Origin of the sequence: Paraglaciecola chathamensis S18K6 (assembly GCA_000314955.1) — a bacterium.
Taxonomy (GTDB): domain Bacteria; phylum Pseudomonadota; class Gammaproteobacteria; order Enterobacterales; family Alteromonadaceae; genus Paraglaciecola; species Paraglaciecola chathamensis.
The window spans coordinates 1-57671 of sequence record BAEM01000040.1 but is presented as its reverse complement, the minus strand read 5'-3'; the positions used below and the strand labels follow the sequence as shown (position 1 = coordinate 57671).

The following is a 57671-nucleotide window of genomic DNA, read 5'->3' as shown; positions in this document are numbered from 1 at the left end:
GCTTTGCCGATCGCTTTTAAGGCTTTATGAGAATCAATTTCGGATTGCATAATGGGTAGGCCATGAGGCACTTGCAAACCACGACTTTGTTCGCGAATAAAGCGTTTAACTAGTCTGTCTTCCAGTGAGTGAAAACTGATCACAGACAAACGCCCGCCTGAATTCAAACTATTCAACGCGGATTTTAACCCTGTGCGGATCTCATCTAACTCACTATTGATATAAATGCGGATCCCTTGGAAACTGCGCGTGGCTGGGTGCTTAAATTTGTCTTTAACCGGTACTGCAATGTCAATAATTTCAGCTAGCTGAGCGGTTGTGGTAATCGGCGCTTGTTGGCGCGCATTTACGATGCCGTGGGCGATACGCTTACCAAATTTCTCTTCACCGAACTCTTTGATGACCTGAGCAATGTCTTGCTCTTCTGCATGGGCTAACCACTGAGCCGCACTTTGCCCTTTCGTTGGGTTCATACGCATATCCAATGGCCCTTCGCGCATGAAGCTAAAGCCGCGCTCTGGTTCATCTAGCTGAGGTGATGACACCCCTAAGTCCATCAGAATGCCATCGACTTTTCCATGCAATTCAAGGGAGGTGAGTACGTCTTCCATCTCAGAAAAATTACAATGATGAATACTAAAACGTGGGTCGTTAGCAAGCGCTTTCGCCGATTCAATAGCAGAAGGGTCGCGATCGAGTGCGATTAAACGCCCCTTGTCTGACAATTGAGTCAATATTTGCTTACTATGTCCGCCTCTGCCAAATGTGGCATCTAGGTAGACACCATCAGGCTTGATGCTTAAGCCATCAAGAGATTCTTGCAGAAGTACAGATAAGTGTGATGTTTGCGTAGTCATTAGAGTGAGAAGTCCTGCAAGCGCTCAGTTAATTCAAAGGCTGCTTCTTGCTCAGTCGCAACATCTTGTTGTATTTGTTGTTGCCAAACACTGTGATCCCAAATTTCGAATTTGTTCAACTGGCCAACCAACATAATTTGTTTATCCAAATGGGCATGCTCACGCAATGGCGCAGTCAGTAAGAAACGACCGTTTTTATCCATCTCGCCTTCGGTCGCATAACCGAGCAACAAACGCTGTAATCTGCGTTCGTGAGGGTTCATACTCGACAAGCGTGACAGTTTAAGCTCGATTTCTTCCCATTCAGCCAGTGGGTAAAGCAACAAACAAGGCTGCTGGGTATCAATCGTACACACCAGTTGCCCCTGACAATCATCCAGCAAAGACTGACGATACTTCGTGGGTATCGTTACACGCCCTTTTACATCTAGATTAATTGCATTCGCACCGCGGAACATTGTCCAAGCCTTATGTTATTTGTTACTAAATCTTCATCATTCTTGGCAAAAACTGACCGTTTTGATCCACTTTTTGCCACTTTTACCCACAATGCACAGTTTAGGTATCTCTTGTCTATCATGTCAAGGGATAAAACAGGCAATTTAAGATTGCCCTAAGCCAGAGAAATCAAGGCATAGACTGAAGTGGCTGATATGTGGAGAGAATTCTAAAATGTGACGCATTTTGGCATCACATGGGGCAAATAAATGTCACTCACTGGCCGCTAAGGCAGGAAAAACGGAGGATTTTTAAGCAGCTTATAAAATGCACACTGAGGAAAAGCGGTTAAATATGTAAATAAAATGAGTTAAATTTGAAAATAAATAATATTATAATATATATGTACATGAGAAGCTGTGTCGCATTAGTGATTGAATCACGAGTTTGCTTATAATGACAGTCCAATCAATATCAATGAGTTAGTTATGCCCAATTACGCAACTTACCCTAGCCTCAAAGGCAAAGTCATTCTAATCACCGGCGGTGCAACTGGTATCGGTGCGGTGATGGTAGAAGCGTTTATGCGTCAACATGCTGAAGTACTGTTTATTGACATACAAGAGGAGGCGGCTCATGCACTGTGTAGCAAACTGCATGATGAATTGGGTAAAGCCCCTGATTTTAAAGCCCTCGACACCACCCACATAGAAGAGCTGCAATCATTTATCAGCTCTATCGGGCAAAGCCACGGACGGTTAGACGTACTGATTAACAATGTCGCAAATGACACACGTCACTCTCCGCTTGATATCGATCAACAAGGTTGGCGTGATTGCATGGCCGTTAATCTCGACTCTACATTTTTTGCCTGCCAGAGCGCAATTCGTCTAATGCGCGATAAGCGTAACGGCAATATCATTAACATGAGCTCTATTAATGTATTAATAGGGCCAAAACAAATGCCGGGCTATGTTGCCGCCAAGTCTGCTTTAAACGGCTTGAGTAAATCCCTCGCCAACCAATACGGCGAATATGGTATTCGGGTAAACACTATTTTGCCTGGCTGGGTCGCCACTGATCGCCAACTGGCGCTTTGGCTGACACCTGAAGCAGATAAAGAATGGCAAAAATCTGTGGCCTTACGTGGCAGCCTTGAGCCAATACATGTGGCGAACATGGCGTTATTTCTAGCCGCAGAGGACAGTGCAATGATTACTGGTCAACAATTTGTTATTGATGCAGGTCGAACTTAATGAATTCTCAATCAGATATCATTATTTTGGGTGATTGGGGCACAAGTGTGTGCCGCCTTTACCTATGTCGCTTTCACCAGCAAGCATTAACCGTTTTGGCCCGCACCAAGGGCATGGGCATTAAATATATTAATAACCCTGAGGCGCGTTTTTTTGAACTGTGCCAGCCTTGGATTGAGCAATATGGCAATGTTTCCGTTTTTTTGATTGGTGCAGTGGGCTCAGACACGGGATGGCAACAAACCAACTATGTCCCCTGTCCCACTGATAAAAATAATTTATTGGCGCTAAGTAAAAACTTTTCAGCGCGCGGCCTGAACATCACGATATTACCGGGAGTTTCTTGTCAAAACCGGCACCATTTACCCGATATTATGCGTGGTGAAGAAACCCAAGTATTCGGTTTTCTGTCACAACTGCCAAAAGCTGAAGAGAAACGATTAATTTGCCTTCCCGGCACACATACGAAGTGGGCCCAGTGTGAGAAAGATGACATTACCTCTTTCGTGACCAGCCCAGTTGGAGAGCTGTATGAGGTATTAAGTCAGCATAGTGTATTACTCAGTCCAGCGTCTGTGCCGAGCTGGTGCAAAAGTAGTTTCACTAGCGGCCTGCGCGTGGGTATGCATCAATCAAGTAATTTACTGCATACGCTGTTCGCTACCCGGGCATATCAAATCCTTGATAAACGCACCAATGCTGAAGCCGCTGGCTATTTATCAGGCTTACTTATTGGCTCAGACGTAAAAGCAGCAATGCAAGATTTTGATATTTTCTCTCATGTGGCCGTTATTGGCTCAGACCATATCTGTGGCTTGTATGTAGAAGCGCTCGAATACATGGGGATCAGCACAGAGCATTTTAGCAGTGAAGATGCGACGTTACTTGGCTTACAAACGCTGGCCTCAGCCAATTGGCGTGATCTGGCCGCTGATGTGCCCAATGAGCAAATTTAGAATGAGTCATTTAAGTATGCCAAAAAAAATCCAGCTACATACCTGTTTACCGGTCGAAAACGAGCTAGGTGAAGGTGTTGTGTGGGACGCTAGGCAGCAATGCGCTTTTTGGACAGACATATTAGGTAAGCAATTCTATCGCTGGGACTTCGATGACCACATCACTCAATACCCATGCCCTGAACGACTATGTTCTTTTGGGTTAACCCCAGAGCCCGATTGGTTTATTGTCGCTTTTGAATCAGGTTTTGCTTTCTTTAACCCTATTGAGCAACAGATTCAGTGGTTAACTAAGGTTGAAGCGGATTTACCTTACACGCGTATGAATGACGGCAAAGTTGATCGTCAAGGGCGTTTTTGGGCTGGCTCCATGATCGAAGATGACAAGGTGGATGCCAACCAATTAGCCAAAGGCAAACGGGCTAAGTTATATCGCTTAACCGAAAATGGACAAGCAAAGCCTATTTTTGACGACGTCATTATTGCCAATGGATTGTCGTTCAGCTCAGATGGTCAAACCATGTACTTTGCCGACTCACCCAAACAGGCAGTGTGGCGCAGCGAATTTTCTCAACCTAGTGATACCTCTAGTAGACAAGAAATCTTTTTTGAAACAAGCGGCAATGCCTTTCCCGATGGCTCATGCATTGACAACCAAGGCTACCTTTGGAATGCTCAGTGGGGAAGCGCCAGTGTAAAACGATACTCCCCAACAGGACAATTAGATTTCACCCTGCCCATTGATTGCCTACAGCCATCATGCGTAAGCTTCGGTGGTCCGAACCTCAATCACCTAATCATTACATCTGCGCGAGACGGATTGTCCCGCGGTGAGGATAAAAAATATAACAACAATGGGGCGGTATTTGTTTATCGCACACCATATCAAGGAATAGCGGAGCCAATATGTACCGTTCCTACAAGGCAACAACACGCTGCTGTAGAAACGGTATCTGTCAGCTTGAAGAATTAAAATAACAATGAAACGCGGAAAACAACATGGCAAGTAGAATGTTTAGCGGTAATTTCACTCGGCACATCGTTCAGTCTTTGGGCAAAGCAATCGCATTAGGCGAATACCCTCAGGGGGAACCTTTAATGGCAGAAGCAGCCCTTTGCGAATCGTTTGACGCGAGCCGCACTGTGCTGCGTGAAGCAGTAAAAATGCTGACAGCCAAGGGTATGCTAGATGCACGCCCTAGACGAGGCACGATTGTATTACCTGAGTCCCATTGGAATTTGTCTGATCCAGACATTTTAAATTGGTTATTAGATCGCAAAGGCTCATTACCGATTATTTCGGAATTTGCCGATATGCGATTAGCCATAGAGCCGGCAGCCGCAGGCTTGGCAGCATCGAATTTAACCGATGAAAACCGTCAGAATTTAATCGCTGCAATCGAGCGAATGGAAGCAGCCGCTCGCGGTGAAGATGACCATTTAGATGCAGATATTGCCTTTCATGTAGGAATTTTAGAGGCCAGCGGTAATCGATTTTTCTGGAATATGCGCCATACCATAGAGGTAGCACTGCGCTTTAGTATAAGGATCACCAATCGTCACAAAGGTGTAGACCGGGCAAGCGTAGAAGATCATCAAGAGATCTTAGATTACATTTTAGCAGGGGATCATCAAGCGGCTGAAAATCAAATGCGCAGCCTGCTTTTAGAAGCAAAGACCTTGCTAAATAAAGCATTAGATGAAGAAAAAAGTAGAAAATCTCAACAAAGTTAAACCTGTAAAAGGACCGAAATTGCGATGCGGATCAAAGATTGTATATTAGCTATTGACCAAGGTACCACTTCAACGCGAGCCATCATTTTTGCGCCTGATTCGAGCATTATTGCAGTAGCTCAACAAGAGTTCGCTCAACATTACCCGAACGATGGTTGGGTAGAGCACGACCCTGAGGATATCTGGTCTTCTACTGTGGTTGTTTGCCGCCAAGCGATATCAGAAGCGATTGCAAAAGGCGCGCGTATTGCTGCCATTGGGGTAACGAACCAACGTGAAACCACCGTTGTTTGGGACAGAAACACAGGGCAAGCTATTTATAATGCCATTGTTTGGCAAGACAGACGCACAGCGCAAACTTGTCGAGATATGCAAGATAAAGGTTTGTTCGACGTGGTGAATTCCCGCACAGGGTTATTACTCGACCCTTATTTTTCTGCCTCAAAAGTCGCTTGGATCCTAGATAATGTTGACGGGGCACGTGAGAAGGCCGAAGCTGGCGATCTGGCATTTGGTACCATAGATTCCTTCCTTATTTGGCGTTTAACTGACGGGCAAATGCATGCCACAGACGTGACCAATGCAAGTAGGACCAATTTGTTCAATATCCATGATATGGCGTGGGATCCTAAGCTATTAGAAGTGTTTAATGTGCCTAAATCTGTGCTACCTGAGGTTAAGGAGTGTGCCGATGATTTTGGTCACACAACGGAAGACTTGTTTGGTTTTTCCTTACCAATATTGGGTGTGGCAGGCGATCAACAAGCCGCCAGTATAGGCCAATGCTGTTTCAATGAAGGCGCAATCAAAAGCACCTATGGTACTGGCTGCTTTGTTATGCTCAACACAGGTACTAAAGCTTTTAATTCAAAAAACAAGTTGTTGACTACAGTAGCCTACACCATTAAAGGTGAGACTCACTATGCGCTAGAAGGCTCAATCTTTATTGCAGGTGCAGCCATTCAGTGGTTACGCGATGGAATAGGTGTAATAAGAAGTGCTTCAGAAACCGAAGATTTAGCCAAATCTTTGGATGATGAGCACGGCGTATATATGGTGCCTGCCTTTGCAGGATTAGGTGCACCTCATTGGGCACCAGACGCACGTGGCGCTGTGTTCGGCCTAACTCGTGGCACTACCAATGCTCATTTCGTTCGGGCAGCGCTTGAATCAGTGTGCTATCAAACATCTGACTTACTTCACGCTATGGCCGAAGACGGCGTATCCTTGGATAAAATTCGCGTAGATGGCGGTATGGTGGGCAATAACTGGTTATGTCAGTTCCTAGCAGGCATTCTCGATGTCACCGTAGAGCGCCCCAAAATAATGGAAACTACCGCCCTAGGCGCTGCATACCTTGCAGGGCTTAAAGCGGGTATCTATCAATCATGCGAGCAGTTGGCGAGTATGAACGAGGTAGAAAGCAGTTTTGAAGCGAGCATGGCGTCATCGCAACGCAGAAAGCTTATTTCAGGCTGGGAAAATGCAGTACAAAGCACGTTAGGGTATTCAAAATGATCACTAAACGTTTGTTTGGCACCCTAGTCAATGGACAAAAAGTCACAGAATACTCGCTAAGCAATGAGCATGGCATGCAAGTCGATATTCTGGACATGGGTGGTATTATTCGTCGCTGGTTAGTACCCGCTACTAATAGTTCAGATAACAGCGACAACCAAACGAAAGTGGATATCGTACTTGGCTTTGACACGCTTGAAGATTATATCGCTGACCAAGCCTATTTGGGCGCGGTTGTTGGGCGTTATGCTAACCGTATCGCAAAAGGGCAGTTTGCTCTGAATGATGTGATTTACCAAGTTGATGTAAATCAGGCAGGAAACTGCTTACATGGTGGCGCAGACGGCTTTAATCGCCGAGTGTGGCAAGTACAAGAGCTTGACGACGTCACGCAACCCTCTTTGAAGTTAACCTTGGTAAGCGAAGACGGTGATCAAGGCTTCCCGGGGCAGTTAACTGTCAATGTTACCTATACATTAGCGCCATCAGGATTAAGAATTAGCTACCAAGCACACACCACCCAAGATACGGTTTTTAATCCTACCCAACACAGCTACTTTAACCTGGCCGGCCACGACAGTGGCTCCGTGGAAAGTCACAAGGTGCAAATTTTAGCCAGCCGCTATACGCCAACGGATGAAAATGCAATTCCGTTAGGAGAGCGAGTTGATGTAGCAGGCTCACCCTTTGACTTACGTGAACTCACGACGCTTAACGGGCCGCTGCAATCTAGCCATGAGCAAATTAAATTGGGTAATGGCTTTGACCACAACTGGTGCTTAGATGCTTATCAGAGCGATATGGAATCGCCAGAATTGGTCGCTAAAGCGGTAGATACCGCCAGTGGTAGAACGCTCAGTGTATTGACCACTATGCCAGGCATGCAATTGTACACTGCAAATTACGTGGGGCCTGAGCCAATAGGTAAAGGCGCAACTGAGTACCAAGGAAAACATGCATATTGTTTTGAAACCCAATTTTACCCTGATTCACCAAACCAGCCTAGTTTTCCAAGTGCAACGCTTAAAGCCGATGAAGCGCACTTCTCTGTCACTGAATATCGCGTGTCCTTTTGTTAACGCGATATTCTTAACGAGATATTCTAAACGAAATAAAATGAGCGCGAAAAGCCAGTGATACATAAAAACGCTGCCTTTGGGCAGCGTTTTTAATTTAAAGCAGCGCCTATTCTGTGCTTTCTTCGGCTTTGCTTTCTTTAGCTTTGCTTTTTCGTCCTTTATAAAGCTTGCGTGCAAATGCACCCAGCGCAAGCACAATGATCACACCAAACTTCTTTAAAAACACTAAGGCCGCTGCTATTAATCCCGTTTTTGCCAGCACTTTACCCGCGACCAACGCGCCAATGCCATAAGCCGCTACATCATCAATCTCAGGATTAAAGTCAGCGTATTTAGACCCTTCTTTAAAATCAGCCATGGTCAAAACCGTGTCTAGGTTTTGATTAATCAGCGGGAGTTGGTCCATACCTGCAATAAAGTTCAGCACTAACACCCCTTTACGACCTAGAACGCGGATATTGTAGTTCAGCGTATTAACTGGGGCGTCACCGAATTTTAGCTCTTTTGCCCAGTGCAATTTATTTGAGGCTTCATCGTAATACGGCTTAGCTGCCCAACCGATAAGTGAAATCGCCTCATACCCTTGGGTTACGCGCTCTTCACTGCTTAGCTGCGTGTCTTCCTGCATCTGTGCCAATAAGTCATCATAATTTATCTCATCAGCGTCTTCATCTGTGACGTAGCCATCTTGTTGATACTCAATGGTAACGCCCCATGAATCACCTTCAAATGGTGTCGCTCCTGCGGGAAATAGCATCCCCAACATACCATCTGCACTGCCTGGTGGGTTGCCCCAAATGTCTTCCAGCACTTTGCGCGAATCTTGCGAATTCAAATAATAAAAATCGTCAGGTACGTTTAATTCTGCGACATTCCCAGGTAATGCAATATTGCCGGTTTGCGGTGTCATTGATTCCCACAAGGCATTGGCCCACAGCATATATTCCTGCTGTTCTTTTTCTTGTTGAGTTTGTTCGATTGATGCTTGTGCCTGACTGCTGTCTTGGCTTGCCTCTTGGCTTGGCGTCGTGTCTTGCCCATGAGCATTCACCGCGCCCAAAATGAAAAAAACACAGAAAATTCGTGTGAGTGGTAGCATAATATCCCTATTCATTTTTCGGTGTTGAATGAGCCGCAGTCCACCCAGTGCAGACACCTAACTCACTTCCCCGTAACAGATTTATATCAGAGGTCAGTCCTGTAGTCCAATAAGGGCATAGAGGTAACTGGCAAAAAAAAAGACCATAAAGAGTCGTTAAACTCAATTATGGCCAATAGGAAGTCACACACAATTTTGCAAATTTGTCAGAGATTTACGTCTATATCAGTTGACTTAAAACTCGTTGACGAAATTCATATATTGTTTCATGTCACCAACAATAGCCTGCTCTAACAGCTTGTTTGTTTCAATCACATAGGGCTGTTTGAAATGGATATCCCACAGGTCAGACTCTTTACGCCAATGCTCATAAATCACCAGCGTGTCGTCTTGCCCGTCTATGGTATACAAGTCAAATACGATGTTCCCTGGCTCTTCGCTACGCGTTTGGGCCACGTGGGAGGTAAATTGTTGCAATAGCTGTTCTTTGTACGCTTCTTTTATTTTGAATATAAAAAAGAGGCTAAATACATCATCTTCGGCTTGCACTCGCTTGGGGTTATTTTCATGCAAAGGCGCTGGATCAGTATCATTCAATGTCATCATTTCTATGGGAGATAACAATGCGCTCTCGGCCAGTTGCAATAAGGTCTGCGTATACGGCTGATTAACATGCTCTTGATGGGCTTGGGCATTTTCCCAGCGCTCATAAGCAAAAATAGTGTTCGGTGAATCTTTGCCCTGAAAAAAGCGCATTTCACGCATACCAGGCTCATTTTGTGAACCTAACCTGTTGGTATTAAGCGCCTGTTTAAAGGCCACTAATTGCTCCGGTTTGACTAAAAATTTTACGATAAGAGTTAGCATTGCGTTATCCATTGAATTTCATCATGTTCGTTGGCTTTAGTACCACCACCAGTGCTTTTTATTGCTTACACCGGCTTGTTACCGTCAGTGATGAAATGGTATCTGCTGTGCTTACATTCAAAAACTAGCTAGACAGATAAAGACTTTCAATGAAAAGTTGATAAAGCGAATATATAAATTAGCAATGCTGATATTGCTCGCTGTGCTCTATCCCCAAAATGATGCCATTTTTGTCAAACTTCACGGCAACTAAATCCCCTCGGCTAAAATGCCCCTCTATTTGATGAATACTGCGCAGTGCATCAATTAAATCTTGTGACACTTTGACAATCTGTGCGTCGCAAGTTTTAAGCTGCCAGCCGTTATTCGATGTGGCGAGTACAGCGTGTTTTTGATGATGCATAACCAAGACCTCCCGCTGCGCCAAATAATCAGCATAGTGCTGAGCAAATCGTTCTGTAATGACATCCGATTGTTTTTTATTGGCTAACGAGTGCAGTGTCACTTGCGTATAACTCGCTTGAGCAAACTCTTCAGAAGCCCCTTTCCATGCACTATGATGCCAAAATGTGATAAGTATTAATAAGAAAGTGCTAGCAGCAAGCGCAATGTGCCCCATGCGTCGACCGAGTTGATTCGCGGAATTGTGTGAGTCATGTGAACGTAACATTGTGCGCTTGATACCCGGTGGTGCTTTCAACTGGGCTTTACGCTGCTGATACAAACGAGTAAGTGACTCTGTCGCTTGATCGTTTTTCCGGTCGTTCTCCCAATTATTGCGCTCAGACATATACATCTCCAGCAATATCCTTCAGTAACACTTGCAACGTCGCTTTAGCATAACGTAGACGGCTTTTGATTGTTTCGTGTTCACAGTGCGTGATCTGCGCTATCTCTTTTAAACTAAACCCTTCCTGTTGCAAGCAAAAAGCTTCGCGCTGCACAAAAGGCAAAGACATCAAAGCCTTGTCAAAAACTCCTAAGATTGAACCACTCATGTCAAGCGCCTCTCCTGAGAGTTCATGTACATTAACTATTAACGATAGACGCTGAACAGCACGATATTCATCCATCAAAAGATTGCGCGCAAGTGTAAATAACCATGCTTTAAACAGCCCTGAATCTTGGTACATATGCCTTTTTTCCATTACTTTAAGCCAAGTCTTCTGGCAAATATCTTTCGCCAATGAGCTATCAGATAAGGTCAATAAAAAATGGTACAAATCGTCACCACATGCATCATATAATTTTACTAATAGCGCCTGATCACCAGAATGCGAATAGCGCGTCATCAAGCTTTCGTTAGTGCTTGATAGAGTAAACCAAGATTTTACCATCATGTTTATCGTCAATCGCTTCCCCTTTTGAGGTTTACTTTCCATGCCAACGATGTGAGCCCACTATGCCAGACCCTAATCTATTGAGATAGCTTGAAATCTAGAACGACAGTTATGCCATCTTGCTGCTGAGGTTTACCGCCTACAACTTGTGGCTTGTATTTCCATTTACCCAAAGCCCGCTTAGCTTCACGGTCAAATGTGCGCTTGGGCTGTGCTTCAAGTACATCAATATTCAAAACTTGGCCTCTTGTACCAATAGAGAACCTCAACTTAACCCAGCCCTCAACCCCATCCCTCGCTGCTTGTGCTGGGTATTTGGGTTCAATTCGTACCACAGGTCTCGCCTCTCCTTCATTCAAGGTAATTTGGGTACCAACTGGGTCTGACGGACTAGCAATGGTGATATCGGGGACATACTTTGAGAGCAAAACCGATTTGTCTGGTGCCTCTTCTTGCGGCTTAACTTGCTCCTTAGGGATCGGTACAGGCTTGGGCTTAGGCAAGGGCTTTGGCTTCTCCACCACTTTGCTATCATCCATATTTTGGAACAAGGTAATCGTTGGTAATGCAGGTTCTGGCGATGTTGAACTTTGGTTGTTCTCGATCAGTTTTTGCATGGCGACAAACAAGCCGAACGTTACTGAGGCGGCCAAAAGTATAGTTCCTGTAGTGCGGACTATCGCTTGACCATTAAAATACAAAGCGGGCGTTGAGGCTAAATCAATGGGTGTTTGCATCGTTATTCTCCTGTGATTTAAAGAAGTAACGCGCGAGCCACTGAAAAGGGGTTAAATTATTTTAAATTCAAGAAAATATCGTACTTAAAAGAGACAAAGATAAGGCTCATACCAATTCCATTAAATTTTCGCTAAGTGGTTAATTATTTATAGGAATTGGTATCAAATCTACATCATAAACTCTCAACGCCAGCGTGAAAGACACTCCAATTATTCGATAGCTCAAGATTAAATTGGTCAATGCTTAAATTAAAGCGACCCGATTTACCAATAAAACGTGTATTGTCCCACTCTTGCAGAGAGACCAAGGCAATCACGTTATCTCCAGAACGGAACAAGTCACTGGGCACTTTGATCTTTAATGGATTACTTTGCCATTCATCGCTATCTAAAGCTTGGCCATTTATGTAGATTTTCTGAATTTGATTCGCTTGGCCCACACTCAAGCTAACCTCTTCTGGCTCAATCGCAAAGTGCACATGCTTACGAGCAACCAAAGGTGTATTGTTTGGCACGCTTTCCAGCGAATTTAAGTTGACTAATGGCCATGCTAAATCATCGAATTTTGGCTCGAAAAACTCACTTTTTATCGGTACTGCTTTATTTTCAACTTTCGCTAGTGCTAAGTCTTTTTCAGGCTCGGTGACTGCTTTTTTTACTGGGGGTGGCTCAGGTGCTGCAGGTTTTGTCTGCTTCGGTTTTTGCGCTTTCTGAGCATCGTTGAACTCAGGCTCAACTTTATCTGCAGATTGCTCTTTTACCGTATTTGATGTCAATGTCTGCTTGACCTCGGGTGCTGCAGGTTTTGTCTGCTTCGGTTTTTGCTCTTCCTGAGCTTCGTTGAATTCAGGCTCAACTTTGTCTGCAGATTGCTCTTTTACGGTATTTGATGCCAGTGTCTGCTTGACCTCTGGCGCTGGTTTCACGTCTGCATGGCCTATGATGATCCCATTGACGGTTTTGTAGTGTGTGCTATCGGTAACACTGAGCGAGAACGGGCCACCCGCTTTTTGTCCTGCCATGGTAACTTGCCAACGCCCTGTCCCGTCCACCCGCACTCTGGCCATGGTCAAGGTCTCATCTTCTCTTTTTAGCTTTATATCAATTTTTCGCCCAGGTTCTGCCAACCCACTGACGTGTATTGCCTCATGTGGTTGTAAGTGCATGTTATCTTTCAAGCGCGTAGAGAGAATAATCTGGCCCATTGGGTTACGTGCCTGAAGATCGCGCTTGCCCACATACAGGTCATTAACGAACTTACTATGTTTACCATCGCTGATAATTAATTGATATGGGCCGCCCGGAGGCTGTTCTCGCAACGATACCTGCCAGTTCCCTGTGTCATTTATCGTTGCTCTGGCCATGGTGACCGTCGCGCCGTCTTTGAGCAGTTTAACATCGATTTTTTCGCCTTTATCACCTACCCCGCTGATCTTGAGCAACTTGTAGGCCGGTACATTCATACCGTCGTCAATATTGCCATCTAGCGCAAACCCGTCGTATTGTGCCGCGTGTAGACTATCGACCGACATGAGTGTGACGCTCACCCACATGATCGACAGGAAGCGCATGATTTTTTCCATTCGGATACCTTGTATTGCCATGTGGCTCCACATTTGATTCACTCCCTCGTGAGTATGTCGTCAAAGGCATACACCTGACGAACCATTGAAGCCTAATTAACAAGCGCTAGAGCAGATAATTTGTTACCGAGTAAACATTGATAAAGTTGCAGATATGCCAAGCAGGCCCTTATACGGCCAAGAATGAAGACTGTTTATTGAATGAATCCTCGTTATCTTACCAAGCGCTCTAGATCACTAGTCTGTCGTTCTTAATCAATGAACTGCAAGTATCACGCCTGATTTTAAAAACAATCTGCATGATGTTTCGATATACACAATTGAAAGAAGGTTTATGGTGTGGGTGCGAGGTATAAACCCAAGGATGACTTGGTCACCCTTGAGATTGCTGGATAATTTTGCGTAAAGTAGGCTGCGTCACGTCTAGCAACTTAGCTTTGTGCTGCTGACTTACGTCTTGTTGAATAACAATTTGATGCAATGTTGCCTCGATGCTTGGCCATAGGACGCTATGCGTCTCGGTATCAAGCATACTTACAAGCAAATGATTGCAACGCTCAGTCAATGGAAATAATTCATCATGACTGAAATCTTGTTTGTTGAGCTTAGCGTAACGTCTGCGAATGGTGGATTCGGATTGACCTAGCTGCTGAGCAACTTGATATAAGCTCCCCCATTTTAAAACACATTGATTTAACCATTGCTTTTCTAACCAATTACTCACGGATAAGACCTTGGTTTGTTGCTTTGCCAGTGCAACGACCTCCGCTAGCAGCTCAGCAATCTGCACCAACTCCTCGCTTTGAGGTTCGCTTACGTCATTGGTGTTAGTCGATGCTATTGATGCTACATTAGGTTTAATCGGCACCACATTATCATCTGATTGTTCTTGTAAAATAAGGTGTTCGGGCTCTATATATGCCCCTGAACACAGGATCACCGCGCGCATCATACAGTTGCGTAATTCGCGCACGTTTCCGGGCCAATGATAATCCCCTAGCTTATCCAGAGACGCGTTGGAAAAATCGGTAATATCTTTATTATATTGGCAAGCAAATTTTTGAACAAAATGCCGAGCGAGCAATAGAGGGTCGTCTCCCCGCTCATTCAACGCAGGCAGATTTAAAGTAAATACATTGATTCGATAGTATAAATCAGCCCGAAAACGCCCTTGTGCTACTTCATCTGGTAAGTTTCTGTTAGTCGCCAAAACCAAGCGTACATCCACTTTTCGCACCCGTTGGTCACCCACAGCAACGAAGGTTTTTTCTTGCACAAAACGCAGTAACTTTGATTGAATATCCAGTGGTAACTCGCCTACTTCATCTAAAAACAAAGTACCGCCGTCCGCTTGCGCAATTTTACCCGGTTGGTCACTGGTTGCTCCAGTGAATGCGCCGCGCCTGTGCCCAAACAACTCGCTTTCAATCAAGTGCTCGACAATCGTTGAGCAATCAACCGTAATGAATGGTTTATCTGGATGTAAGCTGTGATTGTGAAGCTGCTGAGCAATCACTTCTTTACCTGTTCCTGACTCACCTATGATCAGCACAGATGCATCCGTTGGAGCCACTAGCTGTACTTGTTGCATTAACGTACGCATAGCGGGTGATTCAAACAGCAATTCATGTTCACCTGATTGTTCTTTATCAACGCCGACACGTCTATTTTCATCTTGCTCCAGCAACATAATGCGATCGATTGCCGCCGCTAAGTTTGGGGTCACTTGTTCAAGTTGTTCAGCGCACTTTCTGGCACTTTCTTGAGCAGATGTTTCCCAACATACCAAAAGAAAACCAACACAACGACTGCGCGTGACTAAAGGAATGACCACATAATGAAAAGAACTAAGCGCAGCCGTTGGCTGCACTAACTTACTCCCGTTAGGGGCCAGTTTAATATGCGTTTTGGCCCACTGATGAATGGTATCTTCATCAATATCTGCGCTGGTTAAGCGAGATGACAAACAATTAAAGTGCGCACCTTGCTGCATATACAAGCCGCTAAATTTACTCTGTAGCCCTGTTGCTAACAACTGGCATACTTGCGACGAAAATGTTTGCAAAGAATGTGTGTTGCCGATGAGACGGATAATATCCCACTGGAGATTCATTAACCTGAAATCGTCACTGGGCGCTTGCGAAAACTTACCGCTCATACGGTCAAGATTGGCCAAGATATTAGCATCAAACTGAGGCTGCCAACTGACTAGCTTCCCGCCTCCAATGCTACGGGCAGCTTGAAGAGCGGCATTGGCTCGCCTGAATAATTCCAGTGGTGATTGTTCGCCCAAAAGCTCTTCAGAGTCCAATGTTGCAAGTCCAAAACTAAAAGCAAGATTCAGTTTCTTTTTTGAAAAAGCCTGACTTCGCAGCTTCTGTAACATGCGTGACGCGAGAATCTGGCCTTGCTGTTCATTAGTTTCGGGTAAATGAGCAGCAAAAACCGCTCCGCTATAACGACTGGCAAAATCATCTGTTCGAAGTACCTGGGACATGCATTGCATTATCTCTTCAAGCACTTGGTCGCCGACTTCTCGCCCATGTACTCGGTTTAATTCGGCAAAGTCATCCGGATTAACCAGCAACAAGGTAACGGGTGTGCTTTGCTCACTTAATTGTTCAACCCATTCGTGACTCTGCCACTGAGCAACTTGGCGCAAAATGAGCAAACTTTCATCATTAGGAAGCGGCCCTGCGACTCCATCGACCATCAATACGGTTTTATCTAGCTGAATAGGAAAAGGGGGAAGCCTAGTCATGGAGTGAGTATGACTTAAGTCCGCTAAAATTTGCTGCATTCGCGCCTTCGCCGTACTCGAAGGTATAGGTAAACTGGTTTGCCAGCTTTGTCCATTAGCTGAAAGACCCTTAGTACCCATTTTCAACATTAGCTCTTGGTTAATGTGCTTAATCGTGCCGTCAGCGCTTAACGTCAGCGACAAATTCCCCAAGCAATCCGATAACAACGCTAACTTATGCTCAACGTACACCTTGTCTTGGTGGATATTAGCTTGCTGCTTCAATTGGCTTAGCATCATAGTTAACACACCAGCGGCACGCCAATCAACGAAGTGATGCCCAGGGATTAGCTGATTATTTTGTAAGTGAAACGTATTTTCGATCAGCCAATGCACAGGTTGTTCTAACAAAGCGTATTCTTCTGTCAGGTTTAGCGCATCTTCTTGCGAGTCGCATGCGACTAAAAGCGCGCCACCTGAACTTTGCACCGCTTTATCATTGTCCGCTAGTGCCGAGCTCAATAGCACAATATCGAATTGAAATTCAGTCGCGGCAACGTATTGCTGTAACTCAGTCACAAGCGGGGTATTGAGCTTTTCAACATACAACCTAATACACTCAATATCCTCAACGAGGGCGGGGAAAACAGGAGAGCTTTGCATCATAATGCTGGCATCAAATGGTTAAAGTCTTGGTTAAGCAACGGCGAAATATATTCCGCTGCAACGGGGCGTGAAAATAAGTAACCTTGCAATAGTAATTGGTTGGTATTTTTCAAAATGGCAATCTGACTTCCATACTCAATCCCCTCAGCAATCACCCCAAGCTTCAAACTTTCTGCCAACGCGAGTATCGCCTCGACTATCGCTAAGTCATCAGGAGCAGAATTGACATCACACATAAAGGAGCGGTCAATTTTAAGTATGTCGATAGGAAAACGTTTCAAGTAACTTAACGAAGAGTATCCTGTACCAAAATCATCTACGGCGAGAGAAACCCCTAACGCTTTTAATTCAATCAGGCGCGCTATATTTTCTTCTGCATCACTCATGATCACCGACTCTGTCAGCTCTAGCTCTAGTAATTCAGGCGCCAGTCCACATTGTTGCAATACGTCTGCTACGACTTGGGTAAAATCTAATTGCCTAAACTGATGAGCCGAAACATTAATTGCCATACGTACAGGGTTTCCTTCATCAAACCATTGCTTCGCTTGATAACATCCCCGCTCTAACACCAAACGGCCTAACTCATTTATCAGACCCGTTTCTTCTGCGATAGGAATAAATTCATCCGGTGGGATAATCCCTCCTTTGGCAGGAAGCCAACGCACTAATGCTTCAACGCCTACTATGCGCCCTGACTGGGCACAAATCTGTGGTTGATAAAAGGGTACAATCTCGTCGCTCTTTAGCGCTCTGCGCAAATCTTGCTCTAACTGCAAACGTGCTGCTGCTTTAGCATTCATCGAGTCTTGATAAAACTTATAACAACAACGCCCAGACTGTTTAGCAAAGTACATGGCAGTATCGGCATTTTTGAGCAAGGTTTCGGCGTTGTCCCCATCATTGGGGAACATTGAAATCCCAATACTTGGGGTTACCACAACTTCAAACTGCTCTAGTTGAAATGGGGTACTAAAGCTACGTATTACGCGCTCTGCCACCAGCATGGCTTCGTTAGGATCGTTCAGGCGGCTTAAAAATATGGTAAATTCGTCCCCGCCAAAACTCGACAATTGCGGCTCTTGGCTAGATTGTTCTGAACCTACACGGGCAAAGGTGTCGCTGTCACGTAAATTAGCCTGTAAACGATGTGCCACCTTGCGTAACAGTTTATCGCCGTAACTATGCCCCATGGTGTCGTTGATGCGTTTAAAACGATCAAGGTCGATAAACAGCATCGCCGCTTGATAGTTGTTGCGCTCGGCCATGGCTAAAAACCGCTGTAGATCCTGCATCAAATATTGGCGATTAGGCAACCCAGTTAACGAGTCATAAAATGCCAATTGATGAAGCTCTTGTTGCTGAGTGACTAAATCGGCGAACGCCTGACTGGCACGCAAAATATACTTAACTCGCTCGCCTAAAATAGGCCATTTAATGGGTTTAGCGATAAAGTCTGTTGCGCCTACTGCATAGGATTTATGAATGGATTCCAGATCGTCTGAACCCGTTACCATTATGACCGGAATATGTTTACCTTTCTCATGACCACGAATATGTTCACATACCTCAAAGCCATTCATCTTGGGCATCGACACATCGAGCAAAAGTAGCGCTGGTGAATGCTTTTCAAACTGCTCTATTGCCCGCTGCCCATTTTCAGCTTCGATGACCTCAATACTGTCGCTGGCTAGCGTTTCTTTCATTAAAATACGCGCCGTCAAATCGTCATCACAAACGAGAATTTTAACTTTTATGTCATCCGACATGTCTGAATGTCTCCAATTTCTCGCTGCAAGTCGTAAACGCCAACTGAATACGCTGAACTAAAGAATGAATATTATCACTCTGAGTATTCTTCATTTTTTCCTCTAGCTCCCTACACAATTCGTATAAGGCTTTTGCTCCAGAGTTCCCAGACATCGACTTAAGCGCATGCGCTGTTTCGCCAATCGTTAAGAAATCAAGCGGCTCTTGCTGTACTTGCTCAACCAACTGAGAAACGAGTTTTTCAGCTTCTTGCTTGAATGCATCGAGTACGCGCTCAAACACCGGGTTGCCTGTATCTTGAGAAATCTTGCGCAAGGTTTCGACTGTTGACATATCCAATAGACTGTCTTGCTCATCGGTCTCTAGCTCATTTGAAGCTTGCAGTGGCGCGACATCAAGTCCCGATGTTTGCTCATGACTTTGCTCTTGCTGATTCACCTTAAACTCGTCGCCATTGCTTTGAACAGATGAAGTTTGATCCGAGGCAGCCGGTGACTCAATAACATCACTAGATTTCTGCCCGTTAGGTACAGGCAAAAAGCGCAGCAATGTCTGCTCTAACTCTTGCAACGAGAAGGGTTTAGACATGACTTCATTCATGCCTGCGTCCAGACATTGCTGGCGTAAATTGTCACCCATGCCTGCGGTCAACGCCACTATGGGAAGATCTGGCCAATTTTTACGGATTGCTCTGGTCGCCGCGTAGCCATCCATAACCGGCATTTGACAGTCCATTAACACTAAGTCAGGCCGCTGTAGGTTGATTTGCTCAACCGCTTCAGCACCATTGTCAGCAAGCCAAGCTTCACATCCTAAGAGCCCTAGCATGCTTTTGGCAACTTCCTGGTTGGTAAGACTATCTTCTGCTACTAGTATGTTTGCCTCAAAACGCTGGTGATTTCGAAGGTCGTCATCTAGGCGCTTTTGTTCTTCATTTTCAATGCCCAACGCGCGACTTATGCTGTTATGTAAGCCACTAAAGTGCACAGGCAATGGCAATATGTTACGTGTGTCATTCTCCTGCCATTGTGAAGTGGGGAGTAAACAGATCCAGTTCGACAAGGGTATCCCTGCATCTAGCAAGGTACGCTCGTATTCTGCATGACTGATCCATAAGCCGTTTTTAGCACTGGCTAATTCAGATTTAACACGCTGCACGTGTACTGCTTTTACCTTTAATTTTCCGAGCATAATCTCGATTGATTGACCTAAGCCCCCCGTTAGGTTGACCAAGTGCACCGTCGGGCAATTAACAATCGATTCGAGTTGCTGCAGTGGCTTTTCCGTCAGGGGTAGATCGACTTCCAGACTAAAGCGACTGCCTTCACCAATATTAGACTGTAAACCTAAGTTACCTCCCATCAGGGCAGTTAATTGCTTACATATGGCTAAACCGAGCCCTGTGCCACCGTATTTTCGCGTGGTTGATGCATCTGCCTGAGTGAACATCTCAAACACCTTCTGCTGACGATCTGGCGCCATACCAATCCCTGTATCCTGAACGCAGAAAACAAAACCGCTATGTTGAACATCGGTATCATTCCCGCCTGAATCAATATTGTGACATTCGACGCGCTTTATGTTGACGTTCACTTCCCCGCGCTCAGTGAATTTAATCGCGTTGCTGGTTAAGTTAGCGATGATCTGACGTAACCTAGCGGGATCTGCGTATACTTGTGGCAAAGGCTCAGGCGACAAAATGGCATTAATATTAAGGCCTTTGTTATAAGCTGCTTCACTAAACAGATCCGTCACCTCCTCGATTAACGCTTCTAAATCGACTGGAACAGACTCTAATGTCGCTTTACCTGCCTCTAGTTTTGAGAAATCCAAAATGTTGTTAAGTAAATCCAGCAGTAATCTGCCTGAGCGATAAACCAATTGCGCAAAATGCTGTTGTTTCGGCTTCAGATCAGAACTTAGCAGCACCTCCGTCATGCCCAGCACCCCGTTCATTGGGGTGCGGATTTCGTGACTCATAATGGCTAAGAAGTCGCTTTTTTCTTTACTCGCTTGTTCGGCTAACCTGCGGGCTTTTTCTGTTTCTTCCATGGCGTGTTCAAGCTGAGTATTGGCATGGCGTAGCTCTTTCGTACGCTCTTCTACCTTTTCTTCGAGTTCAATTAGCTGTTGCATCTCACGCTTACGTTTTTGACGATATCGCCAGATAATATTCAGCATAATCAGTAAAACAATGAGACTGTAAAGTGCATAGGCCCATAGGGTTTTCCATGGAGGCGGTAATACATTAATGGGCAACGAAACACCTTGGGTATTCCATAGACCTTGATTGTTACTGGCTTGCACTTTCAGTACATAATCTCCAGCGGGTAGATTGGTAAACGTCGCCAGACGCCTATGCTCTAATTCAATCCAGTTTGGGTCCAGCCCTTCTAGCTTGTAACGATATTGGTTTAAACCTGGAGCATTAAAATCAAGTGCTGCAAATTCAAAGGAAATAAAATAATCTTTGTAATCAAGCTCTAAGCCTTGCAAACGTTGGTAAGACACATCAAACCACACCTGCTCATTTAACTTTTTAATGCGTACCAATGCCACGGGCGGAACCACGTCACTGTCTTTAATATCGTCAGGGTGGAAACGCACAACACCTGCATTACCGCCAAAGTACATCACGCCTTGGCTGTCCTTAAAACCAGCACCAAAATTAAACTCGCTGTCTTTTAAGCCTTGGGAAGTATCAAAATGACGGACGTGTCCTGTATCTGGGTTCAAACGTGTCAAACCCGCTGTGCTGCTAAGCCATAAATGTTCTTTGTCGTCTTCTAAAATTGCGTAAATATGGCTACTGGGTAAGCCACTGAAACTATCGTAACGGGTAAAATGATTGTTCAGCGATGCCGTATCTTGAGCAGACCACTTATTGAGTCCACCACCTTGGGTCCCCACCCATAACTGCGCTTTGGGGTCTTGATAAAATGCCCATGCCATCGGGGCAGACAAACTATCAAAATTATCAGGCTGATGTTCTATATGATCGAAATCAAGCGTGACTGGATCTAACACATTAATGCCCGCCACCGTCCCGACAATTATCGTTCCATCAAGTAACTGATACACAGCGAGCACTCTATCGCTGTTTAAGCTTCTTGGATTGTTTTCATCAGCTCGATAGTGAACAAACTCAGTACTTCCTGCGGGCAAGTAATTCAAGCCACCACCGAACGTACCGACCCATATGTTGCCCGCGCTGTCAGGGAATACACTAGTAACACCGTTAAAGCTTAAGCTCGAGGGATCGTCTGCGTTGTGGACAAACATCTCGATTTTCATCGTATCCACATTAAGTCGCCCTAAACCACTTCCTCGAGTGCCGAACCAAAGTAAGTTGTTATCACCACGTACGGTCATAACCCTGGCATCTTGCAGCGCTGGCTCACTGCTTTTATTAATGACAGTAGTCACTTCCCCAGCGGTGTTAAGACGGGTTAAACCACCATAACTTGCTACCCAAATGGCCCGTTCTGCAGTGGATGATTTTGTCTCTGCAAAACCAAGTACAACCTTACTAGCGAGGCCGCTATCGATATGCTCAAACGGTACTTCAATGTTCTTAGTAATACCATTATAGGTACCAAACCACATCAGACCTGAAGGGTCTTGCAAAATCGACAACACTTTATTATCGCTCAAGCCATCTTCTGTATTGTAGGTTGTGAATTTATTTCGTCCGTTCCAAAGACTCGCCCCCGCTTCGGTACCTAACCAAATACGTTGCTTCTGATCTTGATAAATAGTGTGAACTAAATCAGCCGCGATACTGTTAGGCTGATTTTCATTGTGCTGCCAAGTCGTAAACTTCAACCGCTGGGGGTCTAACATACTTATCCCCGCATCGTGACTCGTGAGCCACAAACGTTGTTGTACGTCGATAAATAGCTGGGTAATTCGATCGCTAAATAGAGGTTTATTGGAACCTATATGTAGGCGGGTGAGTGTATTGGTTTGCTTGTCGAGCTTAAGTAAACCATTGCCGTCAGTCGCTAGCCAAATACACTGGCCGTCTTCAATGATCGCTGTGATTGCCGCATCTTTTTCTAGCCCAGGTAGAAGTTGACGAGTATCGAAATGCTCAAACGACATATCGTCTGGATTAAAACGACTAAAGTTGCCATTTCGATAACCTAACCAAATGTAATTTTCAGAATCTAGATAAAGTGACTGCTGCCTGTTTGACGTAGGTGTATTCGATGAATCTTTTGTGGCTTTCCAATGAGAAAAGGTTTGTTTTGCTGAGTTAAAAAGGTTTAATCCGCCTCCATCCGTGGCGATCCATAAGCGTTGTTCATTATCTTCAAGTATCGCGCGAACATTATCTGAACTAAGGCTATCTGTCTTACGTGGATCATGCACAAAGCTAAGAAGTTGATAGCCATCATAGCGACTCACCCCTTCTTGGGTGACTACCCATATATAACCGGTCGAGTCTTGATATATCTGACGTACTGTTTTTTGTGTTAATTGCTGACTTAACTCGGCAGGAGTGAAGCTGAAATTCGGATTATCAGCACTATTCGCATTAAGGCTAAATGCGAGAAAAAATACTAACCCATAAATCCCTATCTTAAACATGTTCGAATTACGTCTTATTCTTTTTTTAAAAATAGACTAACCCAAACCCTGAAAAATGCCAACAATCAACGGGGGTTACAAACTCTTTTCCACCAATATGTAACGACATTCACGCTAAAAAAAAGCCCCTTACCTAATGAACTTTTGTTCATCAAGGTAAGGGGCCTCTCCTCATTCTATGTTTATTCTTGAAGCATGAAGTTCTCTTGGTTCATATGAGCTTCTTCCCACATGAAGGCTTCTTCCCACATGAAGGCTTCTTCCCACATGAAGGCTTCTTCCCACATGAAGGCCTCTTCCCACATGAAGGCTTCTTCCCACATGAAGGCTTCTTCCCACATGAAGGCCTCTTCCCACATGAAGGCCTCTTCCCACATGAAGGCTTCTTCCCACACTGCAAACTCAAAGCCTTTTATGTAGTAGTTGCCGTTCTCGTCTTTACGCGCAGCCCCCATGTAATGTTGCTCACCACTTAGGTCTGCGGCGATATCCATACCATTGTTCGCACAACCCGATTCACTTGATTCCACGGCTTTTACCGCATTTACGCTGCCCGAACCTTGCTGAAATGGGCTATAAGCGAGTTTTCCGTTAACCTGTGCCATGGTGGTACTGCTCATCAAACGGCACTTAACGTCATTTGCGCTTAAGCTTGGATCGTTCTGCAGCATCAGAGCGACAACACCACTGACCACACCTGAAGCTTGAGATGTGCCTGACATAATAAAACGGTCTTTCCCTACCATGTACTGAGGAAACTTGCTTGGTACATACATGTCTTCATTCGCTAAACTGAACATGTGCCCACCAGGCGCAACCATATCGGGTTTGATGAACGCTTCGTGAGTAGGCCCCTGAGAAGAGAATGATAGTAAGGTATCATCGTTCGGGTTATCTTGAGTGTAGTTATCACTAATAGCGCCGACACTAATAACGTAAGGTACATTAGCGGGCACGCCAATGGTCATTGCACTTGGGCCAGTGTTACCGGCAGAGGTAACCACTACAACATCTTGTTCCCATAGCGCCATAACAGCTTGGTTAATTGGGTCATCCCAGTAGTTAGAGCGAGGAGGTGCACCAAACGATAAGTTCACCACCCGTATATTCAAGGCTTCGTGATTATCCGCGATGTACTGCAATGCGCGTAACGCATCTAGGTATGTGCTATGGCCATCTTCATAAAAGGCTTTTACTACAACGAGGTTAGCATCTGGGGCAACACCTTGATAATAGCTACGCATTTGCCCATCAACAACAGCACGATCGCTATTGGCAATAATGCCAGTAATATGAGTACCGTGACTGTTTTCATCAGTCATATTACTGATTTTCACCTCAGTATCTTCAAGCGCGTCATAAGCGGCTGAAATACGAGAGCGATTGGCAGTATTCTTATTCAGTGCACTGTGCGCTGCCCAAAGCCCGCTATCAATAACAGCTACCGTTACATCTTTACCTGTAATGCCATTGTCATGCAGCTCATCAGCACCTATGTTGTTTACGTAATAACTATTACTATCTTCGCTATTAGCTTGAGTGTCATATCCTTTTACTAAGCTTCGATCGCACCCTTGGGCAAACTCAACATCCATTGAGAAGTCGCCTTGATTATAGTTATCTGCGCCATAACGGGTAAATGACACCTCAACAGTAGCACTTTCGTAGGCATCTAAATTGGCATAACGCTTTAAGGCATTCGCATCCAGTGTTAACTCGCCATTTTGGCGACCAAATAGACTCCAATATACCAATCTTCCATTAAATGTTACTGAACGAACGTTACCTAAGCGCTCAGGCCAAGTGAAGGTCATCTCCTCAGCGTTCGCGTGCATATCCTTTGCGTTGTATAAATTCCAGCGGATTTTGTTTGCTGTTAAATCAACTACATGGCTTCCGTAAACAGAACAGTGATCAAGTGCGCTTGAAGTAAAAACCGCATCATTTTTGGTAATTTTAATAAGACTACTTGGTAGTTTCTGCAAAATTGCCAGTTGTAGATCACTGACTCTAACACCAATCCCTCCCACCAACGGCAGTTCATGGGTCACCAAGCCACCCACTTTTTCAATCAATTCACGCAAGACTTTTATCTCGCCGCCTTGAATTAATATTTCATTATCCATTTTCAATATGCTGTCGACTACAGGCACATCAGGTAAACCTAACGACGTCGTCAGCTCAGAGACATCTGCGGTTGTCACCACCTGAGTTAAGTTAAGCCCAAGCAATCCATTACTCGATGCAAGCGTAGGCAGAGCGGTTAAGCTCATCACACCTGCAACTAGCATTGCGCCTTTCTTATTCAATTTTAGTTTCATGTAAAATCACCCTTCATTAAACGTCGCTCGATATCGGTGCTAAGCAGCAAACCTGATACGCACACTGTGTAAGCGAGTTAAAGCAACTAACAAGCCAATTTGCAAACCACTGTTTTTACTGAAGTTTAATTTTAAGTGAAAATACTGAATGCACTTAACTGAAAATTTTGAGTGATGAATATGATTGCAATTATACTTTTGGTTGCAGTCATTATTTTCAAATTAGTGAAGGGGTTAGTATTTGTAAGGAGAGTCATACATCAAAGATACTTGCTAGGAATAACTCACTCCTTTCTTTGTTCAGCGGTAAACCTAAATAGTTGCCTTGCAAGCGCTCTAAATTGAATTGTTGGCATTGCAGTAGTTGCTCTTTCGTTTCAATTCCCTCTGCGACAACAACAAAGTCTAAGGTTTTGAGCATAAGTGCAAGGGCTTTAAATATTCGCTGATGTTTGTCTGAACTTTCATTAGAGGTTTGCATGCTCTTGTCTAATTTAACAATATCAATAGGGTACTCCATTAAATGCGATACTGAAGAGAAACCCATACCGAAGTCATCAAGGGCTATCTTAAACCCTCGCCCAGACAAAACGCGTAATATATCAGTTACCTTCTTATTATCTTTAATCAGTGCTGTTTCTGTAATTTCTAATATAACGCTATTTGCTGATAACGAGAGCCTTTCTAGGGTATGTGATAAATAAGGCAACAGATCGCTGTCATGAAGCTGTACTGCAGAAATATTCACCGACATCGTGAGTGCCGTATTAAATTGACGATGCCATTGAGATAACTGATTAAACGCAGTCGTAATGACCCATTCCCCGATGCGATTTATCAGCTTACTTTGTTCTGCCACGGGAATGAACTCCTCTGGCGTGAAGTGAGGCTCCATTTCCGGCCAGCGAATAAGCGCTTCAAAACCTAACAAGGATTTATCTTTAGCTGAAAACAAAGGTTGATAAAGCAATCTAAACAAGGCGTTTTCTAACACACCAATCAGTTCGTTCTGAATTAAAAAACGCTGGTTAAACTCGGTTTGATAATAAGATTCATAAAAGCTCACCCCATTTTTGCCATTTTGTTTCGCCCGGTACATCGCAATATCCGCGCATTTAAGCAAGGTTTGCGCATTAACCGAGTCATCAGGGCACAGGGCTACACCGATGCTCACACCGCAGTGCACCTCCTTATCGTCAATGTTAAATGCGACGTTAAACGAATCGAGGATACGATTAGCAATGCGGCTGATTTCATCTCCAGACATTATATTGCCTAAAATAATGGCAAATTCATCCCCGCCCAGCCGGGCAAAACCTTCGTTGTTGCGCAAACACTTACGTATTCTTTTAACGGACTGCTGCAGCACTTTGTCACCCGCTGCATGGCCCATGGTGTCGTTAATATGTTTAAAGTTATCTAAATCTAACGCGAGCAATGCAACCTTGCTCGTCACGCGCTTGTTACTTGCAATCAATATTTTTAAGGTTTCTTCAAAGTGATAACGATTAGACAGGCCAGTAAGCGGGTCTTTTTCGGCCATTCTCTTAACGGCCAAATAACTTTTATGCATACGCTGTTCTATTTCAAAGCGCTTATTCGCAAACAAAATTGCCTTTTCGAGTTTGCTTAGGGTAATTTCATTTTTTGCTAAAAAGTCTTGAGCTCCTGCCTCTATACAGTCCAGCGCTAACGAAGGCTCGTCATATGCACTGATCATGACAATCGCAGTATTTCCCATATCTGGTTTAGCGCGCATGTCACTCACCATCTCAATACCGTCAACTTCTGGCATTCTGTAATCAAGTAAAATGACATCAAATTGGCTGGAACTTAAAAGGCTCATTCCTTGGGCGGCTGACGTAGCTTCTTGAACCTCATGGTGGGAGTCGCTAGATGCACAAAGTGTTCGCTTTACCACTTTCCGGTCAACGACATCATCATCTACTATCAAAACTTTCATTGCACCATCCAAATAAGCTCGCACGTTGAATAAATTCAATACACCTTAATACTAGGAAGGCGGTATTTTACTAATATGAATAATGTAGCATTGGCTACACTATTTAGGTTTAGGCCAAAAAACGGTAAAAGTCGTACCGTTTACGCCATCAGAGGCTATTTCTATTCTTCCGCCAAACTGATTTACGTACTTTTTTACCACAGCTAACCCAATTCCACTGGCTTCTAGCTCGTCTCGGGATTTAAGCGTTTGAAATAACTGAAAAATACGCTCGAAGTATTTTTCCTCAATACCAGGACCGTTGTCGCTAATACTGATTTCATAGCAAAATTCGCTTACCTTGCACTCGACGACTACTTTGCCCATGTCTTTGTCATTGTGCTTAACCGCATTGCCAACTAGATTGAGCATAACGGTCTTAAACGGAACGCTTGGCACCACTAACTCTGCTGGGGCCACGTTAATTTCAAATCCTTCTGGTAAGTCCAATAACGGGTTTAAATCTGAAATTAACTTTGCCAATTCGATACGCGTGACGGTTCTGTCCTCTCTACCAATCTTAGCAAACGTCAGTAGGTCTTCTAACAACGACTGCATTCTATTCGCTCGGCTTACCACTAAACGTAAGTTTTCCAGGGACTCTTCAGGTAATATATGTTGGCAGTCTTCTTCGATCCAGCCGAGCAGTCGCCGAATAGCATCCAAAGGTGCTTTCAAATCATGAGACGCAATCTTGGTAAAGTCATCTAAATCATTGTTCGCTTCTTTTAACTGCCGAATAAGGCTTTCACGTTCTGTTATGTCTCTGCGTATACATAGAATATAAGGTACCCCGCCGCCATCCTCGAATCGCCGTTTTACCGTTTCATATACCATGATACTCCCGTCAGCTGCGGTAATATCTTCAGTTGTCACACTTTGGCCGTGATATAAGGCGATTTTATCTTGCTCCAGCGATGCTGCGGTAGTAACAGACTGATACACAGGTGATGAATGGTCTTGTTGGCTTATACAACTGGCAGCTTGCGGGTAAGCATTTAAAAACGCTTCATTGGCATAAACAATTCTAAAGTCGGTGTCCTTCACAAAAATCCAGTCTCGGTTGTGTTTCGAGATAAGAAGATGTAATTCCCGCGATTTTGCTGCTGCGATCAAATGCTTATGTTGCAAAAGATGGTTACCGATATCCCGCTGAAGCACGGTAATAATCGCTTGCTCTTTAGGCGTTAAGTTAGCACCCTCGCCTCGGTAAAACTCGAGATAACCAAATACCAAACCTGATGGTAAAACGATAGGTGAGATATGACGAAGTAAGCTTTCGTCATATGGGTGTGGAATATGCGCAAGCTTATTCAACGATTTACTACTGTGCGCTAATGCCACTAATTCTTTCTTGCTAATAACCTGTTGCTGAATTGCTTGATTCATTTCCCCCTTTTGAGAAACTAAAAACATTTTTTCGTCATAACAACAAAATAGGCGACAAAATTGGGCGTCAAAGATGGGTAACACTAATTCACAAATACTGTCTAGGTTTAGTTGAATTCCTTCATCTAGGTTCAGTAGTTTGTCATGTATATTGGCTAAGTTGGGCTGGCCAACATAACTGTTGATATCAGGCATGGGCGCTCCTTTCCCTAGTTTCAGTTAGACTTAATAATCGCCTGAATCGTTTCATCAAGACACAACTCGGTTATTTCCCCTTTGACCAAGTAGCGCGACACAAACTCGTATTTCAGCGCTCGCTCTTTGTCTTCTGAACGTTCAGATGAAGAATACATAGCCACAACGCATGAGCCAAAATCAAACTGCTTACGAATTTTGGCAAACTCATCGAGAAAATCAAACCCATTCACTTTAGGCATATTGATATCGAGAAAAATAATAATCGGCGGAAATTTACCTGGGAATAGCTGGTAGTTACTATCGTAGTCTTTCAAATAGGCTAGTGCGCTAGAGCCATCATCTTTTTCCTCAATATTTTGTACGCCTAACGCTGTTAGTTGCCGTCTAAGAATATACCGGTCCAACTCACTGTCATCCACGATCAGTACATTAATGTTCTTCATTGAATTTCTCCTTAGGCAAGGTGATCGTAAACACTGTGCCTAGCGCTGACGATTTCATATCAATTTGTCCCTTTAAAAAACTCACATGTTTTTTGACAATGGCTAATCCTAAACCTGAACCTGAACTAATTGCTGGGTGAAAACGTTTAAACATATGAAACACTTCATCATGACGATTAGCGGGAATGCCCAAACCATTGTCCTCTACAACGAGCTGATAACTGTCTTGCACCTCTGTAAGAGTCACATTGACAAAGGGTGTTTCTTTTTTAGCGTTATCTTTATATTTATCAGAATTAGAGAGCAGGTTTTCCAATATCTGAACAATACGCACTTTTTCACTTTTAAATTCACTTTTAATATCAGTAGTGCAGCGGATGAACCCGCTCGCTATACTTTGCGGCTCCAGTAGACGCAACCGGATTTCATCTATAATGGTCTCTAAATGAATGCTCTCCACCTTTTCATCAGTAACATCGGCTTCTGTCAGAGATAAAATTCCCACTACCAATTTTTCTAATTTTTCCATCTGACCATAAATTTTATTCGCGTCGTTGGCGGCACTTTTAAGATTTCCGCTTTCTATGTCTTCAATAATAAATTGAGTGAGTAACTTTGATGACGTTAATGGAGATTTTAAGTCGTGGGATGCACGGTAGGCGAACTGCGCGAGCTCTTCGTTTGCTCGAGTTAAACTTTGAGTTCTTTGTTCTACCAAGGTTTCTAATTTTTGATTAATTTCACTGACCAATATCTCATGGGCTAATCGTTCTTGAGCCACATTCAATAGGGTTTTCAACTCCCCTGACACATTTGAATCAATATCATCAATTAAGCTTTTTTCACGTTTACCATTTTTCAACAAACGGATCGTATTGCGGATAGAGCCTGAAATATTTTTCGACATATACGAAATGAATAATATATTGAATAGCGATATAGCCACCAAAAATGGGATGGCTACCCGCATGATGAATGCAACAGTATCCGTGATCGGTTTTTCAAATAAAGCTGAGTTTTGATTAAATACTCTTGCTGATTGTCTAAGTTGGGCAATCAGGATTTCTCGACTTATTTCCCCAGCCTCATAACTGGCCAGTGTCAGAAGTATGTTATTGGCATCGTCAATATCTTTACGGCAAATATCTACCGCATGAAAAGTATTAATTTGCTTCATAACGAAAACATTCAACCAATTGACCGTTTCAACACATTCAATGGGCTGTTGGCGCATGTTAATAATAACGTTCTGCAACGCTGAAACATCTTTTGATGCACTTGCCTCAAACTCAGCGATAACATCAGAATATTGGACTATGTATTTAAAATGCAGTGAATTGAGCTGATGGAATTTCGCCCCTTTTGAGATCTCAACTACCGCCAGTAAGGTTATGGAAATTTCGAATACCGTCAGCATCACAATAAGCATCAACTTACTTGATATTTTCATTGCTATCTCGCTATGCGAAAAAATGGAGAGTTTAATATCTAATTATCAAGTATTTAGTGCAATTTGCCTTTAAACTTTAGTCGTGTTTTTAAGCAACGCATTTCATCACTTCAGTTCATTAGCCCCCTATAACCTCCCCCTCCACAAACCAATAGTTTTGCTTACCAAGTATCTTTCGCACTAAAGAACGACGAAGACTTTTCAATCACCTCAGCATTTTGTTTATCTATAACCGAAAACGTTATCAACGTTTTTAGCTCTTCTGGAGCGTGCTGTGCAACAACCGTAATATGATTTATTGTTTGCTCAGCAGGCAAAATGGCATACTCAAACTGCCCATGAATTGTAAAGTTTTGGCTATCTTCAATATTGATAGAGTAATGCTGCACCTGTTGTGTTTTGTTGATTATTTTCAGCACAAAGGTATTTTCTACCTGTCCTTGAGTGTTGATTCGATAGAGCGCCTGGCGGTCGCGGATAATGCTAACATCGAAATTATCTCGCTGATAAACCCACGCAGCGATAAAAAAGAAACATAATAAGGATGCAAGCCCATAGCCTAAGTGTGCAGACCACTGACGTTTAATTACATGCTTAGCCGTGTATTTAATCAGACCTTGCGGATAATTAAATTTTTGCATGACGTCATTACAAGCATCTGCGCACAATCCACAATTGATGCATTCGTACTGTAAACCTTGGCGTATATCGATCCCCACTGGGCACACATCAACGCACAACCCGCAATCAACACAATCTCCCAACTCTGTCGATTTCTGCGCCTTTATTTTGCGTGGCCCTCGATTTTCGCCACGGGTGTGGTCATAGGTCATAAGCGATGTACTATTGTTAAACATGACAGATTGAAAACGTGCATATGGACAAATATGCAGACACATTTTCTCTTTTATCCAGCCGCCATTGATATACGTACAAGCGGCAAAAAAGTATACCCACCCCTGCACAACAGCAGATGCCTGAAAGGTGAATACAGAAGAATACAGCTGTGATACCGGTACGAAGTACGACATAAATACCAGCGCAGTGAGCAATGAAATACTCAACCAAATCCCGTGTTTCACTGTTTTCTTAAGGATCTTTGTGGGCCCTATGTCGGCTTTATCCAACGCTTGGCTTTGTCTATAACTGCCCTCTACCCTGCGTTCAACCCAGTTAAACATAAGCATCCAAATCGTCTGAGGACAGGTATATCCACACCAAACGCGCCCATATAAGCGTGTGATATAAAACAATAAAAATGCAGCCAAAATAAAAATAAGACTGAATATAAACATATCCTGAGGAAATAACGTGATACCAAACAAGGTCAGTTTTTGCTCTGCGATATTAAAAAGAATCGCTTGCTGACCATGATATTGAACCCAAGGGAGCAGTATAAAGCCACTCACTAGCACCCAACTAAGGTAACGACGAATACGTTGAAAGTAGCCTTTCTGTTCTCGTATATAAATTTTTCCATCTAGCTGAGACGTTTGAAAAATAACAGATTGTTTAGACGTTAAAGGCTGACTCACGGGCGTTTCCACATGCACTTTTTATGTGGGGCGCATCTTATTCACTCCCTTTTGTCATTCATATATACAAAAATATAAATTAATATAGGGACAGATTTATAATGGGGCACAGCATGAGTCAGTTTAAATACAGTAGAATAGCGGCTGAGTTAAAAAACAAGATTCTATCGAATGTATGGTGTGCAGATGAGCGCTTACCTTCTATTCGTAAGTTAAGCAATGAATATCAGGTTTCCAAAATCTCGATTCAAAATGCAATGCATAAGCTTGAAGCGAATGGCCTTATTAAAGCGCGCTCTCGTTCGGGGTACTATGTCGTCGCTCAAGAAAAGAAAACTCTCCCCCCAAACAACACAAAACAAAACGCACCTAGTTTAGTCACTATGCCTGATATATTTCATGAAATTATGGCCCGTTCTGCTGCGTTCGATATATATCCAGAGGGGAAGGTCAGAGAACCCTCTTCACATATTCAAACTCTTAATCGTCATATTAACCGTGCTATGCGCCAACAAGCGGCGCGCAACGCGCTTTATTATGGTACTCCAGAAGGAGATTTCATCCTCAGAAAGCAATTAAGCAAACACTATCGAAGCCGTGATTTATCAATCTCAGCTGACGATATCTGCATTACTTCAGGATGCCAAAACAGTTTATTTTTGGCTCTAAGCAGTTGTTGCCAACCAGGCGATACCGTAGCAATTGAAAGCCCTTCGTTTTACGGAATTCTGCAGTTGTTACAGATATTAAAGCTCAATGTGATCGAAATTCCTGCCTCTTTTAGTGACGGATTACCAACTCAAGCGCTAGAAAAAGCGGCACAGCAATGGCACATAAAGGCGTGTATTGTGACGCCGAATTTTGCGACTCCCACCGGTGCCTGTATGCCTCAAAGCGAGAAGTTAGCCTTGTGTCACTTAGCCCACAAATACGCATTTACAATTATCGAAGATGATATCTACGGGGATTTGGGTTTTCACTTTAACACTCAGCCATTAAAAAGTGTTGATCACCACCACAATGTCATTCTATGCAGTTCGTTTTCTAAGTCACTATCTCGTGATCTACGCACAGGTTGGATAATGGGAGGCAAACACCATAAAGCGATTGTGCATTTGTCGATGGTGAATAACTTAGCCAATAACCAAGCTATTCAGCAAGGTTTAGCAGGCTTTATAAGTGAAGGACACTTCAGGCGCCACTTGATGCAATATCGCCAAACATTGGAAAAACAACAGAACGAATTAATTAATGTTTTACGGGAAAATTGGTCTGTTCCCTTCACATACACCACCCCAAGTGGGGGGTTAGCGCTAATGGTGACATTTGAGCAAAAAGTGAATTGTATAAGCGTTTACCAAGAAGCCATAAAAGAAGGCATCATTCCCGCCCCTGGTAGCCTATTTTCTACACATAACGCCTTTAGACACAGTATGCGGCTCAGTTTTGTGCATGAGATCAGCGGAAAACGCCTTATAGCGATTAAGCGTTTAGGGCAGTTGATACAGGCCCACGTCTAATTCTGACGAGTAGATTGCCCGTTAGCGCCAGCGTATGTTGTTGATATCTGTGATAGAACTAACCAGAGTCAGTTGCCCTGACTGAATGAGCTGTTCGGTTTTATCCACCACAGCGGAAAAGACATCTTGCTCGTCACACGTTAGGTCTAATAAGCCGACCCAGGTGTTACGGCTAGATTTCTTAGCGGCGTAAAGGCACAAGTCAGCCACATCTATCGTTCGCTCCCAGTTCAAGGCAGTTGGTTGATTGGACAGCAATGGAAATACACTAAAACCAATCGAACACGTCACGTTAATTGCCACATTGTCTTCAATGTTAAACCGATGAGCTTGAATAGAGCATCGTAGCCGCTCTGCTAGTGTCTCGGCACTACTTCGGTCAACAAAACGTGCGACAATAAGAAATTCCTCACCGCCCCAACGCAGTAAATAATCGGTATCACGAAATACAGTCTCCAAGATAGACTTTACGGCTACAAGGACTGCATCTCCGGCGCTGTGCCCATACCTATCATTGACTTGCTTAAAGTGGTCTAAATCCATTAAAAAGAAAATTAAATCTGCATCTTTAGACACTAGTTGAGACTGATTCAATGAACGCTCTTGATGCTTGGCAAGAATTATCTCCACATCGTTGTTCAAGTGCTGTGTTAAATAACGACGATTTTTAAGCCCAGTAAGAGGATCTGTAAAGCTGATTTGTTCTAACTTTTCATTGACCAAACGCAGATCGGTCGTACGCTCTTCTACCTTTTCTTCCAAGTCAATTAAATGCTGTGACGCACGTTGTCGTTTAAGGCGATAGCGCCGGATAACATCAAGCACAATGACAATCAAAAGAATTGCGTAAAGGCTATACGCCCACCAAGTTCGCCATGGGGGAGGCAATACTCGAAGCGGCAGTGCGACCCCTTCGGAATTCCACAAGCCTAAATGATTACTCGCTTGCACATTAAGAACATACTTGCCCGGTGGTAGGTTAGTGAAAGAAGCTAACCGAGCGTGCCCTAGTTCAACCCAGTTAGGATCTAACCCTTCTAATTTGTAGCGGTATTCATTAAGTTCAGGAGCATTAAAATCCAGTGCCGCAAATTCAAAAGAGATATAGTAATCCAGATAATCGAGCACAATTTCATGCTGCTCTTGGTATTGTATATCTACCCCCACTTCTTCATTTAGCTTTTTAATACGCACTAACACCACAGGCGGGACCGTCTTGCTGTCTTTTATCTCATTTGGTTGAAAGCGCACAAAGCCGAAATTTCCGCCAAAATACATAACACCTTGACTATCAGTAAAGCCTGCACCGAAATTAAACTCGCTGTCGTTTAAGCCTTGCGATGAATCGAAATGGCGAATTTTTCCAGTCGCTGGATTAAAACGTGATAAACCAGCAGTGCTACTTAACCATAAATTGTCCATTTCATCTGCTTGAATGGAATAGATGTGACTACTAGGTAATCCGTTCGCACTGTTGTAGCGACTAAAATGGTTATTTAGTGCGTTAAGATCTTTCTTACGCCACTGATTCAGACCGCCACCTTGCGTACCAACCCATAGTTGCTCAGCATCATCTTGATAAAATGCCCATGCCATCGGTGCTGATAGACTATCAAAATTATCTGGTTCATGTTCGATGCGGTCGAAATCAGACGAAGTAGGATTGAAGATATTTATTCCTTTTATCGTGCCGATAATAATTCTACCGTCAAGTAATTCGGATATCGCAACAACCCGATCATGATTTAAACTTCTAAGGTCACCCTGCTGCTCTCTAAAATGGACAAAGCCATTACCGTTATGCTTTAACAAGTTAAGCCCACCACCAAAGGTGCCAACCCATAGATTTTCATCTTGATCTAGGTGAATACTTGTAACACCGTTAAAGCTAAGGCTTTTAGGTTTATTTGGGTCATGAACCAAATAATCGACTTCCATATTATCAACGTTTAATCGCCCAAGGCCTCCGCCTCTGGTGCCAAACCACAAAATGTTATTGTCACCACTTACCGTCATGACTCTCGTGTCATTCAAGGCTGGTTCACTATGAGCATTTAATACGTTTTGAACCCGACCCGCACTGTCTAGCTGAGTTAAGCCGTCATACCCAGCGACCCAAATTGTTCGCTCGCCTTTACTTGATGTAGTTTCAGCGAAACCTAATACAATCTTGCTCGCAAGACCCTTATCAATTTTTTCAAAAGGGACTTCTATGCCTTTGGTAATACCACTGTAGGTGCCTAACCACATTATTCCTGAAGGGTCCTGAAGTATTGAGAGTATTTTATTGTCACTCACACCTTTATTTTTTTTAAATGTGGTAAAGCTGCCGTTTTCGTCGAAAAGACTGAGGCCACCTTCTGTACCGAACCATAATCGTTGATGGTGATCTTGATAAACCGTATGAACCAAATCAGAAGCAATACTGCGATTTTGCCGCGGATCGTGCCGCCATGTGGGGAAAGGCTTTTTTTCTACATCAAAAATACTGATGCCAGCATCATAACTCGTCAACCAAATACGCTTTTGGGTATCAATAAAAACCTCGGTAAGCCTATCACTAAACAAAGGGGATACACCTCCCTTGAAATAACGCTTGAGTTGATAAGTATCTTTATTAAATTGTAAAAGCCCATTTCCATCCGTTGCTAGCCAAATATAATGTTTATCTTCTGCAATAGAGGTGACGAATGCATTTTTCGTCAGTTCAGGTAGCAATTCGCGCGTGTTAAAGTGTTCAAACTTCATATCATTTTGCTTCAAACGACTAAAGCTACCGTTGTTATAGCCTAACCAAATTGTTCCATCGCTTGCCAAATACATGCTTCGAATTTGATCTGAAATAATAGATTGAGATTTTTCACCACCTGCGCGCCATTTAGTGAATGTTTGGCTTAACGGTTCAAAACGATTTAATCCTCCCCCATCAGTGGCTATCCATAAGCGCTTTTGATTATCTTCTAGTATTGAACGGACATTATCTGAACTGATTGAATCGGGATCTCGGGGATCGTGCACAAATTTAAGCAGTTGATACCCATCATATCGGCTAAGCCCTTCTTGGGTAACAAACCACAAATACCCAGTGCTATCTTGATATACTTGGCGGACCGTTTTTTGCGAGAGTTGTTTACTAAAGTTGGCTGGCGTAAAACTAAAGAAAGTCCTTTCACTTGCGCTAATGCTAATATTGAAAAAGACGGATAGTACGACCCAAATCATTCCGTTTTTGAACATAAATTTATCAATCTTATTATTATAATAAAGGATCTCACCTAACGTTTTGTTTATGTCTAGAAATCAATTCAGATACATAAGGTTAGGAAAGATCGAACATACCAATGCGTAAGTAAATTCAGGCATTATTGTACTACTTGTTTACGGGTATAATAAGCGCCAAAAATACGATAAGCAAATTCTACCGCGCACTGGAATGAAGTTAGTTTTTCCCATTAGAAATTCACTTAATTTCACGGCATATATTCAATAAGCTAAATCCACTTTTTAAAATAGACATGTCGTGTTTTAACCCATGAATACGGATAACCAGTCACCTAACCTCATGTTGCCCAGAGTAGTGTTATCAACGAGAACTGTCGTTATGCAAGCAGTGGATGATTTCCTCAATAAATTAGGTATTTGACTATTTTCTCATCAATTAAAAGTACAGCACCTCGACAAGTTTTCTGACTTTACTTATCAGCAATTCAGGCTTGACCAAAACCATGAGAAAATAAAGATAATTGGCAAGACCAATTTGACACATCAACTCAAAATTGGTTACATTTTAAAAACATCATTAATACCGATAGTTAACATATCACCGTCATTCAGTTGGCGATGAAGCTGTCTAATTCTGCTTGAGGTAATTTACTTGTAGGCTAGTTCTAAGCTGAAAAATAAAGGAAATAAAATGAAGTTAATCCATAAAGCAATCGCGTTGAACTTGATTGCGTGCAGTGCTTTTTATTCAACCGCAGCCAATAGCGAGCCAGTGGATGAAGCAAGCTTATCGGGCCTTATACCTGTTTCTCATCAAACTCTCCCTCAAGGTGTGTTATTAGGAGCTAAGAGAGAACTAGTAAGCGATAAGCCTCCCAGTGAAAACTTTGATTTATTGGACTGGAGCTTAACCTTGCCAACAGATCTAAATAAAGATCTCAAGGCCGATATGATTTATGAAAAGCCACTTAGCAAAGGCTTCGAATTAAAGCCTCTGTTTTATACCGCACAAGACGGTGGCATGGTGTTCGCCAGCCCAAATGTTGGCGCTAAAACTTCAAAAAACACTAAGTATGTGCGCACTGAACTTCGAGAAATGCTTCGCCGGGGTAATAACCGCATGAAAACCCAAGGCATAACGGGGAATAACTGGGTTTTCTCTGGTGCACACGGCTCTGTTAAACGAAAAGCAGGCGCAGTTGAAGGCAGTCTAGAAACAACCCTAGCAGTTAATCGTGTATCAACCACAGGTGATGAAAAAATGGTCGGCCGTGTGATTATAGGTCAAATTCACGCGACTAAAGATGAGCCTATTCGGCTTTACTATCGCAAGCTGCCTAACAATGAGCATGGCTCTATCTACTTCGCCCATGAAGAAAATGGCGGAGATGATACATGGGTAAACCTGATTGGTTCACGCTCCCACACGTTACAAGATCCACAAGACGGCATTAAGCTAAACGAAAAGTTTAGCTATAAGATCAGTGTGAATAACAATGTGTTGTTCGTGACGCTAATCCGCCTAGGTAAACCGAATATAACGAAAGCCTATGACATGAGTAACAGTGGCTACGATAAAAGTAATCAATATATGTATTTTAAGGCTGGGGTCTACAATCAAAATAATGGTGGCGAGCCAAAAGACTATGTACAAGCCACTTTTTACCATTTAGATAATCAACATCCCGGATACCGTTATTAACCCTCACTTCTATTACGGCACAACTCGTGCCGTGACTCTCAATTTGCTTTCATAGCATTCAAATTATGCCCTGTATCATCTGTAAATAATCCTCCGGCACCCTTAACGCGTTAACAAACCACACAAGAATATTGGTAATACCAAAACAGATAGAAACAAACCTAAGTTTAGGGCCATAAACCTGCAAAATGTTAATAAAATGATAACTACCAGCTAGATTATGCAACATTATTGTGGTTATATAGCCAAACAGGTTAACAAAACAACACCAAAAACAACACTTTTGGTAACAATGAACAACTCATTTGGTAACAACAACCCTACGGAAAAGCACGTTAAACGAAACCAATAATACGGAGAATAGAGCTATTATGAAGTTTAAAACATTTGCACTTTGTGCGATTGCGGCAGCCATAACAGGCTGTGGCACAGACTCAGATAATAACCCAAATACATTGGGCTCTATTGCACTGTCTGGGACCCCAACCTCTGGCGAAACACTCAGTGCAGCAGTGAATGATCCTGATGGAATCTCAGGTACTATTACCTATTATTGGTATGCTGACGGCCAAGCCATTGAAAATGAAAACACATCAACGCTTACCTTAACAGACGAACAAATTGGTTCACCAATTACGGTTCAAGCGCTGTATACCGACGATGGCAACACTAACGAATCACACATTAGCGATCCCACGGCAGATGTATCCGCTATTGCATTCCCTGCTTCGGTAGCCATTAGTGGCGATGCCCTAGTTGGCTCGACGTTAAATGCAACTGTAGCTGACCAAAACGGTATAGAAAACGCAACGATTGTTTATGCATGGTTTGCTGACGACACAGTCATTGATGATGAAGTGTCCGCTGAGTTAACCCTAAGTGATAATGAGTTTGGCACTATCATCACGGTAAACGTGACGTTTGAAGATGATAGAGGATTTAGCGAATCTGTTACCTCAAGCGGAACAAATACCGTATCGCGCGTAAACTCCGCCGGCACTGTGGTGATTCAAGGTACGCCAACAGTTGGAAATACCTTAACCACTGAGATAACCGATCCGGACGGCGTATCAGGCACAGTCGCTTACCAATGGTATGCAGATGACAACCCTATTTCAGGTGCTACCAGCGATGAGTACGTCGTTGACGCTTCAATTGTTGGAAGTGTTATCACAGTAGAGTTAACCTATGTTGACGACAACAGTTTCGACGAAAACTTTGTATCCGCACCAACTATAACAGTTACGAATGTTGCGGTGGATCAAGCCGGCCGTATCGACATTATCGGTACCTCCCCTTATTTAACCAGTGCAACACTTACGGCGGAAATTACTGACAACAACGGCGTAGATGAAAGCAATGTTGTCTACACATGGTCTGCTGATGGTGTGGTCGTTGCAAACGCCAGTAGCAAAACCTTCACTCCTACTAATCAAGCGGGCTCGATCATATCCGTTAGCGCTTCGTATACAGATAACGACGCGTTTACTGACACGGTTACAGACTCTCTGGACACCCTTGTATACACCCAAGTCGTTAGTGATACAGCTGCACTAGAAAGTGCAGTTGGCGGCCTAGCGGATGGTGATGTTTTAGGTCTAAACACGAATGTTTACAGCCCGAGCGCAGCGATAGAACTAACCAGCGCAATAACCTTGCGTGCTATAGAGGGGCAAACTCCTACTATATCCGGCGATGCGTGTATTCACGTTGCCGATGGGGTAGATGGTGCAACAGTCACAGGGCTAACCTTCACCGATATTGATACCCTTTCAGGCTCTAGTTGTGATAGCGGCGAAGAAGCAGTTATCTATTCTGAAGGTGATAACTTTGTATTTTCGCAAAATACGATGGATGGCGAACAAGCGGTATTGAATTACCCAGATGATGCTTATCATTGGTTAGTCATTAAAGGAAATGGAGCACTAATTGAACGCAACACGTTTACAGACCGAACAGTAGCGGCAGAAGGCTCAGTCATCAAATTAGCTTCCTCCGGCTCAGATCACGTTATTCAATACAACTTATTCAGCAACAGTAACAATCCTAACTACGATAATTCTAGCTTACTGCTTCTTAATTTAGGTAGTACAACAGGCTCTGACGCTGCCGACATGGCCAACTTTACCGTTCAGTATAACCTTATTGATAATGTAAGAACGGGTCGTCGTTTAATGCGCGTACAAACATCTGGCGCCACCATTAAAGGCAATACAATCGTTGACGCTAGCGGCGGTATTTCGTTAGAGGACGGTGGGTTTAACACCGTGAGCGATAACGTTATTATTCGCACAACTGACCTACTCACAGCCGTTGGAAAAGAACCAAGTGACGATAGACCAAGCGGTGTACTTGTCACTCCTTTAGGTCACACAGTAAACAATAACTATATTGCCGGGTTGCGTTCAGGAAACAAAGAGGCGGGGGGGATCGTCTTTACTCCCAATCCATTTTCTCAAGCTGACGGCGGCGTCCCCTACGCGGGCAATCAAGCAGTACTCGACGGCACCGGTGACTTAACATTAACGGTGACCAACAATACAGTTCTTAACTCGCTCCAACCTATTGTATTTAGCACAGAAATTGGCTCAAAAGTCAGCGTAGGTGATTGTGACGAGTTGACCGCAGATAACCACCCTCAACTGTTTGCGTTAACTAAAAACTTCTTTGTCATCGATTTCGATGCCAATGTTATTGCCAATGGTTTTAACGAAAATGCTAGCACCGAAGGCTTCTATTTAAATGCCGACGGAGGTTTTAGTGACCATTCGTTTGAATACGACTGCGACCTCATCAATCACACTGAATCTGCATTAACCAACAACTTTGGCTTCAGCGATAGCTATATGTCAGGTGACACCTCAGACGATTGGGTAGATATTCGCAACATTGACGGCAACGGAGAATTCGATACCGATGGCGCAATCGATCAAACCCCTGCTGAAAACGGCAAAGAGGTACCAGAATTTATCACTGCGGCCAACACGCTTATAGAAACAGATCCTGCGGGAGCTCAAGCCGCAGCCGGCGCTAAAGGACTTCACTACATTCAAGCGTCAGAGGTAGGCGTTGGCTCTACTTGGGTGGCTAGCGATGAATAACATACAGCCTACGCAAGCCAGAGCAAACATGCATCAAGCTGCCTTATATACATTAAAAGACACAACGGAGATCTCGAAATGTCGCTGAACACATCACACACGAATACCTCTATTACTAAAAAAATAGAGGGTCAAGAATTTAAATTGCGCCCAGTTGCTAAGTGGTTAAAAACCGCTATTTTCGCAAGTATTGCGAGTACGACGGCATTTACCTTACATGCACAAGAAGCGCAAAATGTAACAGACGAAAACGAAGCAGAACTTGAGGTTATTGATGTTGTAGGCACCCGCAGGACAATCCAAGACCAAATAGCCATAAAACGCGAATCTACCACCGTGGTAGATGGTCTTTCTTCTGAGGATATTGGCGATTTACCTGCGCTCTCTATTGGTGAAGCACTCGAGTCTATTACCGGTGCAGCGTCTCATCGTGAAAACGGCGGCGCGACAGAAATTACCATTCGAGGCCTAGGGCCATTTTTGAGCGCCACACATATCAATGGCCGCCAAGCGACCAACGGCAGTGGCGATCGCTCTGTTAACTTCTCTCAGTTTCCATCTGAATTAGTCAAAAAGGTCGCGATCTATAAAACCCAAGATGCTTCTATGATTGAAGGGGGGGTAGCTGGGGTTATTTCCTTGGAAACAGTGCAGCCACTTGATTTCGGCAAACAGCGCTTTCAAGGTGAAATCAAAGCCAACTACAATCCCGATGAAGGCAATGTAGACAATTCATTTCAAGGAGATTTAGGGTTTAGAGGTACCTTTAGTTATGTTGACCAATTCGAGTTCGATAATGGCCAAGCACTTGGGGTGTCTTTTGGTGTACAGCGCCAAGATATTAGCCAACCTGAAGCAGAGTACAGAAGCTCGAGCCCTACAGGGTCATCTTTGTGGGCATGTTTAAACGACCCAACCAACACCAATGAAGGTTTTTATCGTAGTAGTGCCGGCGATTGTGAGGATCAAGTTAACGGCAGCAGCAACCAAGGTTACGATACTGAAATTGATCCTGAAACAGGTAAGGCAGTGAGCGACACCAGCCCATACGCTTGGACTGGCAGTAGTCGTAGTTTTCGCCAAAATGAAACCTCGGACGAACGTGATGCACTGTTTTTAGCATTGCAATTTCAGCCTTCTGAGGCATGGGATATCAATTTCGATGCCCAAGTATCTGACCGTATTCAACAAGAATCACGTCACGATTTAATATTTTTACAAAAACGCGCCATCCCGGGATTAACTGGCCCGACTTTGGTTACCAACAGTGTAGGTGGAATATTGCACTGGGAAGGACAAGACCGCATTGAGTCTGCCGGTGAGCAGTTTTCTCGAGAAGAAAACTACCGTGGTTACGGTTTAAACGTTGAGCATTATGCTACCGATGCGCTAACCATCAATTTCGATGTCTCTTATTCTAAAACCGAACGTGAAGAACTGCAGGTCTCTAATAGAGGCCGCACCGCCGACAGGCAATTCTTTAGCTGGGATATGGGTGAGAATATTCCAAACTTTACCGTTACAGATATAGATTTAACAGATATCAGCAACTTTACTGACAGCCTGCGCACGCGTATTGATAGAGAAAACACCCGAGACAACGAAATTAAATCAGCCCGTCTCGATTTCGAATACGCCCTAGATGGTGAGGTATTCACCAGTGTGCAAGCAGGCCTTAGAACATCAGAATTGAGCTTTACTCAGTATGGCGGCAGTCAGGGTAATGGCTCAAGAAATGAATACACATTAGACACGAGTAATACCACAGCCCTAGAGGTGTTAGAAAGCTGTCAAAAAGACTTCCCAGAATCAGATTTTTTATCTGAAGTGTCTGACGGCAACTTAGTGACCCATGTAGACAGCGAAGGTAATGTAATTGATAGCGGTACAGGATCGTCATGGGCTACCTATGACAATTTATGCTTCTCGCGAGCAGTCGCCGCATCTCAAGGCGCAGAATTCGCTTACCCTGAGTTAGAGTACGAAAACAGTGGCACCATAGACGTCACAGAAAAAACCAACTCAGCTTACGTCATGACAAGCTACGACACTGAAATGTTTGGTAAATTAGTACGCGGTAACTTCGGTGTGCGGGTGGTTGATACAGAAGTTACCTCCATCGGTTTTAGAAACACTTTTGATGTCGTAGCAGATGATCTAGGTGTGTTAAGCCTTGTAACCGGTGATTCGTTAGAACGTATTGAGGGTGGTGGCGATTACACTGAAGTATTGCCTAGCTTTAACCTAGTCGTAAATTACAGCGATGATATATTGCTACGCGGCGGTATTTATCGAGGTATGTCACGCGCAGACCCAGCTGATATGGGTTACAGCCGCACATTCCAAACGGATGATGACATTGCTCCGACCTCTTTGTCAGATTTACTTGTAGGGGTAAACGGTTCTGGTAACCCGAACACCCAGCCTTTGATGTCTTGGAACTACGACGTGGCGTTTGAATGGTATCCAAACGAGGATTCAATCTTTGCGTTTGGCTTCTACTACAAACAATTCCAAGGGGGATTCCAACAACAAACCGTGTTAGAGAACTTTGAAATTGATGGAGAAACGTTCGCATTACCAGTAACAAACTCGGTTACTACAGATGACGAAGCTGACTTGTTCGGTATTGAAACTTCTATCGCATACCGCTGGGATAGCGGTATCGGTATTAAAATAGGCTACAACTATGCAGATACTGATTTCGAGTTTGAAGATAGCTTGTACGGCGACACCTTTATTACCGATTTAGACGGCAACACCACACAGCTTACTGCTGGAATTATTCCACCAGGGTCTGTACCGGGTTTTTCTGAACACGTGTTTAGTAGCCAGTTGTATTACCAAATAGGCGAATTAGATACGGCGATTATCTACAAATACCGCAGCGAGTATTTCCAACCTTATACCAGCAATGGTACTCGTTTACGTTACGTGGATGAAGTAGGCGTATGGGAAGCCCGAGCTTCGTACAAAATCAATAAAAATATACGGGTGAAAGTTGAGGCGATTAACCTGTTTAGCGCACCTAAGTCTCAGGATTACTATGTGCAAGGTAATTTAGGGGAAGTGAATGACTATGGCCCTCGCTTGTTCGCAGGGGTCAGTGTTAAGTATTAAGAGGTAATAAAAAGCGTTCTAAGCTTAAAAATGCCGCTCCAATATGAGCGGCATTTTTTGTACTCATGTATAAATGAGCGAGAACCACGTGTTTAAAAACGGTAAATCAACTGCGCGTTCCTCGTTTTATAACTCACGTTACCAGCCAATAAAAAAGGGCTTATAATGTTAATTCGCTTTAATGTTAATTCGGCAGCGCTTTTATCCAGTTGTAAATGTTGGCGACTGTTAAGTAAAAACAGGCGATTGGCATCCACATTAGCGTTATTGATTAAAAAGCTCTTAATCACTTTCGCACGTTCATCAGCGAGCTTGCCTAACGCTCTACGAGGAACGTCAATCGCGTTTCTAGTCTGGTTGTACATCGCTATACTCAGCGCTTGCGCAAGGCGCGTTTCTTCTATCACTGCTTCTTGATCACCTTCTTGCAGCTTGGCTTTTACGATTTGACGCTCTTCCTCAACCAATTTCGATGTCGTCTGGTTGAAAAGCGTTTCGAGCGCCTCAGCAAAGGGGCCAGCTAACGGAAACGTGCTGGCTGAAATGTCATCTGGGAATGTGTTTTCTCCGGAGATCTTCAACAACTGACGCTGTAACGTTTGTTCGGCCAGTTCGTAGGCATCCGGCACCTGATCCACCGTACCTTCAATATTGACCCGCAGCCCAGGACGCTGGGCCAATGCTTCGGCTAATGTGTTAAGCTTTTCGGTCATTTGTGCCGAAAGAGCCGCTGAGCCATGTGCAAAGTCTATTTCGTTTAGTTCGTCATCACTGCCCACTAAACTTGCTAATAACGAGAAAGGCGCGGTTACCGCTTTAGTGATCAAGTTCCCTAAGGCCTTTAAAATGATTGAGCCAAACCCAAAGCTTGGGTTGTCTAAATCACCGGACACTTGCATCCCCAAATCAATGACCCCATCAGAGTCTTGCAGTAAGGCTATAGCCAGCCCTAAAGGCAAACTAAGCGCCTGATCTGAGTCTGTTTTTCTGCCCAAAGTTAGCTGATCTATCACCACATGGTTGTCACCACGTAACTGATTGTTTTGCAGTGTGTATTTAACATCCAGTGACAACAAGCCCTTATCAATAAAATGCCCCATATAGGTACCTGAGTAAGGATTAACTGACGTCAATTCTGCGCCACTGACTGAAAAGTTAAGATCAAGAAACATGTCATCAAGTAATGGGTTTATACCGCCATTTAACGCCACGGGAGCATAGCCATCTATCTTCCCTTTAATATCGACCTCCGCAGGCGACTCAGCACTTGAGGATAACCCAGTAATAGCGCCGTTTAGCGATTCTATCCCCGAAGCAAAGCGCGGACGAAGTGAATTATCTTCAAAGTAAGCACTGCCATCAGACAGGCTGATTTCACCAACGCGAATAGCCATAACCGAAGATGAAGACGACGATTCTTGAGTGTCGCTAGCCGCTTCGTCATTCGCATCTTGATTGGCAGTAACATCGGAAGAATCATTAGATTGCTTCACCAGTATATTACTAATATTAGTTTGCCCACTTTTATCAATAATCAGCTTGGCATAAGGCTTATTCAGCGCGACGTTGTCTATTGAAAAGGAGTTCGCGTTAGCGTTGTAATCGATGCCCAACACTTGCATGTTTTGCCATTCGAGCAAAGGCTCTTGCTTATCACCGTCGTTCACTGCCAGGGCTGCAATATTTGCTTGCCCACGAAATAACATGGGGTTGTCTGCGCCTTCGGTATCAGCACCTGCGGTAAAAGTGCCGGATACGTCAGCCATGCCATTTTGTACCACTAGATTGACATAAGGGGTTAAGTAAGCCTGAATTTGTGATAATGCCAATTGGTTTATCTCAACACTACCTGACACTTCTTGCTGGTTAACAGCCACCGCGCCTTTTGTATTCAAACTACCCTGCGCTTGTGTAAGAAACTCATTGGCGTTTCCTGCAATGTCTAGGCTCAACGAATAGTCGATTGGCTGCTCAAACAGAGTATCAACAACACCGGAGGCGGCGTTGATTGAAGAAACTCGCCAAAACATACCGTCAGAAATAGCCCTCTCATGTATCTTCACTTCCCCATCGTTTAAAGCAAAAGACTGTAAAATGACACGCCACTCTTGCTCAGTTTTGTGTGGTGCACTTTTGCTGGCTTTAACGTCGCTTTGTGTTGAAACAGCCTGCTGCGATAGCGCAGTTTCCTCTGCTGTGTCCTTTGGTGTGGTCGATGTAGTAGAAGGATTTTGCGATGAAGAATCTACTGTTTTCTGCGCTGGTTTCGGTGTCAGCAGAGAGACTAAATCGAGTCCATTTGGGCTAAATTCGCCGTCAAGCCAAGGCTTATTAAGCTGAATATCGTTGATATTCACTTGCTTACTTTTGGTGTCTAACGACATATCGTTGATTTGCATGAGGGCTAAGGTGATACGCGGTTTATGGCTGTCAGCAATACTTAACTGTGAAAGACTAAGTTGACCATTGGCAGCTCGTACGCGCACTCCGCTGGGCTCTTCAGACAGCGAATAATCTATATGAAAGTTCAGCAAACCGTCTGTTAATTTGGCCTCAAGCAGCTCGTTTGATAATGGCCATAGAGGTGCCAAAGCAATGTTGGCAAGTCCGACACTGCCTTTAATTTCAAACGGTGCCAACTGAAACTGGCCATTGAGCGCAACCGTGCCCCCTTCGGCTGTGACCAACTTAAATACATAGTGGTTTTTGGTCTTTGGCGTGGTTTTATCTTCTGATATTTCTGCCAAAGTGGTCTGGGTGTCTAAATCATTAAGCTCAAACGCCAATTCTGGATAGTCAATATCGGTACCACTGACCTTATCAGACAACAATACTTGGCCTTGGCTTAAGCGAAAATGCCCGATGCGAATATGTGGAATTCCAGCCGATTCTTCCTCAGGCTTAGTAGGTTCCGATGCCGATTGACTGAACGTATCGATGATATCAGTGAAATTAAAACGCGTTGCTTCTCCACCTTCTAAGCGCGATAGGTGCACATACGGTGCAACCAAGTCTATGTGTTCTATGGTGGGAGTAAATTGAAAAACAGATTGCCAGAACCCTATATCAAGCTCTAAACGATTTACATGTACAAATTTAGCTTGGCTGCTTTGCTCGTTAATTTGGAAATTAGCTACGCTTGCACGCAATAAAAAAGGGTTGATACGTATTTTTTCGATACTAACACTACGCCCTGTCTTATCGCTTAACACACTGGGTAGCTGTGACTGCAAAATCAGCGGAGTAACCACGCCCACAATTAAGGCGTAAATAAGATAGGTAATGATGAAATAGGTGGAGATTCGTACCCATTTCGCTTGCGCTTGAAAAGATCTTGCTAGGTTTTTGAAAGACATAAGAAGCTTGTTATTAGAACGAAAAGAGTATTATAGCTATGGCGAGCCCGTCACTGATAGTGAATAAGCTCGCCAGAGGTCGATTAAAGCAAAGACGTTAATTTACCTAGCCCAGATTGAAGCAATGCTTGAGTATCGCTATCACCACTAAGATAAGCATTTATCTGGGTAACGAAGCTGCTGATCATATCAGCATCTAACCCTAACGCTTCAAATTGCTTCTTCAATTCATTTATGCTGCTTAATGACGAGCTATATTCTGAGGCCTTGTTCAGTAAGCCTGACACAGCAGAGCTATTTGACGATGAGTCCGCAGACACCTCTGGAACATAGTCCATCAGGCTGTCTAAACCAGGAAGATTTGCAGCAAGTTGTGTATATTCTCCGCTAGAAAGGTTCTCTTTGGCATAAACAAAAATTGAAGCAACTCCGCCTTGCGACTGCTCTTCACTCACACCTAGATTATCAGACACCATGCTAACTAAACTCGCTATATCTAATGACTCAGATGCCTCTGACGCTTCAGCTTGGCTTGTTTGTGTACTGCTAGTATTGCCCAACAATCCTTTCAATTTGTCGACCGTGTCATTCGCCAGTGCTTGTGATGACAACGTCAAAGTGGTGATCAGTAAAACAGAAGATATTTTCATGCTGCTTTTCATATAAAAGTCCTTAAATTATTCAGTAGATTGGATATTTGGGTTTTAACACTGCGCGTATTCAATTAAACACACCATGAAAACGACATCGCGCTTCCTTCATGTACGCCTTAGAATGCTATAGGTGTATAAAGTTCGAATGCAGTAATGATGAATACTGGAACACGATATGCTAACGCAGATAACAGCACTTTTCTCCAACAATAGTGTAAAGGTTGCCTTTACACTTTCTGAAATAAACACTGAATACGCTGAAAGACAAAAAGCCCTGAGCTTTGTCCTTTCAGCTCAGGGCTTTTAGCGTCTAGTTTACACTAACTGACTTTCCCACTGTGTTGCTGCGAATAAAACTCTCAGCACAGCTGAAGTTTCCAGTGAAAGGGCAAAAGGCGTTAGTTTACGATACAAAAGACATTGAGCTTATTGCCATCTAGGTCCCTAAAATACCCGGCATAAAAACCTGATTTGGCATCCGCTGGGCGAAAGCCAACATCTCCTTCACTGGTTGCGCCTAACGCTAGTGCCTTGTGGTAAAACGCATCCACTTGCTCTGGGGTTTCTAATGCAATCGCCACCATAGTGCCATTACCTACAGTCGCGGGTTCTTTATTAAATGGCAATGCCACCCCAAGTGACGGCTCACCCGGTGCTTTTGCCCATGCAATAAAGTAATCAGGCTCTTCCATAAACCGTGTTGCCCCTAATGTTCCTAACAAAGCATCATAAAATGCTCCTGACTTTGCTAAATCAGCTGTTCCAACCGTTACGTAACCAATCATTGCGCTCTCCTGTAAGTTATTATTTAACGCAACCACATAGTAGCCATTGACTACTGACAGCTAATGTCAGTAGTGTTTGCCTAAAATAACGTCAAACATTCATAACGCCGATGTAATAACACATGCGCAAAGCCGACAGACTAAACGATATTGTTCATCACTTACGCAGAATGCACCAAGCAGTTACAGCACAGACGCTAGCTGAAACATTTGAAGTAAGTCACAGAACAATCTATCGCGATATTCAAGACTTGATTAATTCCGGCGTGCCTATTTTGGGAGAAGCAGGCGTGGGTTACGTGATCGATAAAAAATATCACTTGCCTCCCATTATGTTCGATGCAGATGAATTAGAAGCGATAGCCTTAGGTATCAGTATGGTGAGCAACTGGACCGACGAAAAATTTGCTGAAAAAGCGCAAAGTGCCTATAAAAAAATTCAAGCTACCTTGCCTGCCCCTTTAATCAACGAGCTACACCAAATTAGTACATTCTCAGCCCCCAGCCGCTATAAAATCCCATGGGAGGTAAACTTTACCGAGGTGCGAGAATGCATAAGACGCAAACACCTAGTGAGCTTCAGCTATTTAGATCTAAACGAGCAGCAAAGTACGCGGGTAGTTCGCCCCCTAGCACTGATTTCTTTTAGTCCAATTTGGTTACTCACCGGCTGGTGCGAATTAAGAAATGCATTTAGAAACTTTCGCCTAGACCGAATATCTGAATTCACAAAACTCAATACCCGTTATAAAGACGAAAAAGACAAAAGCCTAGCAACTTACTTGAAGATGGTGAAGGAAGAGGAAGACACTTAGAACAAAAGCAATGGGGATTGTGATTATTAAAATCTACCTAACTACAGGCGAGGTCACATGATGAAGCACACTTTAACAGCATCAAACTGATCGCCTAAAGCTTAGAGTTTCTATGAGTGCAGCCATCCCAATAAATGATATCGTTTACTTAAATTACACATAAACCGAGACAAAAGAACACTTTACAATTAGTAAACGAAAATGTTTACCTCTCTGGCTTCAAAAACAGCCGCAAATCCCCCTTGATGCTCTTCAACTAAAAGCCCAGTGAGTGCAAGGCTTTGATGGTATATGGCGGAGAGAGAGGGATTCGAACCCTCGTGAATGCGATACCAACAATAAAATCAATTAAAACAATAAGTTAAATGTACAACATTAACCAGCTTTGTACCACTTCTTTGTACCAACAACTTTCGAAGATATACATTTAAATGTCTTTACTTCATTGACCCGCGAACGTTGTTATGAGGATAATACGAGTTTGCGCTGTGATATACGCTCTCTAGTAACAGGGTATACTGTTGTAAGATAAGGAATAATTTGAATTAATGAAAGTTGTATATTTGATAGGAAACGGCTTCGACATAAATCTTGGTTTAAAAACGAAATATTCAGATTTTTTTAAGTACTACATGTCCCAAGAAGAAAACGATAGTGCTGTATTAGATTTTAAAAAAAGACTCAAAGCTGACCTCGATGAGGACGGCAAACTATGGGCTGATTTGGAACTTAAGTTTGGGTCGTATATGAATCAGCTCAGCACCCTAGAAGAATTTGATAGCGTGCATGGCAATATCATAGATAAATTAGCCCTATATCTAAAAGGCATTCAGCAAGACTCTTCTAAAAATGGTATCACAAGTATTGACCACGACCTTTTCTTTGAGCACTTATTCCACCCAGAAAACTTTATTACACATAGAGATAAAATAAGTCTCCAAGAATACTATAAAACTATAAGAACAGTTCCAAATTACTTCGATATTATCAGTTTCAACTACACAAATACTATTGAGTCTATCCTTGGTTTAGAAGACGGTGATAACTTCCTTACTGGATTAAATTTCAAGCGAATTACAGGTCAGGTCGATTATCGGTTGAATTCTATATGTCACGTACATGGCTCAGTCGTAGAAAATATGGTGTTAGGAGTCAACGATACAACTCAGATAGAGAATAAAGGCTTTCAAAATAATATCGACATTACTGACCAGATAGTCAAATCAAAGTGCAATTTAGCCCAGAGACACGGCTTGGAGAGCACTTGTGAAAGAACTTTAGAGCAAGCAGATTTGATCTGTATATTCGGCTCATCAATGGGGGAAACTGATCAAATTTGGTGGGACAAAATTGCAAACGAACTGACTACGAGGAATTGCAGGTTAGTAATTTTTGAATACAACGAATTAATCGATCCTTTGAAATCTCAGAGAGCTGAACGCCTCAGACGAGAAGTAGTCAAAAGGCTTTTTAGAAACTCGCTCGATCAAGATATTAGCAACAAAGTCTTCATCTCATATAATTCAAAAATGTTCGACTTACTAAAAATTTAATTTCCCTTCATCAGCCTGATAGTAGTGATAGGAATTCTATCCATTATGATTTCTTACCGTCCACCGCCACTAAATATCGAGACATCGACGGAAATACTGCACGGCAAGAAAAACCCGCAGGCCCACACGTAGAAAGGCCTAGAGGCAACCCAAGCAAGTTAACTTTAGGATAGGATTACCACCATTCCTCTTCTTCATTCTTACGAGTTTCACGCTTTGCTTTATTGAGCTTGTTGCGCTCATAAGGAGTTAAAAAATCGTATTCAATCCATGAGCTAGCGCACTTCATGCCATCTTTAATTAGTAAATTACAGGCAAGCGTACCTCCAACTTTGAAGAAGGTATCATAGATATCAATTGCCCTTTCTTCCGCGCCAACAACCATAGGTATAATATGACTGATTGGGTAACCTAAGCGCTTTAGCTCCTTAGAAAGCGTGGTAGCGACATCTACTCCGTTAGATTTGAACACAGGTAAGTCTTTCCCACGTTTTACCGGCATTAAGCAAAACTCAGAAATTAATAGAGGGATATCGTAGCGCTCGCGGCAAATCGACACGAAGTTATCATCACTTATCGAGTCACCTAATGAAACTGATTCCCTGCTGGTATAAGGGTAAGGTATATTTGACAATTCCCTGTTCAATTTAGCAGGAGCAATAATAAGATTTGATGAAACAAGGCGTCCTACAGAGCCATCATCTCCTTTAACAGGATCTATGTGGCAGAGCTGATAATCGTAGGTCTTTGAGACCTCTTCACCATCGCTATGAAAACCACATGCAATACGGTAGAACTTCCAGAGATAAAGAATACCTCTCAATTCGTGAGTATCCCTTGGGATAGAGTTAGTACACTGACGCTGGAACGCTCTTCGTAGCCACTGCCCAAACGAGCTGTTAAAAAATGGATAGTCAATGGTCTTGCTATGACATTCTTGACATAACTTAACGGTGGTACGCCTTTGCTTTCCTGTTATGGGGTGTGTCACTAGAGCTTTCACTCTTCGATGACCACATTCTCTGCATGTAACAGGTTTTAGCTTTGCCATTTATCTAGTTTTCCTTTGTGCGATGTTAGTTGGATAGGTTTTATTTAAGTCATAGGATAATAAACAAGATCTCTGTTCTACTAGCTAATAGAAGCTCTAAACGAATGTTTAAATGGGCATCAGCTGTCAATGAAGATTACTTCTATCCGGTTAATGGAATTTCTAGTAACCCACTGAGACTTAAATTTAACGACTTCTAGTTGATTATGTTGATGATGGATAATCTACTTTTAATGCTTTAATTATTCGACTGACTGAGCTAACTGCAATGCCATGCTTTGTGGCTGTCTTTCGTACAGATAGACCATTGTTGATGTCAGCCATTATTGAGGCTCTATCAATGCTGGCTTTACGTCCCTTATACAACCCCTTCTGTTTAGCTGATTCAATACCTTCACGCTGACGCTCAAGCATTAGCTCACGTTCAAACTGAGCAATAGCACCTAACATGGTCAACATTAAGTTACTCATTGAATTGTCAGCACCAGCGGTAAACGAAAGGTTCTCTTTAATGAACCTTACACTCACCCCTTTGATTTTAAGCCCCTCAACGATCTCTAAGAGGTCTTTAGTATTACGGGCAAGCCTATCCATTGAGTGTACAACTACAATGTCACCGTCGCGTACATGCTCTAATAGGGCCTTCAGCTGTGGCCTCTTAGTGTCCTTAGCGGAAACCTTCTCGATAAACTCTTTGTCGCGCTCAATACCCACCAGCTGTCTATCAGTGTTTTGCTGAACTGATGAGACCCTGATGTATGCGACTGTTTGATGTTTACTCACGAGGTGTTCCTTTATACATTTAAGACTTTGAGATTCTATTGTATTCATAAATAGAAAACAACTTAAATAGGAACGATTATTGTACCTAACTACCTGTACCTATTTAGCATGGTCTAAAGAGAACAGTGAGAGCTGGTGGCTATTTGAAGTAATGACTAAAAAACGAGCTTTTCAAGATAACGTTTTGTTTGAAAATAAGGGAACGACGCAATCGTTATGGATAAAGAGTACCTCCAGTATCCCCCCATCGTTCAGAAGAGAGATAGAGGGGCAATTATCTGTTTAGACAAGGTTAGGAGGTAATACAGGGACTATTAGATGCTGTTACAGGTGATGATATTCCATAGCTCTTCATTAATAATTTCTGTAGTTGACCCACCATTTCGATTACTTAACACAGCCTCTATTTTTCTGCCATAACTAGAAAACTTCCAGTCTCTGCTAGCCACTGAACCTAATACTAAAACATCAACCTTTCGAGTTACTCTAGGAACCACTATTGCACCAAATTTAGTTGCAACTTCTTTCTGCTTGTTACGTGAGCCACTAATAAAAGTACCTGTGAAACAAACATTTAAACCATTTAATTTAAGGAGGTTGTCGTTACTTGTTGAAAAATCCGCAGACATTCCATAAGCAAGACCAGTATCTATAAAGGATTGTCCTGAAACAGCCTTTACGAGACTCATCAGATCGTGTCTTTCACTATCATCAATTATCCCATCTTCTAAAGCATCATCTAACCTAGCTTTCAATGCATTTGCAGGCCATTGCTTTACGAGATCTGTGTCACCTGAAAGGTGATCCCTTAGCTTGTATATTTCATCATCATTAAGTACGTCGTCAGCGCTGATACCACTAAGGAAGCCTAGAAGGTAATTGACAGACTCTCTTGTAGGGGCGTCAGTGTCAGAACAATACTCAAGGATGTCTTTCAGCATTTGTTGAATATCTTTTTGCTCAGAGGACGTGATAATCCCGTCTTCAAGAATGTCCTCTATTTGCTCTTTGATATCTATAAAATCACCATCATTAAAATCAAAGGTATCGTTGCTACACCATGCTTTTAGATAGGTAATCTCGACTTCATTTAATGAAACGTCAGCCAGTACTCCGTCAATAATGCCTTTTAAAGTTAGGACCGCTTTTGTCTTGTTGTTATTGTAATTAAAAGCAATAACACTAGGTTGGTGGTTCTCATCCAATTGATTCTCTTGCGTCATAATTTTCTCATATCCTTTGATTTTAAAAGGGCATATTACTAACTTAAACAGCTATGTCTAGAATCTCAAAGCATAAAATTAGCCGTGCGCCTGTAAGTATTCAATTAGTCTTGAATAAAGCAGCTCAATAAATCCTGACTACATCCAATCGATTCAACCTATCGATAGCTTCCTTCTTGGTCTTGAGTGGCACTGAGCCATAACGACCACCTTCAGACTTAGCGGCATGACCTGTAATAGCATCACTCACGCTGTCTGAGATACCTAAGGCTCTCATATCAGTCTTAAAGGTGTGTCTAAAGGCATGTGTAGGTTGACTGATGGATATTCCTTTTGATTTGACGCGAGCACTCCACCACTTGCTAAAAGCCCCTGACGCTCTACCGTAGGTGCCTATAGTGAGATCTGGAAATAGTCTTCCTTTTGCCTTATCGACATAGTCTAAGAAGCCTAACTCAAGTATGTGAGCAGGTACTGGGATATGCCTCAAAGAAGAATCAGTCTTAATACTTTGACCTTCACCTCTACGAATATTTAGATATTGAATTCCCTCTTCATTACACCCTATATCTGAGCGGTCTAGTTGAGCTATCTCAGACAACCTTGCACCTGTATATCTACAAAGTAGAGGAACCCAATAGCAAGCCAATCCATATGTGAGACTTGATGAGACCTTAGTAAACAGCTCATCAGCAAACAACTTCTCTATGTCTTTAGGTGTATATCCCCTACCCGCTATATCTACCTCAGTTTTCTTTTGAGTATTCTTAACAGATACCCCAAACGTAGGGTTAAACGAGATTAATCCCATCTCTACCGCATAGGTAAACACTGGAGATATCTGTTTAATTGCATTTGCTACGGTTTTTGGTGATAGGAGTTTCGAACAACTAGTCTCAGCGAATTGAATTTGCTTAGAAATAGTCATGCTCTTAACGGCTTGAGTTCTATTCTTGGGGAGTTGTAAAAGAATATCCCTAAACTTAACGATATCGCTCTTACTGATAGTCGTAACATCCATATCCCCTAAGATAGCCACAAAGCGCTCTACTTTGGCCTTAGTTTCATCAAGGGTTTTTAGCCTAGACTGATTCCCTTTATTTTGAAGTATGTCTGACGCTCTCCAATGCTCATAGACGTTAGAAATACTATTCTCTGTAACAATGGTCTGCTTTGAAGAAGACGCTTTTTTAGAGACCTCAGAGAGCTGCTCACGCGCTAAAGACATATCTCTTGGTTCATCAGTCCAGTTATCTCTATGACGACTTAAGCAGAGCTTCTCTAAATCAATGATATGACTGTAAAACGCCTTTGCTAGATTGATGTAGGAAGAACTCGTATGGCTTACTGATAGCCCATCTCTCTTTAACTGGGAGTCGATATGAGATGATAGCTCTTTGGCAAACGTCATCAACTCTGCGCTGGTGGCTCGTTGTATTTCAGAACCTTGTAAACTTAGCGTATCAGAAAGACCAAACCAGTGAGGATAAATATTCCCATCTCTTGAAGTCTTCCCATTGGAGTCCCAGTGGAGGTGTTCATTTCCCTTATTGTGGTACACAAGAAAGTCTTCATAGTTATCTGTAGCTTGAATCTTATCTCTTGTATGAACATACCAACGGTTAGCTATGATCTGACAGTCTCTTAAACTGAGCTCTTGTGAGCTATCGTCTGTGAGTTGCAGTTCTGCTAGTCGTATTTGGTTATCAACATCTGCGAGCAAGGGGATGATTAGGCTTTTGGCTTCACGTAAATCTTTGGTGTTTAGTGATTGCTTAAATACAGCTTTCCCAATGATAGGGACTAGACGTTTTGGTACGCCTTTTCTGAGGTAGTAAATACCGGATTTTGGATGCTTGAAAGGAGAACTCATTATACTCATTTGTACCAACCTTTTGTACCAGTTGGCACGCAAGGTCAATCCGCTAAACCCTAGAAACAACAAGGCCCTGCGTCATGCAAGGCCTTGATGGTATATGGCGGAGAGAGAGGGATTCGAACCCTCGTTAGGTTTAACCCTAAACACACTTTCCAGGCGTGCGCCTTCAGCCACTCAGCCACCTCTCCAAAACTTTTTATTTGCTCTTCGAATCTATCGCAGAGTTAACACATCCATGATGATCGGCACCCAGTCCGTACATCCATGTCCGGCCGTTCAGCCGGGCGGTGCTGTGCACCTAAAGAGGCCAGCTTCACCCACCTCTGTAAAACTTTTC

General features: G+C 43.2%; 37 protein-coding genes and 2 tRNA genes (1 of these 39 running past the window's edge). 12 read left to right on the top strand and 27 right to left on the bottom strand.

All coding sequences use genetic code 11. The annotated features are described in order from the left end of the window. Window positions 1–857: the 5' portion of a 16S rRNA (cytosine(1402)-N(4))-methyltransferase RsmH gene (rsmH, locus tag GCHA_RS14670; protein ID WP_007989545.1), read on the bottom strand. 79 nt of this gene lie to the left of the window's left edge; the window shows 857 of its 936 coding nt (coding positions 1–857); the start codon lies at window positions 855–857; its stop codon lies beyond the left edge, outside the window. After that, on the bottom strand, window positions 857–1315 hold the full coding sequence (mraZ, locus tag GCHA_RS14665; RefSeq protein ID WP_007989543.1) for a division/cell wall cluster transcriptional repressor MraZ: 459 nt from the start codon (window positions 1313–1315) through the stop codon (window positions 857–859). Before mraZ ends, rsmH begins: the two co-directional genes overlap by 1 nt. A 468-nt stretch (window positions 1316–1783) precedes the next feature. Here mraZ and GCHA_RS14660 point away from each other — a divergent pair, with 468 nt between their 5' ends. From GCHA_RS14660 to GCHA_RS14635, 6 genes are read left to right on the top strand one after another with little or no spacing between them, the layout of a single operon-like run. Continuing rightward, the gene (locus tag GCHA_RS14660) at window positions 1784–2551 is read left to right on the top strand and encodes an SDR family NAD(P)-dependent oxidoreductase (protein ID WP_007989541.1); all 768 of its coding nucleotides are present in this window, start codon (window positions 1784–1786) and stop codon (window positions 2549–2551) included. After that, entirely contained in the window at window positions 2551–3507 is a 957-nt protein-coding gene (locus tag GCHA_RS14655; protein ID WP_007989540.1) for a 2-dehydro-3-deoxygalactonokinase, read from the top strand. Before GCHA_RS14660 ends, GCHA_RS14655 begins: the two co-directional genes overlap by 1 nt. A 16-nt stretch (window positions 3508–3523) precedes the next feature. Next, entirely contained in the window at window positions 3524–4480 is a 957-nt protein-coding gene (locus GCHA_RS14650; RefSeq protein ID WP_318248989.1) for an SMP-30/gluconolactonase/LRE family protein, read from the top strand. A gap of 26 nt (window positions 4481–4506) precedes the next feature. Beyond that, window positions 4507–5241 (top strand): FadR/GntR family transcriptional regulator, encoded by a 735-nt coding sequence (locus tag GCHA_RS14645; RefSeq protein ID WP_013752972.1) that lies wholly within the window; start codon window positions 4507–4509, stop codon window positions 5239–5241. A 24-nt stretch (window positions 5242–5265) separates the two neighbouring features. Next, window positions 5266–6759 carry a glycerol kinase GlpK gene (glpK, locus tag GCHA_RS14640; RefSeq protein WP_007989534.1) on the top strand — a complete coding sequence of 498 codons (1494 nt, stop codon included), beginning with the start codon at window positions 5266–5268 and terminating at the stop codon, window positions 6757–6759. Beyond that, entirely contained in the window at window positions 6756–7838 is a 1083-nt protein-coding gene (locus GCHA_RS14635; RefSeq protein WP_007989533.1) for an aldose epimerase family protein, read from the top strand. The genes glpK and GCHA_RS14635 overlap by 4 nt, the downstream gene beginning before the upstream one ends. Window positions 7839–7944: 106 nt before the next feature. On the opposite strand, the gene GCHA_RS14630 is transcribed toward GCHA_RS14635, so the two are convergent. The 15 genes from GCHA_RS14630 to ccoG form a co-directional block, all read right to left on the bottom strand. After that, complete coding sequence (locus GCHA_RS14630) at window positions 7945–8937, bottom strand: DUF2167 domain-containing protein (RefSeq protein WP_007989531.1); 993 nt, start codon at window positions 8935–8937, stop codon at window positions 7945–7947. A gap of 234 nt (window positions 8938–9171) precedes the next feature. Next, a complete protein-coding gene (locus tag GCHA_RS14625) occupies window positions 9172–9804 on the bottom strand; it encodes a putative quinol monooxygenase (protein WP_007989529.1) in 633 nt (210 codons plus the stop codon). 178 nt (window positions 9805–9982) lie between these two features. Continuing rightward, complete coding sequence (locus GCHA_RS14620) at window positions 9983–10594, bottom strand: hypothetical protein (RefSeq protein WP_226991999.1); 612 nt, start codon at window positions 10592–10594, stop codon at window positions 9983–9985. Next, entirely contained in the window at window positions 10587–11096 is a 510-nt protein-coding gene (locus tag GCHA_RS14615; protein WP_007989524.1) for an RNA polymerase sigma factor, read from the bottom strand. The genes GCHA_RS14620 and GCHA_RS14615 overlap by 8 nt, the downstream gene beginning before the upstream one ends. Window positions 11097–11221: 125 nt before the next feature. After that, a complete protein-coding gene (locus GCHA_RS14610; RefSeq protein ID WP_007989523.1) occupies window positions 11222–11881 on the bottom strand; it encodes an energy transducer TonB in 660 nt (219 codons plus the stop codon). Between the two features lie 173 nt (window positions 11882–12054). Further along, window positions 12055–13485: a hemoblobin-interacting domain-containing protein gene (locus GCHA_RS14605; RefSeq protein WP_226992000.1), complete on the bottom strand. Its 1431-nt coding sequence runs from the start codon at window positions 13483–13485 to the stop codon at window positions 12055–12057. A 352-nt stretch (window positions 13486–13837) separates the two neighbouring features. Then, the gene (locus GCHA_RS14600; RefSeq protein ID WP_007989521.1) at window positions 13838–16870 is read right to left on the bottom strand and encodes a sigma 54-interacting transcriptional regulator; all 3033 of its coding nucleotides are present in this window, start codon (window positions 16868–16870) and stop codon (window positions 13838–13840) included. Further along, window positions 16867–18639 (bottom strand): two-component system response regulator, encoded by a 1773-nt coding sequence (locus GCHA_RS14595; protein WP_007989520.1) that lies wholly within the window; start codon window positions 18637–18639, stop codon window positions 16867–16869. Before GCHA_RS14595 ends, GCHA_RS14600 begins: the two co-directional genes overlap by 4 nt. Further along, entirely contained in the window at window positions 18629–23233 is a 4605-nt protein-coding gene (locus GCHA_RS14590) for a hybrid sensor histidine kinase/response regulator (RefSeq protein ID WP_007989519.1), read from the bottom strand. The genes GCHA_RS14595 and GCHA_RS14590 overlap by 11 nt, the downstream gene beginning before the upstream one ends. 182 nt (window positions 23234–23415) lie before the next feature. After that, window positions 23416–25554 (bottom strand): S8 family peptidase, encoded by a 2139-nt coding sequence (locus GCHA_RS14585; protein WP_007989518.1) that lies wholly within the window; start codon window positions 25552–25554, stop codon window positions 23416–23418. 253 nt (window positions 25555–25807) lie between these two features. Then, a complete protein-coding gene (locus GCHA_RS14580) occupies window positions 25808–27517 on the bottom strand; it encodes a two-component system response regulator (protein ID WP_007989517.1) in 1710 nt (569 codons plus the stop codon). A gap of 99 nt (window positions 27518–27616) precedes the next feature. Beyond that, window positions 27617–29140, bottom strand: coding sequence for a sensor histidine kinase (locus GCHA_RS14575; RefSeq protein WP_007989516.1), 1524 nt, complete (start codon window positions 29138–29140; stop codon window positions 27617–27619). Window positions 29141–29160: 20 nt separating this feature from the next. After that, on the bottom strand, window positions 29161–29586 hold the full coding sequence (locus GCHA_RS14570; protein ID WP_007989515.1) for a response regulator: 426 nt from the start codon (window positions 29584–29586) through the stop codon (window positions 29161–29163). Further along, a complete protein-coding gene (locus tag GCHA_RS14565; RefSeq protein ID WP_007989513.1) occupies window positions 29573–31036 on the bottom strand; it encodes a sensor histidine kinase in 1464 nt (487 codons plus the stop codon). The genes GCHA_RS14570 and GCHA_RS14565 overlap by 14 nt, the downstream gene beginning before the upstream one ends. Before the next feature lie 161 nt (window positions 31037–31197). Further along, window positions 31198–32571, bottom strand: a complete 1374-nt coding sequence (ccoG, locus tag GCHA_RS14560) for a cytochrome c oxidase accessory protein CcoG (RefSeq protein WP_153810715.1) — start codon at window positions 32569–32571, stop codon at window positions 31198–31200. Between the two features lie 113 nt (window positions 32572–32684). On the opposite strand from ccoG, the gene GCHA_RS14555 reads away from it, so the two are divergent. Beyond that, window positions 32685–34091 (top strand): aminotransferase-like domain-containing protein, encoded by a 1407-nt coding sequence (locus GCHA_RS14555; protein ID WP_272996255.1) that lies wholly within the window; start codon window positions 32685–32687, stop codon window positions 34089–34091. A 21-nt stretch (window positions 34092–34112) separates the two neighbouring features. On the opposite strand, the gene GCHA_RS14550 is transcribed toward GCHA_RS14555, so the two are convergent. After that, window positions 34113–37328, bottom strand: a complete 3216-nt coding sequence (locus GCHA_RS14550) for a two-component regulator propeller domain-containing protein (protein ID WP_007989508.1) — start codon at window positions 37326–37328, stop codon at window positions 34113–34115. Between the two features lie 676 nt (window positions 37329–38004). Between GCHA_RS14550 and GCHA_RS14545 the strand changes: the two genes are divergently transcribed. The 3 genes from GCHA_RS14545 to GCHA_RS14535 all read left to right on the top strand — a co-directional run bounded on the left by GCHA_RS14545 (window position 38005) and on the right by GCHA_RS14535 (window position 45236). Then, on the top strand, window positions 38005–39015 hold the full coding sequence (locus GCHA_RS14545) for a polysaccharide lyase family 7 protein (RefSeq protein WP_007989506.1): 1011 nt from the start codon (window positions 38005–38007) through the stop codon (window positions 39013–39015). Window positions 39016–39386: 371 nt separating this feature from the next. Further along, window positions 39387–42116, top strand: a complete 2730-nt coding sequence (locus GCHA_RS14540; RefSeq protein ID WP_007989501.1) for a poly(beta-D-mannuronate) lyase — start codon at window positions 39387–39389, stop codon at window positions 42114–42116. Between the two features lie 78 nt (window positions 42117–42194). Further along, a complete protein-coding gene (locus tag GCHA_RS14535) occupies window positions 42195–45236 on the top strand; it encodes a TonB-dependent receptor (RefSeq protein WP_007989499.1) in 3042 nt (1013 codons plus the stop codon). A gap of 92 nt (window positions 45237–45328) precedes the next feature. Here GCHA_RS14535 and GCHA_RS14530 read toward each other — a convergent pair whose 3' ends face one another. The 3 genes from GCHA_RS14530 to GCHA_RS14520 all read right to left on the bottom strand — a co-directional run bounded on the left by GCHA_RS14530 (window position 45329) and on the right by GCHA_RS14520 (window position 50030). Beyond that, the gene (locus tag GCHA_RS14530) at window positions 45329–48592 is read right to left on the bottom strand and encodes a DUF748 domain-containing protein (RefSeq protein ID WP_007989496.1); all 3264 of its coding nucleotides are present in this window, start codon (window positions 48590–48592) and stop codon (window positions 45329–45331) included. 83 nt (window positions 48593–48675) lie between these two features. Next, window positions 48676–49254 (bottom strand): DUF2780 domain-containing protein, encoded by a 579-nt coding sequence (locus tag GCHA_RS14525; RefSeq protein WP_007989494.1) that lies wholly within the window; start codon window positions 49252–49254, stop codon window positions 48676–48678. A 389-nt stretch (window positions 49255–49643) separates the two neighbouring features. Next, the gene (locus tag GCHA_RS14520) at window positions 49644–50030 is read right to left on the bottom strand and encodes a VOC family protein (protein ID WP_007989491.1); all 387 of its coding nucleotides are present in this window, start codon (window positions 50028–50030) and stop codon (window positions 49644–49646) included. A 122-nt stretch (window positions 50031–50152) separates the two neighbouring features. On the opposite strand from GCHA_RS14520, the gene GCHA_RS14515 reads away from it, so the two are divergent. Further along, on the top strand, window positions 50153–50845 hold the full coding sequence (locus GCHA_RS14515) for a helix-turn-helix transcriptional regulator (protein ID WP_007989489.1): 693 nt from the start codon (window positions 50153–50155) through the stop codon (window positions 50843–50845). Between the two features lie 292 nt (window positions 50846–51137). Here GCHA_RS14515 and GCHA_RS22915 read toward each other — a convergent pair. After that, window positions 51138–51242, bottom strand: a tRNA-OTHER gene (locus GCHA_RS22915). A 151-nt stretch (window positions 51243–51393) separates the two neighbouring features. Between GCHA_RS22915 and GCHA_RS14510 the strand changes: the two genes are divergently transcribed. Continuing rightward, window positions 51394–52398 (top strand): AbiH family protein, encoded by a 1005-nt coding sequence (locus GCHA_RS14510; RefSeq protein WP_007989487.1) that lies wholly within the window; start codon window positions 51394–51396, stop codon window positions 52396–52398. A gap of 175 nt (window positions 52399–52573) precedes the next feature. Here GCHA_RS14510 and GCHA_RS14505 read toward each other — a convergent pair whose 3' ends face one another. From GCHA_RS14505 to GCHA_RS14485, 5 genes are all read right to left on the bottom strand, one after another. Further along, the gene (locus GCHA_RS14505; protein ID WP_007989486.1) at window positions 52574–53449 is read right to left on the bottom strand and encodes a hypothetical protein; all 876 of its coding nucleotides are present in this window, start codon (window positions 53447–53449) and stop codon (window positions 52574–52576) included. A gap of 204 nt (window positions 53450–53653) precedes the next feature. Next, window positions 53654–54232: a recombinase family protein gene (locus GCHA_RS14500; protein WP_007989484.1), complete on the bottom strand. Its 579-nt coding sequence runs from the start codon at window positions 54230–54232 to the stop codon at window positions 53654–53656. 314 nt (window positions 54233–54546) lie between these two features. Continuing rightward, entirely contained in the window at window positions 54547–55455 is a 909-nt protein-coding gene (locus GCHA_RS14495; RefSeq protein ID WP_007989482.1) for a BRCT domain-containing protein, read from the bottom strand. A 124-nt stretch (window positions 55456–55579) separates the two neighbouring features. Further along, the gene (locus tag GCHA_RS14490; protein WP_318248987.1) at window positions 55580–57328 is read right to left on the bottom strand and encodes a DUF6538 domain-containing protein; all 1749 of its coding nucleotides are present in this window, start codon (window positions 57326–57328) and stop codon (window positions 55580–55582) included. Window positions 57329–57432: 104 nt separating this feature from the next. Further along, window positions 57433–57522: transfer RNA gene (locus GCHA_RS14485), tRNA-Ser, on the bottom strand. Between the last annotated feature and the right edge of the window lie 149 nt (window positions 57523–57671).

Excerpts from the sequence above, each read along its gene's own strand:
- GCHA_RS14515 (WP_007989489.1), top strand. The coding sequence starts at position 50,153 with ATGCGCAAAGCCGACAGACTAAACGATATTGTTCATCACTTACGCAGA.
- GCHA_RS14545 (WP_007989506.1), top strand. The coding sequence starts at position 38,005 with ATGAAGTTAATCCATAAAGCAATCGCGTTGAACTTGATTGCGTGCAGT.
- GCHA_RS14630 (WP_007989531.1), bottom strand. The coding sequence starts at position 8,937 with ATGCTACCACTCACACGAATTTTCTGTGTTTTTTTCATTTTGGGCGCG.
- GCHA_RS14495 (WP_007989482.1), bottom strand. The coding sequence starts at position 55,455 with ATGACGCAAGAGAATCAATTGGATGAGAACCACCAACCTAGTGTTATT.
- GCHA_RS14625 (WP_007989529.1), bottom strand. The coding sequence starts at position 9,804 with ATGCTAACTCTTATCGTAAAATTTTTAGTCAAACCGGAGCAATTAGTG.
- GCHA_RS14590 (WP_007989519.1), bottom strand. The coding sequence starts at position 23,233 with ATGTTTAAGATAGGGATTTATGGGTTAGTATTTTTTCTCGCATTTAGC.
- GCHA_RS14605 (WP_226992000.1), bottom strand. The coding sequence starts at position 13,485 with ATGGCAATACAAGGTATCCGAATGGAAAAAATCATGCGCTTCCTGTCG.
- GCHA_RS14650 (WP_318248989.1), top strand. The coding sequence starts at position 3,524 with ATGCCAAAAAAAATCCAGCTACATACCTGTTTACCGGTCGAAAACGAG.
- GCHA_RS14550 (WP_007989508.1), bottom strand. The coding sequence starts at position 37,328 with ATGTTCAAAAACGGAATGATTTGGGTCGTACTATCCGTCTTTTTCAAT.
- GCHA_RS14505 (WP_007989486.1), bottom strand. The coding sequence starts at position 53,449 with ATGGCAAAGCTAAAACCTGTTACATGCAGAGAATGTGGTCATCGAAGA.
- GCHA_RS14620 (WP_226991999.1), bottom strand. The coding sequence starts at position 10,594 with ATGTCTGAGCGCAATAATTGGGAGAACGACCGGAAAAACGATCAAGCG.
- GCHA_RS14585 (WP_007989518.1), bottom strand. The coding sequence starts at position 25,554 with ATGAAACTAAAATTGAATAAGAAAGGCGCAATGCTAGTTGCAGGTGTG.
- GCHA_RS14600 (WP_007989521.1), bottom strand. The coding sequence starts at position 16,870 with ATGATGCAAAGCTCTCCTGTTTTCCCCGCCCTCGTTGAGGATATTGAG.
- GCHA_RS14540 (WP_007989501.1), top strand. The coding sequence starts at position 39,387 with ATGAAGTTTAAAACATTTGCACTTTGTGCGATTGCGGCAGCCATAACA.
- GCHA_RS14610 (WP_007989523.1), bottom strand. The coding sequence starts at position 11,881 with ATGCAAACACCCATTGATTTAGCCTCAACGCCCGCTTTGTATTTTAAT.
- GCHA_RS14595 (WP_007989520.1), bottom strand. The coding sequence starts at position 18,639 with ATGTCGGATGACATAAAAGTTAAAATTCTCGTTTGTGATGACGATTTG.
- GCHA_RS14565 (WP_007989513.1), bottom strand. The coding sequence starts at position 31,036 with ATGAAAATATCAAGTAAGTTGATGCTTATTGTGATGCTGACGGTATTC.
- GCHA_RS14655 (WP_007989540.1), top strand. The coding sequence starts at position 2,551 with ATGAATTCTCAATCAGATATCATTATTTTGGGTGATTGGGGCACAAGT.
- GCHA_RS14530 (WP_007989496.1), bottom strand. The coding sequence starts at position 48,592 with ATGTCTTTCAAAAACCTAGCAAGATCTTTTCAAGCGCAAGCGAAATGG.
- GCHA_RS14570 (WP_007989515.1), bottom strand. The coding sequence starts at position 29,586 with ATGAAGAACATTAATGTACTGATCGTGGATGACAGTGAGTTGGACCGG.
- GCHA_RS14490 (WP_318248987.1), bottom strand. The coding sequence starts at position 57,328 with ATGAGTTCTCCTTTCAAGCATCCAAAATCCGGTATTTACTACCTCAGA.
- GCHA_RS14555 (WP_272996255.1), top strand. The coding sequence starts at position 32,685 with ATGAGTCAGTTTAAATACAGTAGAATAGCGGCTGAGTTAAAAAACAAG.
- mraZ (WP_007989543.1), bottom strand. The coding sequence starts at position 1,315 with ATGTTCCGCGGTGCGAATGCAATTAATCTAGATGTAAAAGGGCGTGTA.
- GCHA_RS14615 (WP_007989524.1), bottom strand. The coding sequence starts at position 11,096 with ATGACGCGCTATTCGCATTCTGGTGATCAGGCGCTATTAGTAAAATTA.
- GCHA_RS14525 (WP_007989494.1), bottom strand. The coding sequence starts at position 49,254 with ATGAAAAGCAGCATGAAAATATCTTCTGTTTTACTGATCACCACTTTG.
- GCHA_RS14520 (WP_007989491.1), bottom strand. The coding sequence starts at position 50,030 with ATGATTGGTTACGTAACGGTTGGAACAGCTGATTTAGCAAAGTCAGGA.
- GCHA_RS14510 (WP_007989487.1), top strand. The coding sequence starts at position 51,394 with ATGAAAGTTGTATATTTGATAGGAAACGGCTTCGACATAAATCTTGGT.
- GCHA_RS14660 (WP_007989541.1), top strand. The coding sequence starts at position 1,784 with ATGCCCAATTACGCAACTTACCCTAGCCTCAAAGGCAAAGTCATTCTA.
- glpK (WP_007989534.1), top strand. The coding sequence starts at position 5,266 with ATGCGGATCAAAGATTGTATATTAGCTATTGACCAAGGTACCACTTCA.
- GCHA_RS14635 (WP_007989533.1), top strand. The coding sequence starts at position 6,756 with ATGATCACTAAACGTTTGTTTGGCACCCTAGTCAATGGACAAAAAGTC.
- GCHA_RS14645 (WP_013752972.1), top strand. The coding sequence starts at position 4,507 with ATGGCAAGTAGAATGTTTAGCGGTAATTTCACTCGGCACATCGTTCAG.
- GCHA_RS14580 (WP_007989517.1), bottom strand. The coding sequence starts at position 27,517 with ATGAAAGTTTTGATAGTAGATGATGATGTCGTTGACCGGAAAGTGGTA.
- GCHA_RS14575 (WP_007989516.1), bottom strand. The coding sequence starts at position 29,140 with ATGCCTGATATCAACAGTTATGTTGGCCAGCCCAACTTAGCCAATATA.
- GCHA_RS14535 (WP_007989499.1), top strand. The coding sequence starts at position 42,195 with ATGTCGCTGAACACATCACACACGAATACCTCTATTACTAAAAAAATA.